At 63.4% G+C, this 56427-nt stretch carries 54 protein-coding genes and 2 pseudogenes (2 of these 56 cut by a window edge); 21 read left to right on the forward strand and 35 right to left on the reverse strand.

All coding sequences use genetic code 11. The features are described from left to right. Window positions 1-19, forward strand: the final stretch of a protein-coding gene (locus OKW43_RS01880) for a response regulator (protein ID WP_429444834.1). 2654 nt of this gene lie to the left of the window's left edge; only the last 19 of its 2673 coding nucleotides appear in the window; the start codon falls outside the window, past its left edge; it ends in the stop codon at window positions 17-19. Between the two features lie 245 nt (window positions 20-264). Continuing rightward, window positions 265-531, forward strand: coding sequence for a hypothetical protein (locus tag OKW43_RS01885; RefSeq protein WP_187636150.1), 267 nt, complete (start codon window positions 265-267; stop codon window positions 529-531). Between the two features lie 43 nt (window positions 532-574). Here OKW43_RS01885 and OKW43_RS01890 read toward each other — a convergent pair whose 3' ends face one another. Genes OKW43_RS01890 through OKW43_RS01900 form a run of 3 tightly spaced genes read right to left on the reverse strand, consistent with a single transcriptional unit; the run spans window position 575 to window position 2979 of the window. Beyond that, window positions 575-1948 carry an ATP-binding protein gene (locus OKW43_RS01890; protein WP_429444837.1) on the reverse strand — a complete coding sequence of 458 codons (1374 nt, stop codon included), beginning with the start codon at window positions 1946-1948 and terminating at the stop codon, window positions 575-577. Next, the gene (locus OKW43_RS01895; protein ID WP_429444839.1) at window positions 1945-2658 is read right to left on the reverse strand and encodes a response regulator; all 714 of its coding nucleotides are present in this window, start codon (window positions 2656-2658) and stop codon (window positions 1945-1947) included. The genes OKW43_RS01890 and OKW43_RS01895 overlap by 4 nt, the downstream gene beginning before the upstream one ends. A gap of 27 nt (window positions 2659-2685) precedes the next feature. Continuing rightward, window positions 2686-2979: an EF-hand domain-containing protein gene (locus OKW43_RS01900; protein ID WP_187636153.1), complete on the reverse strand. Its 294-nt coding sequence runs from the start codon at window positions 2977-2979 to the stop codon at window positions 2686-2688. 248 nt (window positions 2980-3227) lie between these two features. Here OKW43_RS01900 and OKW43_RS01905 point away from each other — a divergent pair, with 248 nt between their 5' ends. After that, entirely contained in the window at window positions 3228-3449 is a 222-nt protein-coding gene (locus OKW43_RS01905) for a hypothetical protein (RefSeq protein ID WP_246530167.1), read from the forward strand. Between the two features lie 206 nt (window positions 3450-3655). Beyond that, on the forward strand, window positions 3656-3937 hold the full coding sequence (locus tag OKW43_RS01910; protein WP_429444841.1) for a hypothetical protein: 282 nt from the start codon (window positions 3656-3658) through the stop codon (window positions 3935-3937). Here the strand turns inward: OKW43_RS01910 and OKW43_RS01915 are convergent. Further along, window positions 3926-5176 (reverse strand): arsenic transporter, encoded by a 1251-nt coding sequence (locus OKW43_RS01915; RefSeq protein WP_429444843.1) that lies wholly within the window; start codon window positions 5174-5176, stop codon window positions 3926-3928. The genes OKW43_RS01910 and OKW43_RS01915 overlap by 12 nt on opposite strands. 305 nt (window positions 5177-5481) lie before the next feature. Between OKW43_RS01915 and OKW43_RS01920 the strand changes: the two genes are divergently transcribed. The 4 genes from OKW43_RS01920 (at window position 5482) to dinB (ending at window position 8694) form a co-directional block, all read left to right on the forward strand. Then, complete coding sequence (locus OKW43_RS01920; protein ID WP_429444845.1) at window positions 5482-6045, forward strand: cytochrome b; 564 nt, start codon at window positions 5482-5484, stop codon at window positions 6043-6045. Between the two features lie 116 nt (window positions 6046-6161). Next, window positions 6162-6737, forward strand: a complete 576-nt coding sequence (locus tag OKW43_RS01925; RefSeq protein WP_429444847.1) for a YceI family protein — start codon at window positions 6162-6164, stop codon at window positions 6735-6737. 48 nt (window positions 6738-6785) lie between these two features. Then, window positions 6786-7367: a YceI family protein gene (locus tag OKW43_RS01930; protein ID WP_429444849.1), complete on the forward strand. Its 582-nt coding sequence runs from the start codon at window positions 6786-6788 to the stop codon at window positions 7365-7367. A 160-nt stretch (window positions 7368-7527) separates the two neighbouring features. After that, window positions 7528-8694, forward strand: coding sequence for a DNA polymerase IV (gene dinB / locus OKW43_RS01935; protein WP_429444853.1), 1167 nt, complete (start codon window positions 7528-7530; stop codon window positions 8692-8694). Here dinB and OKW43_RS01940 read toward each other — a convergent pair. The 6 genes from OKW43_RS01940 to OKW43_RS01965 all read right to left on the reverse strand — a co-directional run bounded on the left by OKW43_RS01940 (window position 8661) and on the right by OKW43_RS01965 (window position 17805). Beyond that, window positions 8661-10145 (reverse strand): heavy metal sensor histidine kinase, encoded by a 1485-nt coding sequence (locus tag OKW43_RS01940; protein ID WP_429444855.1) that lies wholly within the window; start codon window positions 10143-10145, stop codon window positions 8661-8663. The two genes, dinB and OKW43_RS01940, sit on opposite strands and share 34 nt — an antisense overlap. Next, on the reverse strand, window positions 10142-10828 hold the full coding sequence (locus tag OKW43_RS01945; RefSeq protein ID WP_018424874.1) for a heavy metal response regulator transcription factor: 687 nt from the start codon (window positions 10826-10828) through the stop codon (window positions 10142-10144). Before OKW43_RS01945 ends, OKW43_RS01940 begins: the two co-directional genes overlap by 4 nt. A 90-nt stretch (window positions 10829-10918) precedes the next feature. Continuing rightward, on the reverse strand, window positions 10919-12505 hold the full coding sequence (locus OKW43_RS01950; RefSeq protein ID WP_429444857.1) for an efflux transporter outer membrane subunit: 1587 nt from the start codon (window positions 12503-12505) through the stop codon (window positions 10919-10921). Continuing rightward, entirely contained in the window at window positions 12505-13728 is a 1224-nt protein-coding gene (locus tag OKW43_RS01955; RefSeq protein ID WP_429444859.1) for an efflux RND transporter periplasmic adaptor subunit, read from the reverse strand. Before OKW43_RS01955 ends, OKW43_RS01950 begins: the two co-directional genes overlap by 1 nt. Window positions 13729-13751: 23 nt before the next feature. Continuing rightward, window positions 13752-17000, reverse strand: coding sequence for an efflux RND transporter permease subunit (locus OKW43_RS01960; RefSeq protein ID WP_429444861.1), 3249 nt, complete (start codon window positions 16998-17000; stop codon window positions 13752-13754). A 370-nt stretch (window positions 17001-17370) separates the two neighbouring features. After that, window positions 17371-17805 (reverse strand): VOC family protein, encoded by a 435-nt coding sequence (locus OKW43_RS01965; protein WP_429447303.1) that lies wholly within the window; start codon window positions 17803-17805, stop codon window positions 17371-17373. A 151-nt stretch (window positions 17806-17956) separates the two neighbouring features. On the opposite strand from OKW43_RS01965, the gene OKW43_RS01970 reads away from it, so the two are divergent. Both OKW43_RS01970 and OKW43_RS01975 read left to right on the forward strand, forming a co-directional pair. Then, the gene (locus OKW43_RS01970; RefSeq protein ID WP_429444863.1) at window positions 17957-18832 is read left to right on the forward strand and encodes a LysR family transcriptional regulator; all 876 of its coding nucleotides are present in this window, start codon (window positions 17957-17959) and stop codon (window positions 18830-18832) included. 181 nt (window positions 18833-19013) lie between these two features. Next, window positions 19014-19652, forward strand: a complete 639-nt coding sequence (locus tag OKW43_RS01975) for a LysE family translocator (protein WP_429444865.1) — start codon at window positions 19014-19016, stop codon at window positions 19650-19652. Window positions 19653-19699: 47 nt separating this feature from the next. Here the strand turns inward: OKW43_RS01975 and glnA are convergent, their stop codons facing one another. The 12 genes from glnA to OKW43_RS02035 all read right to left on the reverse strand — a co-directional run bounded on the left by glnA (window position 19700) and on the right by OKW43_RS02035 (window position 34190). After that, a complete protein-coding gene (gene glnA, locus OKW43_RS01980) occupies window positions 19700-21205 on the reverse strand; it encodes a type I glutamate--ammonia ligase (protein WP_187636165.1) in 1506 nt (501 codons plus the stop codon). A gap of 93 nt (window positions 21206-21298) precedes the next feature. Next, entirely contained in the window at window positions 21299-21502 is a 204-nt protein-coding gene (locus tag OKW43_RS01985; RefSeq protein WP_187636166.1) for a hypothetical protein, read from the reverse strand. A gap of 261 nt (window positions 21503-21763) precedes the next feature. Next, entirely contained in the window at window positions 21764-22855 is a 1092-nt protein-coding gene (locus OKW43_RS01990) for a hypothetical protein (RefSeq protein ID WP_429444868.1), read from the reverse strand. Window positions 22856-23081: 226 nt separating this feature from the next. Then, on the reverse strand, window positions 23082-24794 hold the full coding sequence (locus tag OKW43_RS01995; RefSeq protein ID WP_429444870.1) for a SulP family inorganic anion transporter: 1713 nt from the start codon (window positions 24792-24794) through the stop codon (window positions 23082-23084). A gap of 483 nt (window positions 24795-25277) precedes the next feature. Next, window positions 25278-26330 (reverse strand): LacI family DNA-binding transcriptional regulator, encoded by a 1053-nt coding sequence (locus OKW43_RS02000; RefSeq protein ID WP_187636170.1) that lies wholly within the window; start codon window positions 26328-26330, stop codon window positions 25278-25280. 45 nt (window positions 26331-26375) lie between these two features. Continuing rightward, window positions 26376-27536, reverse strand: a complete 1161-nt coding sequence (locus OKW43_RS02005) for an ABC transporter ATP-binding protein (protein WP_246530168.1) — start codon at window positions 27534-27536, stop codon at window positions 26376-26378. Window positions 27537-27539: 3 nt separating this feature from the next. Beyond that, window positions 27540-28457: a carbohydrate ABC transporter permease gene (locus OKW43_RS02010; protein ID WP_187636171.1), complete on the reverse strand. Its 918-nt coding sequence runs from the start codon at window positions 28455-28457 to the stop codon at window positions 27540-27542. Beyond that, window positions 28454-29410, reverse strand: coding sequence for a carbohydrate ABC transporter permease (locus tag OKW43_RS02015; RefSeq protein WP_187636172.1), 957 nt, complete (start codon window positions 29408-29410; stop codon window positions 28454-28456). The genes OKW43_RS02010 and OKW43_RS02015 overlap by 4 nt, the downstream gene beginning before the upstream one ends. Window positions 29411-29417: 7 nt before the next feature. Beyond that, window positions 29418-30656 (reverse strand): ABC transporter substrate-binding protein, encoded by a 1239-nt coding sequence (locus OKW43_RS02020; RefSeq protein WP_429444873.1) that lies wholly within the window; start codon window positions 30654-30656, stop codon window positions 29418-29420. Window positions 30657-30752: 96 nt separating this feature from the next. Further along, the gene (locus tag OKW43_RS02025) at window positions 30753-32168 is read right to left on the reverse strand and encodes a GH1 family beta-glucosidase (RefSeq protein WP_429444875.1); all 1416 of its coding nucleotides are present in this window, start codon (window positions 32166-32168) and stop codon (window positions 30753-30755) included. A gap of 291 nt (window positions 32169-32459) precedes the next feature. Further along, window positions 32460-33953, reverse strand: a complete 1494-nt coding sequence (locus tag OKW43_RS02030) for a putative bifunctional diguanylate cyclase/phosphodiesterase (protein ID WP_429444877.1) — start codon at window positions 33951-33953, stop codon at window positions 32460-32462. A gap of 81 nt (window positions 33954-34034) precedes the next feature. Beyond that, entirely contained in the window at window positions 34035-34190 is a 156-nt protein-coding gene (locus OKW43_RS02035; RefSeq protein ID WP_187636175.1) for a hypothetical protein, read from the reverse strand. 190 nt (window positions 34191-34380) lie between these two features. On the opposite strand from OKW43_RS02035, the gene OKW43_RS02040 reads away from it, so the two are divergent. The 4 genes from OKW43_RS02040 (at window position 34381) to OKW43_RS02055 (ending at window position 37913) form a co-directional block, all read left to right on the forward strand. After that, window positions 34381-34764 carry a nuclear transport factor 2 family protein gene (locus OKW43_RS02040; protein WP_429444880.1) on the forward strand — a complete coding sequence of 128 codons (384 nt, stop codon included), beginning with the start codon at window positions 34381-34383 and terminating at the stop codon, window positions 34762-34764. Between the two features lie 102 nt (window positions 34765-34866). Then, window positions 34867-35814, forward strand: a complete 948-nt coding sequence (locus OKW43_RS02045; RefSeq protein WP_429444882.1) for a lactate/malate family dehydrogenase — start codon at window positions 34867-34869, stop codon at window positions 35812-35814. Between the two features lie 55 nt (window positions 35815-35869). Then, on the forward strand, window positions 35870-37348 hold the full coding sequence (locus tag OKW43_RS02050) for a DASS family sodium-coupled anion symporter (RefSeq protein WP_429444884.1): 1479 nt from the start codon (window positions 35870-35872) through the stop codon (window positions 37346-37348). Window positions 37349-37454: 106 nt separating this feature from the next. After that, the gene (locus tag OKW43_RS02055; protein WP_187636245.1) at window positions 37455-37913 is read left to right on the forward strand and encodes an MEKHLA domain-containing protein; all 459 of its coding nucleotides are present in this window, start codon (window positions 37455-37457) and stop codon (window positions 37911-37913) included. A gap of 37 nt (window positions 37914-37950) precedes the next feature. On the opposite strand, the gene OKW43_RS02060 is transcribed toward OKW43_RS02055, so the two are convergent. The 6 genes and pseudogenes from OKW43_RS02060 to OKW43_RS02085 form a co-directional block, all read right to left on the reverse strand. After that, complete coding sequence (locus tag OKW43_RS02060) at window positions 37951-38358, reverse strand: carboxymuconolactone decarboxylase family protein (RefSeq protein ID WP_429444886.1); 408 nt, start codon at window positions 38356-38358, stop codon at window positions 37951-37953. After that, window positions 38292-38777: a MerR family transcriptional regulator gene (locus OKW43_RS02065; protein ID WP_429444888.1), complete on the reverse strand. Its 486-nt coding sequence runs from the start codon at window positions 38775-38777 to the stop codon at window positions 38292-38294. The genes OKW43_RS02060 and OKW43_RS02065 overlap by 67 nt, the downstream gene beginning before the upstream one ends. 512 nt (window positions 38778-39289) lie before the next feature. Next, the gene (locus tag OKW43_RS02070) at window positions 39290-39859 is read right to left on the reverse strand and encodes a hypothetical protein (protein ID WP_187636181.1); all 570 of its coding nucleotides are present in this window, start codon (window positions 39857-39859) and stop codon (window positions 39290-39292) included. Beyond that, on the reverse strand, window positions 39856-40422 hold the full coding sequence (locus OKW43_RS02075) for a transglycosylase SLT domain-containing protein (protein WP_429444890.1): 567 nt from the start codon (window positions 40420-40422) through the stop codon (window positions 39856-39858). Before OKW43_RS02075 ends, OKW43_RS02070 begins: the two co-directional genes overlap by 4 nt. Then, window positions 40419-40868 (reverse strand): hypothetical protein, encoded by a 450-nt coding sequence (locus tag OKW43_RS02080; RefSeq protein ID WP_429444892.1) that lies wholly within the window; start codon window positions 40866-40868, stop codon window positions 40419-40421. Before OKW43_RS02080 ends, OKW43_RS02075 begins: the two co-directional genes overlap by 4 nt. A 620-nt stretch (window positions 40869-41488) precedes the next feature. Beyond that, a pseudogene (locus OKW43_RS02085) lies at window positions 41489-41806 on the reverse strand (NADP oxidoreductase coenzyme); the annotation flags it as partial. Between OKW43_RS02085 and OKW43_RS02090 the strand changes: the two are divergent. Then, window positions 41806-41916: pseudogene (locus tag OKW43_RS02090) on the forward strand (winged helix-turn-helix transcriptional regulator); the annotation flags it as partial. The pseudogenes OKW43_RS02085 and OKW43_RS02090 overlap by 1 nt on opposite strands. A gap of 232 nt (window positions 41917-42148) precedes the next feature. Here the strand turns inward: OKW43_RS02090 and OKW43_RS02095 are convergent. From OKW43_RS02095 to ftrA, 3 genes are all read right to left on the reverse strand, one after another. Beyond that, window positions 42149-43846: a sialidase family protein gene (locus tag OKW43_RS02095; protein ID WP_429444894.1), complete on the reverse strand. Its 1698-nt coding sequence runs from the start codon at window positions 43844-43846 to the stop codon at window positions 42149-42151. Between the two features lie 347 nt (window positions 43847-44193). Continuing rightward, complete coding sequence (locus tag OKW43_RS02100; RefSeq protein WP_187636184.1) at window positions 44194-44616, reverse strand: hypothetical protein; 423 nt, start codon at window positions 44614-44616, stop codon at window positions 44194-44196. 108 nt (window positions 44617-44724) lie between these two features. Continuing rightward, the gene (gene ftrA / locus OKW43_RS02105; RefSeq protein WP_187636185.1) at window positions 44725-45687 is read right to left on the reverse strand and encodes a transcriptional regulator FtrA; all 963 of its coding nucleotides are present in this window, start codon (window positions 45685-45687) and stop codon (window positions 44725-44727) included. 121 nt (window positions 45688-45808) lie between these two features. Between ftrA and OKW43_RS02110 the strand changes: the two genes are divergently transcribed. The 3 genes from OKW43_RS02110 (at window position 45809) to OKW43_RS02120 (ending at window position 50026) form a co-directional block, all read left to right on the forward strand. Continuing rightward, the gene (locus OKW43_RS02110; protein WP_187636186.1) at window positions 45809-46225 is read left to right on the forward strand and encodes a rhodanese-like domain-containing protein; all 417 of its coding nucleotides are present in this window, start codon (window positions 45809-45811) and stop codon (window positions 46223-46225) included. A gap of 199 nt (window positions 46226-46424) precedes the next feature. Continuing rightward, on the forward strand, window positions 46425-48569 hold the full coding sequence (locus OKW43_RS02115; protein ID WP_429444897.1) for a putative bifunctional diguanylate cyclase/phosphodiesterase: 2145 nt from the start codon (window positions 46425-46427) through the stop codon (window positions 48567-48569). A gap of 164 nt (window positions 48570-48733) precedes the next feature. Continuing rightward, window positions 48734-50026 (forward strand): aspartate carbamoyltransferase, encoded by a 1293-nt coding sequence (locus tag OKW43_RS02120; protein ID WP_429444899.1) that lies wholly within the window; start codon window positions 48734-48736, stop codon window positions 50024-50026. Window positions 50027-50046: 20 nt separating this feature from the next. On the opposite strand, the gene OKW43_RS02125 is transcribed toward OKW43_RS02120, so the two are convergent. Together OKW43_RS02125 and OKW43_RS02130 are read right to left on the reverse strand one after the other, a co-directional pair. Continuing rightward, window positions 50047-50901 carry an alpha/beta hydrolase gene (locus OKW43_RS02125; protein ID WP_429444901.1) on the reverse strand — a complete coding sequence of 285 codons (855 nt, stop codon included), beginning with the start codon at window positions 50899-50901 and terminating at the stop codon, window positions 50047-50049. Window positions 50902-51045: 144 nt separating this feature from the next. Further along, entirely contained in the window at window positions 51046-51870 is an 825-nt protein-coding gene (locus tag OKW43_RS02130) for an NAD(P)H-dependent oxidoreductase (protein ID WP_429444903.1), read from the reverse strand. Between the two features lie 70 nt (window positions 51871-51940). Between OKW43_RS02130 and OKW43_RS02135 the strand changes: the two genes are divergently transcribed. Then, window positions 51941-52849, forward strand: a complete 909-nt coding sequence (locus tag OKW43_RS02135) for a LysR family transcriptional regulator (RefSeq protein ID WP_429444905.1) — start codon at window positions 51941-51943, stop codon at window positions 52847-52849. 27 nt (window positions 52850-52876) lie between these two features. On the opposite strand, the gene OKW43_RS02140 is transcribed toward OKW43_RS02135, so the two are convergent. After that, complete coding sequence (locus tag OKW43_RS02140; RefSeq protein WP_429444907.1) at window positions 52877-53752, reverse strand: aldo/keto reductase family oxidoreductase; 876 nt, start codon at window positions 53750-53752, stop codon at window positions 52877-52879. A 106-nt stretch (window positions 53753-53858) separates the two neighbouring features. Here OKW43_RS02140 and OKW43_RS02145 point away from each other — a divergent pair, with 106 nt between their 5' ends. Next, window positions 53859-54785 (forward strand): LysR family transcriptional regulator, encoded by a 927-nt coding sequence (locus tag OKW43_RS02145; protein ID WP_429444909.1) that lies wholly within the window; start codon window positions 53859-53861, stop codon window positions 54783-54785. Between the two features lie 36 nt (window positions 54786-54821). On the opposite strand, the gene OKW43_RS02150 is transcribed toward OKW43_RS02145, so the two are convergent. Next, the gene (locus tag OKW43_RS02150) at window positions 54822-55163 is read right to left on the reverse strand and encodes a response regulator (protein ID WP_429444911.1); all 342 of its coding nucleotides are present in this window, start codon (window positions 55161-55163) and stop codon (window positions 54822-54824) included. Window positions 55164-55398: 235 nt separating this feature from the next. On the opposite strand from OKW43_RS02150, the gene OKW43_RS02155 reads away from it, so the two are divergent. Next, window positions 55399-56427, forward strand: the 5' portion of a protein-coding gene (locus OKW43_RS02155) for a sensor histidine kinase (protein ID WP_187636193.1). 180 nt of this gene lie beyond the right edge of the window; the window shows 1029 of its 1209 coding nt (coding positions 1-1029); it begins with the start codon at window positions 55399-55401; its stop codon lies beyond the right edge, outside the window.

Genomic DNA, 56427 nt, shown 5'->3' on the forward strand with positions numbered 1-56427 from the left:
GGCGGCGGCGTCGTCGTAACCCCGAGCGCGTATCGCCTGAGCGCTGGCATGCTTGCTTCGGCGGCGTCTTGCGCGAACTCGGCGCCCCCGGCGGAGCCAAAAGCCGAGGCCCGAAATCGCGACCTGGAATGGCTTATATTGTTGGTAAGGATGAGTACCCGCAACGGCGCGGCTCGATCCGCATGAGCCGCGCGCGGGTATGATGCCGGGCGCGGCGCCCACCGCGACCGCTTCCGGTGCCGCATTTTTGCCACGAGAACCATCATGCCTGCCCAACACGACGAAGTCCCCGGCGCTCACGACACGAAGCACAAGGCGAAGCGCAAAACGCTGTCGCTGTCCGTGCGCAATCTGCTGATGGTCGCCATTGGCGTGGCGATGTTCTCGATCGTGGCGGGCGTCGTTCTGTACAACCCGATCATGTACGGCGACGAGATCCCGAACTTCGGCATCATCCTGATGCTGACGGTGCCGGTGATCGCTGGCGTCGCGTTTCGCGTCGGGCTCGACGCGTGGCTCGATCGGGAGTGAGCGGCAACACGCCACGCCGCCGCGCCGCCACGCCGTTTTGCGCTTATGCCGCCTTGACCGGCAAGACGACCCACACTTCGAGGCCGCCGCCGTCGCGCGCATGAAACTGCAGGCCGCCGCCGTGCAGCCGCGCGATCCGCTCGACGATCGACAGCCCCAGCCCCGTGCCGCCCCCGTGCGCACGCGCATTGCTGCCGCGCTGGAACGGCGCCTTCAGCTTTTCCAACTCCTGCGCGGTCAAAGCTTTGCCGCGATCGCCGACCGCGACCGTGACCGCGTCTTGCGTCGCCCACGTGCGCACCGCAAGCCCGCTGCCGCCATAGACGATCGCGTTCTGCATCAGGTTCATCAGGAGCCGCATCATGCTGATCGGCCGATATCGAACGGCCGGCAAGCTGCCCAGCGACAGTTCGAACTCATGCCCGAGCCCCGCGAAGTCGCCGGCGAGCCGTTCGATCAGCGCGTTCAGATCACCGGGCTGGGCTTCCTCGCGCTCGCCGCTGCCCGCGTAATCCATGAACTGCTGCAGGATCGTCTCGATCTGATCCAGATACGATTCGGCGGCGATCACGAAGCTGCTGTCGGCCCCCTGCGGCATCGCCATGGCCATCGACAGGCGCAGCTTCGTCAACGGCGTGCGGATGTCGTGCGAGATGCCCGCGAGCATCAGCGCGCGCGTCGATTCGGCGTCCTGTAACGCACGCGTCATCTGATTGAAAGCACTGCCCACGGCGGCGATTTCGGCGGGGCCGTCGGTCGGCAATGGCGAGGGCAAGTCGCCGGCGCTGACGCGGCGGGCAGCTTGCGTGAGCTCGTGCAACGGTTCGTTCAGATGCAGCTGGATCGCGTAGCCGGCGAGCGCGGCGAGCACGCCGAGACCCAACGATAGAAAGATCGCCGCTTCGAGACCGCTGCCCTGCGCGTCCTCGGGCATCGGCAGCGCGATCCAGTATGGCGCGCTCGCTGCGGTACCCGCGGTGTTGCCGGAGCCGGCAGCCGGCGCATGCATGCGAATCCACAGCCGCTGCGCACCCTCGGTCTGCCACCGCACGGGCATATCGGCAGGCAGGTGCTTCTGCAGGCTGTCGAGAAAGACGCCGCGCTGATAGGTGCGATACGCGCGCCACACATCGTACGTCGGCGTGTCGGTCGCTTCGGGCGGCAACTGCTCGCGCGCGTCGAGACGCGCGCTCAGCGCCGTGCGCGAGGCGGGCGGCGTCGCCGCCAGCAGGTTGTCGAGCGTGATCACGTAGGTCGCGAACACGGCCGCCGCGCGCTCGACGCGCGGCCGCTGCACGTAATGCAGCAGCACGACGATCGAGCAGATCTGGCTCAGCATCACGAGCGCGATCAACAGCGCGATGTTGCGCGCGAGCAGCGTGCGCGGCAGCAGCGTGCGCGACAGCGAGCGCATCATGATTCGACGTCGGCGACGAGCATATAGCCGACACCCCAGACGGTACGAATGAAACGCGGCTTCGACGGATCGTCCTCGACGATCTGCCTCAAGCGCAGCACCTGCACGTCGATGCTGCGATCGAGCGCTTCATGGTCGCGCCCTCGCGCTCGCGCGATCAGGTTGTCGCGGCTTACCGCGCGATTCGGCGACGACGCGAGCGCAACCAGCAACAGCATCTGCGCGGAATGAATCTCGAGCGGCTCGCCCGCGCGTGATAGCTGCTGCTTGCCGACATCGAGCGTGAAATTGCCGAAACGCACGCGCTGCGAAGTCACCGTGACATCGCCCGCGGCCATCTTCTGGCGGCGCAGCAGCGCGTTGATTCGCGCAACCAGCTCGCGCGGCAGGAACGGCTTCGCGAGATAGTCGTCGGCGCCGGTTTCGAGGCCCGTCACGCGATCGAGCGGATCACCCTTCGCGGTCAGCATCAGGATCGGCAAGGTCTGCCCTTGCGCGCGCAGCTTCGCGCAGATCTCGAGGCCGTCCTCCTCGCCGATCATCAGATCGAGTATCAGCAGATCGAACGGCTCGCGCTCCAGATAGCGATTCAGACGCTTGCCGTCCTCGGCCGCGCGCACGTCGAAGCCGTGACCGCGCAGAAAGCGCAGCAGCATGTTGCGCAACTCGGCTTCGTCGTCGAGCACGATGATCCTGGCGGGGCGTTCCATCTGAAAGCTCCTCGATATCCGCGCCGCTCAGTGGGCGGACCCGCGTTCCTGCATGAATGCCTCGATCTGCGGCAGCGTGATGTAGCCGGCCTTCTGCGTGTCGATCTCGTCAAAATGACGCGCGAGCATCGGCATGCCGGACGCCGCCTGGTCGCGGGTGAGCTTGCCGTCGTGCGTGGTGTTCGCGTTTGAAAAGCGCGTTTGCAACTGCTGCTCGATGCGCTCCATCCGCTGTTGGCTGATACCTTGCGGCGCGGCCGCCTGGGCGAACGTGACGGTAGACGCGCAGCACAGCAGCACGGTGGCGAGCAACTTCTTCATGACTGACTCCTTCGGTTGAATCATCGAGCGTCGCCTGCCTGAGTGCCGCGATCCGTTTCGATGACAGGCCGAATTCTTGGCCAGACGGCGCGCGATCGCAATTCAACAATCATGTCGAATCATGTCACGGCGCCGGGTGCTGCTGCAGCGTGACACCGAATGAAATCAGTTTGCGGTTCCGTTTTGCGGACCTGCTGCTTATCGTTCCGTCTGCCGTCCGTCGGCATTCCACGTATCAGGAGTCCCAAATGACCATCCGTCTCGCCTGCGCCTCGACTTTCACCGCTATCGGTCTTGCCTGTTCTTCCGCCGCCTACTCGAGAGTCGTCGTGTATCTGCCGACCACCGTGATCTACGCGCCGCCGCCACGGCCGGTCCACTACCCGGTGCCGATCAATCCGATGTATGTGTCGGCACCGCCAACCGCCATTCCAGTGGCCGCCGCGACCATCGTCGCCGCGCGGCGTTGACTGCGCGGCACGCGGGGTGCCGCGCGTAAATCTTGCGGGGATTTTGCCGCTTCTTGCCATCGCGCACCGCGTCTCGCCCGCGCACGATGTAACGCTTTGCACCGTCAAGGCTGATATTGACTATATATAGGCGGGATGGAACGAAGCTTGCTGCCGTTTTTTAGGTTCTCGCGCCCATTTCCACCCTTCTTTTCCCGGACTGTGCAATGAGTTACCAACATATCGACAAGGAAATTGCCCACCTCGAGGTCGTTTTCAACGCACTTTCAGCGCGCGACCGTTTTCCGCTGTCGTATTGGCATCGTCGGCTGCATGCGCTGAACCGTTTGTCGATGGTGCCCGCGCAACGCGAGCGCATCGCGCTGCTCGAAGCGAGGCTGCGCTCGGTCGGCGCGCGACTGGACCCGCTCACCGGCGCGACGCGCGTCGGCTCTTCCGGCACGCCCGCGCGGATGACATATGGGCCAGGCGCCCGTTCAGCCAGTTAGAATCCGTGCCCCGAGCGCCAGCACGAGCGCGGGCACCATCACCAGCGCGCCGACCTTCAGGAATTTTATGAAGCTGACGTCTTCGCCTTCGCGGCGAATCGCGTTGAGCCACAGAATCGTCGCGAGTGAGCCGGTGATCGACAGGTTTGGCCCGAGGTCGACGCCGATCAGCAGCGCGTCGATCACGCGCTCGGGGCTATGCGCCTGCATCACGGTCGAACTCGCGATCAAGCCGGCCGGCAGGTTGTTGATCAGATTGCTGAGGAACGCGATGCTCGCGCCGGCCCACCCGGCCGCGGCCATTTCGTTGTGTTCGGTCGCACGCCGCAGTTCGCCCGCGAACATATTGATCACGCCGGTGTGATCGAGCATCTCGACCAGCACGAACAGCCCGGCGACGAGCGGCAACACGTTCCACGAAATTTCGCGGATCATCGGCAGCGGCGATCTGCGCTCCTTGATCAGCACGACGAGCGCGGTCAGCGTGCCGAGGAGCGCGGTGGGCAGGCCGAGCTGGATGTCGTATGCGGAGACTGTCAGCAGCGCGCCGGCCGTCACCGCGATGCCCGCGAGCGCGACGCGCCCGCTCGCCGGCAGCTCGACCGCATCGAGATTCGCGTCGCAGACGCCCGCGAGCGCCTCGCGTTGCGTCCAGCGCAGCATCACGAAGGTCGCGGCGATCGACAGCACCGACGGCAGCGTGAAGCGCAACATCCAGGGTCCCAGCGGCGGCGTGTGATTACCGTACAGCACGATGTTGGCCGGATTCGAAATCGGCAGCACGAAGCTCGCCGCATTGGCGACGAACGCGCAGACGAACAGCAGCGGCAGCGGCGGTGTCTTCGCTTTCTTCGCTGCCGCGAACACGGCGGGCGTCAGTACGACGGCGGTTGCGTCGTTGGAAAGAAACGCGGTGATCACGACGCCGAACAGATACACGAGTAGGAATAGCTTGCGCGGCGAACTGCGCGCATGATTGACCGCGAGCACCGCGACCCAGTCGAACAGCCCTTCGCGGCGGCCGACTTCGGATAGCAGCATCATGCCGAACAGAAACAGATAAACGTCGGTGCCCTTGCCGATCGCTTCGATCGCGAGATGCAAAGGCAACAGGCCGAGCGTGACGAGCAGCACCGCGCCGGCGACGGCCCACACGGCTTCGGGCCATTTGAACGGCCGCGTGATCACACCGGTAGTGGCGAGCGCGGCAATACTCCAGGAAAGAAAAACGGAATTCACGGCTTGAGCCTGGATAACGGGTTATCTCGGTGGCTGCGCAAAAGCGCGGGCACTCTTATTGTTCGGGGCAACAAGTTACCACACCGGTACTACGGCGACCGGTACGTAGCGGTGAGCGAGCGGTGAGCGTGCCGTCATGCGCGTATCTTTCAATGCGCATGCAATTCGTCACGCATGTCTTTCGTTACGATTAGCGTCACCGCGACAACGATCTGTTCCCGCGCACCCGCCTATTCAGTTTGAATTGGCATCCCTACTATCCGCATTCTCACGCGGCCTCTCTCGCGAGCAACGGATAGAACACGATGCAAACCCACGCTTCCGGTCCCACGCGCTACCACGGCGGCTCGATCGCGCTGCACTGGCTGATCGCCGCGCTGATGATCTGCGGCTTCTATATCGGCTGGATCATGACCGATATCCCCGGCTTCACGCCGACGAAGCTCAAGTACTTCTCGTGGCATAAATGGATCGGCGTGACCGTGTTCGCACTCGCGCTGCTGCGCGTGCTGTGGCGCACGACACACCGCGCGCCCGCGCTCGATGCCGCGACGCCCGCGTGGCAGAAGGCCGCCGCGCATCTGGTGCACGGCCTGCTGTATCTGCTGATGCTCGCGATTCCGCTGTCCGGCTACCTCTACAGCTCGGCCGCCGGCATTCAGGTCGTGTATCTGGGCATCGTGCCGCTGCCGACGATCACCGGTCCCGATCAGGCGCTGAAGGCCGCGCTGCGCACGGTGCACGGACTGCTCAACTACACGCTGCTCGCGCTCGTGATTATGCATGTGCTCGCCGCGCTCAAGCATCAGTTCGTCGATCGCGACGGATTGCTCGCGCGCATGGTGCCGTTTCTGAAGACCGAGGCATAACGACATGACAACTTCAGGAAAGCCATAGCCGTCACCGATTGGCTACGACTTGTTGGCAATCAAATTCCTCGCGGTGTGCAATCAGGCCGCGAAGCTCGGATAGCATGCGTACCATCATGAAGACACCCTTTTATCATTCCGCTAATCGCGCGACGCTCGCGTCTTTCACGGCGCTTGCGCTGTTCGGCGCGAACCTCGCGCACGCCGATGTCGACCTCGCGAAAAGCAGCGTCATCGCGACGACCAAACAAATGAACGTGCCCGTCGACGGCAAGTTCAGGAAGTTCTCCGCGCAACTGAATTTCGATCCGACGAAGCCGGCCGCGGGCAGCGCGAACGTGTCGATCGACACCGCCAGCTACGACCTCGGCGCCGACGACTACAACAAGCAGGCGCAAGGCAAGGAATGGTTCGACAGCGGCGCCTTCCCGAGCGCGACCTTCGTGTCGAGCTCGATCGCGCCGGCCGGCGGCAACCAGTACAAAGTGACCGGCAAGCTGACGATCAAGGGCAAATCGCAAACGGTCGTCGTGCCGGTCGTGATCGCGAGCCAGGGCACCACGCAAACCTTCGACGGCTCGCTGCCGATCAAGCGCACGCAGTTCGACGTCGGCACTGGCGAATGGAAAGACACGTCGGTGGTCGCCGACGAAGTCGTCATCAAATTTCATCTGGTCGCGGCGAAGAAATAAACTACCACGCCGCAGCACCGCTTTACCCTTCGACCTCTGGAGTCCAACTTGAAGCAATCCTTCCTACTCGCCACCGGCGCGCTCGCCGCTGCCTTATCGTTCAACGCGATGGCCGCCACCGAAACCTACCTGCTCGATCCGACGCACACGTCGCCGAGCTTCGAGACCGACCACTTCGGCGGCCTGTCGATCTGGCGCGGCAAGTTCCAGAAAAGCAGCGGCACCGTCGTGCTCGATCGCGCAGCGAAGACCGGCACGGTCGAGGCGACGATCGACCTGAGCTCGGTCGGCATCGGCAACGACAAGCTCAACGAGGAACTGGTCGGCGACAAGTTCTTCGACACCGCGAAGTTCCCGACCGCGACCTACAAGGGCACGCAGATCCGCTTCGACGGCGACAAGCCGGTCGAAGTGATCGGCACGTTGACGCTGCACGGCGTCACGAAGCCGGTCAACCTGAAGATCGAATCGTTCAAGTGCATCCAGCACCCGATGCTGAAGCGCGAAGTGTGCGGCACCGAATCGGTCGCGACGTTCAACCGCGACGATTTCGGCATCGATTTCGGCAAGGCGTATGGCTTCAACATGAAGACCACGCTGCATATCCAGGCCGAAGGCGTCAAGCAGTAACCGCATCGCGCCCGGCACGGCCGGGCGGCGAACTACTGGATCGCGGGCCGCCGCGGCGGCCCTGACCGGCAGCGGGCGCGGCAAGGTACCATGACGGGCTGGCGCCATCGCAACGCGCGCCTTCACAGCTCCCGTTTATTGCCATCGCCCGCTGCCCCCCATGAATTCGCCGCCCCGCCGCATTGCGCACCTCGATATGGACGCGTTTTACGCGTCCGTCGAGCTGCTGCGCTATCCGGAGCTGCGCGGCCGCGCGGTGGTGATCGGAGGCGGCCGCAACAGCGCGCCAGAGGTGCTCGAAGACGGCAGCAAGCGCTTCGCGAGGCTGCGCGATTACGCGGGGCGCGGTGTCGTCACCACGTCGACCTACGAAGCGCGCGCGCTCGGCGTGTTTTCGGCGATGGGCATGATGAAGGCCGCCGCACTCGCGCCCGACGCGATCCTGCTGCCGACCGACTTCGATTCATACCGCCACTACTCTCGCCTCTTCAAGGCGGCTGTCAGGACGTTCACGGACCGCATCGAGGATCGCGGCATCGACGAGATCTATATCGACCTCACCGATCAGCCGGGCGAACCGGCCGACCTCGGGCGGCGCATCAAGGAGGCTGTTCGTCAGGCCACCGGGCTCACGTGCTCGATCTGCATCGCGCCGAACAAGCTGCTCGCGAAGATCGGTTCCGAGCTCGACAAGCCCGACGGCCTGACGATCCTCACGTCCGCCGACATACCGCTGCGCGTGTGGCCGCTGCCGGTGCGCAAGGTCAACGGCATCGGCCCGAAGGCCGCCGGGAAGCTGACCACGCTCGGCCTCGCGACGGTCGGAGACCTGGCCGCCGCCGACGCCGGGTTGTTGCAGGACAACTTCGGGCGCAGCTATTCCAACTGGCTGATGGAGATCGCGCAGGGTCACGACGAGCGGCCCGTGGTGGTCGAATCGGAGCCGAAGTCGATCAGCCGCGAGACCACGTTCGAGCGCGATCTGCATCCGCGGCACGATCGGCCGGCGTTATCGAGCGCGTTTACGGGGTTGTGCGTACGCGTCGCCGACGATCTCGTGCGCAAGGGCTACGTGGGCCGCACGATCGGCATCAAGCTGCGCTACGACGATTTCCGCACCGTCACGCGCGACCTGACGCTCGACCAACCGACCGCCGACGCGACCGAAATCCGCCGCGCGGCGACCGAATGTTTGCGACGCGTGCAGTTGGACCGCAAGCTGCGGCTGTTGGGCGTGCGCATCAGCACGCTGACATCGGCGAGCGAACAGGCGCTCAAGCCGCGCCTGCCGGTTCAGGTCGACTTGCCTTTCGCGAGCGGCGAATAGGCGGTATCGGCGGCGACACCGGTCGCAGTCGCATTGGCGTTCGCGCGAGTGGCCGGCACGTCGCCCGACGTGGACATCACCGATGCCGCCATCGAAAACGAGAACGTGTTGACGCCGTTCGCGCTGTGCGCGGATACGGTGCCGCGATGCATCTCCGCGATCGCCTTCACGATCGCGAGCCCGAGCCCGTGGTTTTCGCGGCTATTGGTGCGCGAGACTTCCGCGCGATAGAAACGGTCGAACAGGTGTTCGAGGATGTCCGGCGCGATCGGCTCGCCCGGATTCGCCACGGCGACGCGCACCTGGTCGCGCATCGGTCCTTCCCCGCGCGCGATCGTCACGCTGATCGACGCGCCGGGTTCGCAATGCTGGATCGCGTTCATCAGCAGGTTCGTGCACGCGCGGCCGAACAGCGAGCGATTCACGCGCGCGACCGCATCGCCGTGCAACCGCGCATGCACGCGCGCTTCTTCGAGTGGAATCTCCAGAAACTCGAGCGTATGCGCGACTTCCGCCGCGAGCGACACCTCGATGAGCCCCGTCGCGCGTTCGCCCTGATCGGCGCGCGCGAGGAACAGCATGTCGTTGATGATCGTGCGCATCCGCTCGAATTCTTCGAGATTCGATTGCAGCGTGTGGCGCAGATCGTCGACCGAGCGGTTGCGCGTCAGCGCGACCTCGGTCTGGCCGATCAGGATCGTGACCGGCGTGCGCAGTTCATGCGCGACGTCCGCGTTGAACGATTCGAGCCGGCCGTAGGCGCCGTCGAGCCGTTCGAGCGCGCCGTTGAACGAGTTCGCGAGGTCGTTCAGTTCGAGCGGCAGCGACGCGGTATTGAGCCGCTGCGAGCGGTTGTTCGGACTGACCGCCGACGCGTCGCGCGTTAGACGCGTGAGCGGCGCGAGGCCGATGCGCGTGACCGAGTAGCTGAGCAGCAGCACCGCGAGGCTGCCGAGCGCGGACAGCGCCGCGAGCGCCGAGCCGAACACGCGCATCGTGCGCAGGTTCGGTGAATAGCTCGCCGCGACCTGCAACTGCACCGGCGGCCGCGCGGCATTGGCGGGCAAGGTCACCGTCGAGGTCAGCATGTCGGGGCCGCCGCCCGCCGGCGCGATGCGCGCATAGCCCCCCGACCAGCTCTTCGTGACGGTGCCCTGCACCGGCGTGCCGAAGTGATAGCTCGGGTCCGCGCTCGTCACCGAGTACACGGTGCTGCTGTCGTGCGGCGTCATGTCGGTGAGTTTTTCGCGGCACGTCCGCCATTTTTCGGGTGTCACCGCGTGATAGACGATGATGCGCGCGATCTGCGTGCGATCGTCGAGCGACTCGCGCAGATGATGTTCGAGCTGGGTGCGCAGCACCAGAAAGAGTCCCGTGCCGACGAGCGTAAACACGAACAGCGCGACCAGCGCGAACATCGACGCAAGACGGCGGGCAATCGAACGGTTCATGATGTCTCGGCCTCTTCGCGCACTTCGAGCACGTAGCCCATGCCGCGCACCGTGTGCAGCAGCTTCGACGGGAACGGGCCGTCGAGCTTCGCGCGCAGCCGCTTGATCGCGGTTTCGACGACGTTCGTGTGGCTGTCGAAATTGACGTCCCACACGAGTTCGGTGATCGCGGTCTTCGACAGAATGTCGCCCTGACGGCGCGCGAGCACGCTGAGCAGTTGAAACTCTTTCGCGGTCAGGTCGAGGCGCACGCCGTCGCGCGTCGCGCGGCGGCCGATCAGATCAACGAACAGGTCGCCGACGGAAATCAGCGTGGACTCCTGCGAACGCGTGCGGCGCGCGAGCGCATGCAGACGCTCGACGAGTTCGAGGAACGAGAAGGGTTTGGTCAGGTAGTCGTCGGCGCCTTCGCGCAGGCCGCGCACGCGATCGTTCACGTGATCGCGCGCGGTCAGCATGATGACCGGCGTCGACTTGCGCATGCGCAGCGCCTTCAGCACGCTGAAGCCGTCGCGCTTAGGCAGCATCACGTCGAGGACGATCACGTCGTAATCGAATTCGGTGGCCAGATGCATGCCTTCCTCGCCGTCGAGCGCGACGTCGACGACCCATCCCTGCTCTGTCAGACCGGAGCGCAGGTAGTCCACCACCTTGTGCTCGTCTTCAACGATCAGCAATTTCATCCGCATCCTCTGTCAACTTTGCATTATACGAACCGCTCTTGACTCGTCTCCCGATCCCACTGCATCGGCATGGAAGCTCGGCGGGGCGATTCAGCGTGCAGGAGCCGGCGCGTCTCCGTGCTGCGCGCCGCGTGCTGGCGCTTGCTGCGGCGTCGCGGTGGCGCTCGCAACGTTTGCTGCCGCGTTTGTCGCGTTAGCCTCGTTCGCGGCCAGCGCGCCGGCTTGCGCGCCGCCATCCCAGCCGCCGCCGAGCGCCTTCACGAGCGCCACCGACAGCGTCAACTGCTGGCCGCGAATCTGCACATCCGTGCGCTCGCTGGTCAGCAGCGACTCCTGCGCGTCGATCACGTTCAGATACGCAACGAGCCCACCCGAATAGCGATCGTTCGCGAGCGACAGCAGCCGCCGCGCATCCTCGACCGCCTCGCGCGACTGCTTCGCCGCGCCGTCGAGCACCGACAGTCCGGTGATGCCGTCCTGCACCTGCTGGAACGCGCTCAGCACGGTCTGCCGATAATTCGCCTCGGTCGCCTGATAGCCCTCGCTCGCGTACTTGACGTTGGCCGCGCGCCGCCCGCCGTCGAAGATCACCTGACCGACCGTCGCGCCGAGCGTCCACATCAGCGTCGGCGCGCTCAGCAGATTGGCGAACTCGGTGCTCTCCCAGCCGATGCCCGGCGTCAGCGTGAGACTCGGGAAGAACGCGGCCTTGGCCACGCCGATCTGCGCGTTCGCGGCCGCCATCGCGCGTTCCGCCGATGCGACGTCGGGCCGCCGTTGCAGCACGTCGCTCGGCACGCCGAGCGGCACCGTCGGTGCCTTGATGTCCAGCACCTTGGGCTCGATCGCGAACTGCGGGGCCGGCACGCCGACCAGCGCGGCGATTGCATGCTCGTATTGCGCGCGCTGATTCAGCAGCAGCTGGGCCTGCACGCGCGTCGAATCGAGCTGAGATTTCTGCTGCAGCACGTCGAGGCCCGATACCGAACCCAGATCGTGCTCGGTGTTCACGTAGTCGAGCGCTTTCTGCTGCAGCTTGACCGACTGGTTCAGCACGTCGATCTCGTTGTCGAACTCACGCAGCGAGAAGTAGTCGGTGGCGAGGTCGGTCGTCAGCACGAGGCGCGCGTTCGCGAGATCGTCCGCCGACTGTTCGGCCGACGCCTGCGCGCCCTCGACCTGACGACGGATGCGCCCGAACAGATCGGTGTCGTAGCTGATCGTCGGCCCGAGCTGAATGTTGTTCTGCACCGTCGATTCGGTCGGCGTCGCGTAGTTCGTCAGCGGCCGGTCGTGCGAAATGCGAAAGCGCGAGGCCTGTGCGGAGAAATTGACTTCCGGCACGCGCTGCGCGCTGACATTCGCGAGCGTCGCCTTGGCCTGCTCGTAGTGCGCGCTCGCCACGGCGAGCGTCTGGTTCTGCGCGAGCGCCTGGGTTTCGAGCGTCGCGAGTGTCGGGTCGGCGAAGCCCGTCCACCAGTCCGGCGCGAGCGGCGCATGCGACGGCGCCGCGACGCGCCAGAACGAATCGGTGTGCCATTCGGACGGCACCTCGGCCTGCGGCCGCTGATAGTCCGGGCCGACCGTGCACGCGGCGAGCAACGCCGCGCCGGCGACAGCGCTCAGCGCGGTGAACGCGGAGCCGCGCGTGCGCGCCCGGCGTGAAGCCGCGAACATCACGACGCCCCCTTGCCGTTCTTCTGCGGCTGCACCTGCACGTGATCGCCATCGGCGATCGAGTCGCTCGGATTGATGATGATGCGATCGGTCGGCGTGATACCGCTTTCGATTTCGAGCTGCTGTCCGAGGTCCACCGCGATCACGACCTTGTGCAAGCTGACGTTGCCTTTCGCATCGACGACCGCGAGTCGCGGCCCTTCCGCGCGAAACAGCAGCGCGTTGCCGGGCACCATGAGGCGCGCATGCGCGGTGGCCGGCACCGCGACCTGTACATAGGCGCCCGGGCGCAGCTTGTCGTCCGGATTCGGCAGCGTCACCTCGATCTGCAACGAACGCGTGGGCACGTCGATCGCGCCCGACATGTGCGTGATCGTGCCGTTGAACTGCTGGCCCGGCAGTTCGGCCTGCGTAACGACGACCTTCTGCCCGACCTTGACGTTCTGCGCGTACGCCTGCGGCAACTGCACGTAGACGCGCAACGGGTCCGACTGCGCGAGCGCGAACAGGGCCCGGCTCGTGCCGCTGCCCGCGTCGATCAGATCACCGACGTCGACGTTGCGCTGCGTGACCACGCCGGTAAACGGCGCGACGATCCGTTTGAACGATTCGAGCTGCTGCAGCCGCCTGACGTTCGCATCGGCGGCCGCGAGATTCGCGAGGTCCTGGGTGTAGGTGCTTTGCCGTTCGTCGAGCTCCTGCTGCGACACCGCATCGCGCTGGCGCAACTGCTGCCAGCGCTCCAGCGAGCTCTTCGCGAGCGCAAGGCTCGAATTGATCTGCTGACGCTGGGCGAGAGCCTGCGCGAGTTCCTGATCGATTTCCGGCGTGTCGAGCTCGGCGAGCAGTTGCCCCTGCTTCACATGCGTGCCGATATCGGCGTGCCAGTGCAGCAGATAGCCGGTCGCGCGCGCATAGATCGGCGACTCGACATAGCCGCGCAACGTGCCCGGCAGCAGCGTGTCGTCGCCGCCGTCTGTTTGCGTCGGCGTGACGACGTTCACGTACTGCGTGGCGTTCTGCTGCGCGATCGCCGCGACTTCACGATTTTGCAACACGTTCGCGATCACGGTGCGCAGCGCGCCCACCACGAGCAGCACGAACACGATCACGACCACGAACTTCGCGCGCTTCCATTCGCGATGGCGCGGCGGCAGCAGGTGCTCTCCCTGTTCGGTTTCACGCGTGGGGATCGCTAGCGATGCATGAGTTTTTTCGGTCATCTCAGTCAACCATCGTTTAACTTTTACGCGGGCGTCGCCGCACTGCTGTGTTCCGGCGCCGGGCTGCCGCTATGGCCGCCGCTTCCACCGCCATCCTCACCGCCGTCGCCGCCGCCGTTGTCGCCGCCGTGCTTATGACGGCGCGCGAGCCACGAGTGAATCCCCGCGAACACGAGCGGCACGAAAAACAGCGTCGATACGGTCGCGAACAGCAACCCGCCGATCACCGCGCGGCCGAGCGGCGCATTCTGCTCGGCGCCTTCACCGATACCGAGCGCCATCGGAATCATGCCGATGATCATCGCGAACGCGGTCATCAGCACCGGACGGATCCGGCTCGCGCCCGCTTCGAGCGCGGCCGTGAGCGGCGGTGCGCCGGCCGACAGCCGCTGGCGCGCGAACGACACCATCAGAATACTGTTCGCGGTCGCGACGCCCATCGTCATGATCGCGCCGGTCAGCGCCGGCACGCTCAGGTGGGTGCCGGTCAGGAACAGCATCCACATGATGCCCGCGAGCGCCGCCGGCAACGCGCTGACGATGATCAGCGGATCGATCCACGACTGGAAGTTGACGACGATCAGCAGATAGACGAGCACGATCGCCATCGCGACACCGATGCCGAGTCCGAAGAAGGAAGTGCGCATCGTCTGTACCTGACCGCGTACCGTGATCGAGCTGCCCCGCGGCAGCGAGCCGCGCACCTCGTTGACGATCCTGTCGACCTGATTCGCGACGCTGCCGAGATCGCGCTTTTCGACGCTTACATAAAGATCGATCACCGGACGGATGTTGTAGTGCGTGACTTCCGCGAACTGGCTGCGCGGCGAGACCTGCACGAGGTTGCCGAGCAGTTGCGTCGGGCCGTTCATCGTGGCCGACACCGGAGTGCGCAACAGTTCGTCGATCGAGGAGACCCGGTACTGCGGCGTCTGCACAGCCACCCTGTATTCCACGCCGTTCCTGTTGTTGATCCAGAAGCCAGGCGACGTCTGCGAGCTGCCCGATAGCGAGACGAGCACGTTCTGCGCGACATCGTTCGCGGTCAGGTTCAGTTGTTGCAGGCGCGTACGGTCCATGTGCAGATCGATCACCGGTTCATCCAGCTTCTGCTGGATATGCGTGTCGACGGTGCCGGGAATCAGCCTCACCTGCTTCAGCAGCTTGCGCGCGACGTCGAGGTTGCCCTGCTGATTGGCGCCGGTAATCTGCACGTCCACCGCGGCGGGCAGGCCGAAGTTCAGGATCTGCGTGACGATGTCGGCCGGCTGGAAGAAAAACTCGACGCCCGGGAAACGCTGCGGCAGGAGCGCGCGCAGCTTGTCCATGTATATCTGCGACGGCTTGTGGCCTTCGTTCAACGCAATCTGGATCTCGCCGTCGAGCGTGCCCATCGTGCCCGCGTTGCTATACGACAGATTGATACCGCTATACGGCACGCCGAGGTTGTCGAGTATCGTGCCCAGTTCTCTCGGCGGCACGACTTCGCGGATCACCTTTTCGACCTCGTCGGCGAGCCGCGCGGTTTCCTCGATACGCGTGCCGGTCGGCGCGCGCATGTGCAAGCGGATATCGCCCGCGTCGACGCTCGGGAAAAAGTCTTCGCCGAGCGTGAAGAACAGGCCCATCGACAGCACGCAGAAACCGAGGAACAGTGCGCCGAACATCTTGCGACGCACGAGCAGGCTGCTCAGGATCATGATGTAGGCCGCGCGCATGCGCTCGAAGCCAGCGTCGAAGCGGTGATACAGACGCATGAGCAGATTCGGCTTCGTGCCCGCCTTCGGCTTGTGCGCGTGGCCCATCAGCAGCATCGCGAGTGTCGGCACCAGCGTGCGCGACAGAATGTACGACGCGAGCATCGCGAACACCACCGCTTCCGCGAGCGGCACGAACAGATAGCGCGCGACGCCGGTCAGGAAGAACATCGGCACGAACACGATACAGATACACAGCGTCGACACGAGCGCCGGCACCGCGATTTCGCCGGCGCCGTCGAGAATCGCATCGTGCAGATTCGTGCCCATGTGCAAGTGCCGCTCGATGTTCTCGATCGTCACGGTCGCGTCGTCGACCAATATGCCGACCGCGAGCGCGAGCCCGCCCAGCGTCATGATGTTGATGGTCTGTCCCAGCGCATGCAGCACGATCAGCGACGTCAGAATGGACAGCGGAATCGAGATCGCGATGATGCAGGTGCTGCGCCAGTTGCCGAGGAACAGCAGGATCATCGCGGCGGTCAGCGCGGCGGCCGCCAACGCTTCGCGCACCACGCCCTGCACCGCCGCCTTCACGAACACCGACTGGTCGAACAGCGCGGTGATCTGCAGATCCGACGGCAGCGCCGCGCGCGCGGCCGGTAAGATGCCTTTCAACGTATCGACGATCGCCAGCGTCGATGCGTTGCCGTTTTTCAGCACCGACATCAGCACGCCGCGATGGCCGTTCTGCCGCACGATGTTGGTCTGCGGCGAGTAGCCGTCGCGCACATGCGCGACTTCGCGCAGATAGGTCGTCGCGCCGTTGACGGTGCGCACCGGAATATCGTTGAGGCCTTCCAACGTCGGTGGCGAACCGTTCATGTCGATCGTGTATTCCTTCGGGCCGATCTTGGCCGTGCCGGTGGGCAGAATCAGGTTTTGCGCGTTGAACGCGTTGACCACGTCGGCGGGCGTCAGGCCCTTGGCCAGTAGCGCGCGCGTGTCGAGGTCGACCGAGATCAGCCGCGATTTGCCGCCATACGGATAAGGCACGGCCGCGCCCGGAATCGTCACCAGTTGCGGACGCAGGAAATTCAGCGCCGCGTCGTTGAGATCCTGCTCCGACAGTTTCGGACTCGACAGCCCGAGCTGGATCACCGGAATACTGGAGGCCGAGTAGCTGATGACCAGCGGCGCCGTGGCGCCCGGCGGCATCTGCTTCAACTGCGCCTGCTCGATGGCGACCGTCTGCGCGATCGCCGTCTGGAGGTTCGCGTTCGGCTGCAGAAACACCTTCAGGATCGCGATGCCGGCGAGCGACTGCGATTCGATATGTTCGATGTCGTTGACCGTCGTGGTCAGACTGCGCTCGTTGACCGACGTGATGCGGTTGGCCATGTCCTCGGCCGACAGCCCGGTGTACGTCCAGATGATGCTGACGACCGGAATGTTGATTTCCGGCAGCACGTCGACGGGCGTGGTGAACAGCACGAAGGGCGTCGCCAGCACGATCAGAATCGCCATCACGATGAACGTGTATGGCCGCTTAAGCGCTACGTTGACGATCCACATTGAAACGGGCCAGAGAAAATGCGGGTGGAGAAAGGATTGAATCTGAGCTTATGCTAGATCGGTCCCACCAACGCCTGCATGGCGCGAAAATGGCTAAATTGTCAGGAAGCTTGTTGAAAGCCGATGCGCGATTTTCGAAGGCTAACGACAATCGCCGGACTTGCGTCGAATTAGCACCGGGCAAACGTTTGTTGATTAAATATACGCGCAGTTAATGGAACGTTTGCTGATACGCGGGCACGGCTTTCGCGATACGCCATTTTGCTCCACACGGCCGTGCGCTCCAAGGTACAAAGGCCGGTTGACCTCGAGGGTCGACCGGCCTTTTCATTCGCAACTATCCGCCCGTTAGTATCAACGCCCGCGACGCTTACCTGGCGAACAGCGACGACATATCGGCGAACGCCTTGAACTCCAGCGCATTGCCCGACGGATCGAGAAAGAACATCGTCGCCTGCTCGCCGACTTCGCCCTTGAAGCGCACGTGCGGCTCGATGATGAATTCGATGCCGGCCTTCCGCAGTTTGTCCGCGGCGGCCTGCCATTGCTCCATTGACAGCACCGCGCCGAAGTGGCGCACCGGCACCGCGTCGCCGTCGACCGCGCTGGTATGACGATGACCGACTTCGTCCGGCGCCAGATGCGCGACGATCTGATGACCGTAGAAATTGAAATCGACCCACGCGTCCGAACTGCGCCCTTCCGGACAGCCTAGTAATTCGCCGTAAAACTGGCGCGCCGCGGCGAGGCTATGAACAGGAAACGCCAGGTGGAACGGCGGCAAAGCGGTTTCGGCAACGCTCATGATGGGAAGACTCGCTGGGTGGTGTGGGTTGATGTGACCGGCGATCGCGACCGACGAACCGGCCGATGCGAGAGTCAGTTTAACCATGAATAAAAATGCTGAGAAACGATATATATTTGATCTGACCATCACCAAAATCGATTGATCGATCATGCTCAACGAGTTGAAAACCTTCATCGCGGTCAGCCAGTACGGCACGTTTTCCGGGGCGGGCGCACGCATCGGGCTCACACAATCGGCCGTCAGCGCGCAGATGCAGCGGCTCGAGGCGGAACTCGGCTTCCAGCTGTTCGACCGCACCGGCCGCTCGGCGACGCTCAATGCGGCGGGCCGCGAAACGCTCGCGCTCGCGGAGGAAATGATGACGCTGTACGCGCGGCTCTCCGAGCGCAGCGGCGGCGCCGCCGAAAGCGGCATGCTGCGGGTCGGCGCGATCGCGTCCGCGCAGGTGTCGCTGCTCGCCGACGCGCTCGCGCGCTTTCGCAACGAGCGTCCCGGCTGGCGGATTCGCGTGGTGCCGGGCGTGTCGCTGGGACTGCTCGGCCAGGTCGACTCGGGCGAACTCGATCTGGCCGTCATCATCAAGCCGCCGTTCGCGCTGCCGTCGGAGCTCGAATGGCGCACGCTGGTCGCCGAACCGTTCGTGCTGCTCGCGCCGAAAAAGCTCGCGCGCGGCGGCCGCTCGTGGCGCGAACTGCTGCGCAGCGAGCCGTTCATCCGCTACGACCGGGCGTCGTTCGGCGGACGGCTCGTCGACCGTTTTCTGCGTCGCGCGCGCGTTGGCGTGCGCGACGCAGTCGAGCTCGACGAGTTGCAGGCGATCGTGCAACTGGTCGCGCGCGGCATGGGTGTCGCGCTGATTCCCGACACGGCCGGGCTCGCCAAATGGCCGGCGAGCGTCGTGGCACTCGAACTCGGCGATGCGACCTTCGAGCGTGAGATCGGGCTCGTGCTGCGGCCGCGCCATAGCCGGCCAGTGGTCGCCGATGCGTTGGCGGAGTGCATTGCAGGCGCGGCGGATGGTTGAGCGCTCGTCGCGGCGCGTTCGACGCGAGTTCGATTCGAGTGTGCTGCCAGCCGAACGCGCAACTGTATCTGTGAGCCGCGCGCGACGGCGCGCAGAATCGTCGTTTCATTCAACCGGCTGTGTGGCGCGTCGCGTTGCATTGCGTCGCCAAACACGAGCCCCGTCCCGACTTGTGCCCGCCATGATCGCCAGCCCTGTGCTCACCGCCGATGTCCTGATCGCCTACAGCGCCTATCTCGTCGGCACCGCGAGCCCTGGGCCGAGCAATCTCGCGATCATGTCGCTAGCGATGAGCGCGGGCCGGCGTGCGGCGCTGGTGTTCGCGCTCGGCGTGGTGTCGGGCTCGTTCTCGTGGGCGCTGCTAGCGTCGCTTGGGTTGTCGGCGGTGCTGGCCACTTACTCGCAATGCCTCGTCGCGATCCGGATCGCGGGCGGGCTGTATCTGCTGTGGCTCGGCTTCAAGTCCGCGCGCTCGGCGTTGAGCGCCGACAAGCCGGCCGCGAGCGCGGCGCGCATCGACGAACCGCTCGGGCGGCTCTATCTGCGTGGTCTTTTGCTGCATCTGACGAATCCGAAAGCGGTACTCGTCTGGCTGTCGATCGTGTCGCTCGCGATGTCGCCGGTACACGGCGCCGCGCACGTGATGCCGGTCGTGCTTGGCTGCATGGTGATCGGCGCGACGGTGTTCAGCAGCTACGCGATGCTGTTTTCGACGGCGTCCGCGCGGCGCATCTATACGGCGATCCGGCGCTGGCTCGATGGCTCGCTCGCGGTGATGTTCGGCATTGCGGGGATCAAATTGTTGACGTCGACGCGTTGAGGTGGGTTCGGCGCACCGGGACGCTGTGGGCCGCCTGCGTTGTTCTTCTAGATATCGAAGTACAGGTAAAACTCCCATGGATGCGGACGCAATTTGATGGTGTCGATCTCGCGGCTGCGCTTGTAGTCGATCCAGGTCTGGATCACGTCGTCGGTGAAGACATCGCCTTGGCGCAGGAACGTGTTATCGGTTTCGAGCGCTGCCAGCGCCGCCTCGAGAGAGCCCGGCACCTGCCGTATCTTGCGGGCCTCTTCGGGCGGCAGATCGTAGATGTTGCGATCGAGCGGCGCGCCGGGATCGGTCTTGTTTTCAATGCCGTCGAGGCCGGCCATCAGCATCGCCGCGAAAGCGAGATATGCATTGGCCGACGGGTCCGGACAGCGGAATTCGACGCGCCGCGCGTTCGGCGAATCCGAATACATCGGGATGCGCGCCGCGGCCGAACGATTGCGCTGCGACATCGCCAGATTGACGGGCGCCTCGTAGCCCGGCACCAGCCGTTTGTAGGAATTCGTCGTCGGCGCGCAAAAAGCCATCAGCGCGGGCGCGTGCCGCAGCAATCCGCCGATATACCAGCGGCACAGGTCGGAAGTCAGCGCCCAGCCGCCCGCGTCGTAAAAGAGGTTCTGTTCGTCTTTCCACAGGCTCTGGTGGCAATGCATGCCGCTGGCGTTGTCGGCAAACAGCGGCTTCGGCATGAAGGTTGCAACCTTGCCGTGCCGACGCGCGACGTTCTTGCAGATGTACTTGTAGATCATCACGTTGTCGGCCATGCGCGTGAGCGTCGCAAAGCGCATGTCGATCTCGTTCTGTCCCGCGGTCGCAACTTCGTGGTGATGCACTTCGATCTGTACGCCTGCCTGCTGAAGCGTCAGCGCGATCTCCGAGCGGATATCCTGCAGCGTGTCATGAGGGGGCACCGGGAAATAACCCTCCTTATAACGCTGCTTGTAACCCAGGTTGCCGCCGCCGTATGCGCCTTCGTCCCGACCGGTGGTCCAGTCGCCCTCGCCCGACTCCACGTAGTAGTAGCCGCAGTGCTGATCCTGGCCGAAGCGGATCGAGTCGAAGATGAAGAATTCCAGCTCCGGCCCGAAATAACACGTCGTCGCGATGCCGGTCTGGCGCAGATAGTTCTCCGCTTTTTTCGCGACGTAGCGCGGATCGCGCGAATACGGTTGCAGCAGCACCGGATCGACGACGTCGCAAATGATCGACAGGGTCGGCGTGCCGCAAGCCGGGTCGACGAAGGCCGTTGCAGGGTCGGGCCTGAGCAGCATGTCGGACTCGTGGATCTCCTGAAAGCCGCGGATCGATGAACCGTCGAAACCGATGCCGGCGCTGAACAGGTCGTCGTGAACTTCGGGGAGCGTGATCGATAAATGCTGCCAGAGTCCGGGCAAATCGGTGAATTTCAGATCGACGATCTGAATACCGTGCTGTTTGACCAGCTCGATCACGTCGCTGGCGTTTTGCGGTCGCGTGACGCGATAGCCGCCCGCTTCAGCGGACACCGCAAACGGCGACCCGGTGGTTCCTTGCGTACTGGCCATGAACTTTGCCCTCTTCCGCCCCTTTACCGTCCGTGTACTTATAGTCCAACGTTAGTACGTCCGCGTGCGAAAACAAGGCGGCAGTGAACGGGCCTAGCGGTCTTGCGACAGTGCCTTCAGATGGGCCTCCCCGGCATCTCTGGCAGCGGCGGGGGTCGCATACGTCTCGTCCGAAACGAGCGAGCGTTTGACCTCACGAGCCCCGAAGTCGACCAGCGTGATTACCCAGACATGCTCGCCACTGTGTTCGGCCGTTTGCACGAAGGCGCGCACGTCGCCCGTGTCGTTTGCTTTCATCGTGATCTCCTTGTGGAAAAGCCGCGCGGGAAAAGGCTGCGCGACAATCAAGCCGTTCGCGAGCCGCAGGGCTGTCCTCACGGCGCGCGTAACTTGATCTTAGGCAATGGAATCGCTCGTTTGACGGTTTTCTCGCGTCCGAGGTGGCGCACCGCCGATGCGCTCGGCGGCGATCAGGTAGCTGGGTATTGATCGTGAACGGCGCTTTCAGGCGCTGACTGCTTGCACACAACGCGTTAAAGCGCTGGTAGTGCGCACGGTCTATTGCCAGACTTGCACGCCCGCATCCAGATACCCGATCTCCTTCGTCTTGCTGCCTGTCAGCAGGCACGAGGTCGAAACGGCCCGCGTGCGGAGCGCAATCCGGCTCACGTCTCGCAAATGCGCATAGGATTTCAGGCGAGTTGGCGTTTTTGGTGTGATGTCCCGTCTCACGCTCTTGATAAACACGTACTTATAGTCGCTCTCGGTGTCGTTTTCGGCCAGGTAATTAGCCAACCAGGCAGTCGCAATCGAAATGACGCGATTCCTTGCTTCATTGGCGTTATTCTGGGCTATCGACTTCCCCATACTGACCGTTCCGAAACCGGCCATCGGATGCTTCGCCATCTTGCGTGTGCCGCCCGGTTTCCGGCTCCGTCCTTCAATGTCGTCCGGAGCGGGTTGCGCGTCCGTCGCGCCCGCATGCATCAACATCGATGCCCAGGAATAGTACTGGCCGTTTTGCCCATAGCATATTTGCTTCTCGATCAGGTCGAGCAGCATGAACGTCGCCATGAAAACGCCGCCTCCTGACTTGTCCCGGTCGGCGCCGCCCTCGCTGATCAGCAGTCCCGCGATAGTGTTGGCCAATTCGACCGCGTCCTCGTCGCCGCTGGTTTGCCCCCACAGCAATTGCCGCGCCTTGGTAGCGGCTGTCGAATAAACCTTCTCGACCCGCCGTGCCTTGCGGGTGTACACCGTCTGCTTCTTCGGGTCGAATTCGCGCGCCTTATCGGCCGACTCGCTTGCGGATACCACGTGCGAAGTCGCCTTGAGGACATCCCCGGCGAACAGGTCAGCCGGAACTTCAGTCACGTCCGACGTGTTGCTCTTCAAACCTTTCGCGGCTGCGCCCCACTTTGCAATGAGCCGGTCTGCGACTTTGATGAACACGGTTGCTTCACCGACTGTCTGTTGGCTCAACCAATACCAGTCTCCGATGCCAAGGGGACCGTAGGGAGCGTCGAACGTACCCTCGCCGTGTGGTTTGCTCGCGGTTGGCTTGATGCTTGCTATCAGGTTCCAGATGTCCGCATACAGCAGGTGATCGACATCTAGCGATTTGAATGCTCTCCCGAATCCGATCTTCATTTTCGACCTCACAAAAAATGGTTTGGATCCAAAATTCGCATGTCGCAATGAAGCCTTCGCGCAAGTTGGCGGAATCAGCACCATCTTCAACCCGAATTGCTCGAGTCATGCCTTTTCAATTCCGCGCGTCAAGCCGCAATTGAACATGACTGCCGCGCTACCTATCTTATTCAAATTCGCAGCGGCTTTCGTTGCTTTGTCGCTTCGGCGCATTTGACCCAGGCCGTTACGGCGCCCCCTTGACCCGCTCATGGGGCTTCTCCACGCCGGCCATGCTCAGCGCCTCATGCAGCGTGCCGAAAATGCAGCGCTCCTCGACGATCGGCGTGATCCCATGCCGATCCATATCCGAGCGCAAATAGGGATTCACCCGCGCAAAGATCACCTCGATCCCATTGCGCTTGAGCGTCGAGCACAACTCGCCCACCGAGCGCGCCGCCGAATAATCGACATCCGTAATCGCGCTCGCATCGACGACGAACCAGCGCACCGCGTTCGGTGCGTGATCGATCAGGCGGCGCATATCGTCGACGAAAAAATGATCGTTCGCATAGAACAGATCCGCGCCGAAGCGATAGACGATCAACCCCGGCGCGGTCTCCGTGCCGGGCACCGCCGGCACCGGCACCCACATGCCGTCGCCGTTGGGCGCGAGCATCATCGTGTGCGGCCGGTAGCTGTGCCGCACATGACGCAGCAACGACAACGCAACCGCCAGCAGAATGCCGTGCTCGACGCCGATCAGCACGACCGCCGCCGCCGTGGACAATGCTAGCCAGAATTCGCCGGGACTCTCGCGACGAATCGAAAAGAGCGACTGCACATTGACCAGCCCGACCGCGATCGTAAAAACGATGCTCGCGAGAATGCAGTGCGGCAGATACTGCAGATAGCGGCTGAAAAACAGCAGCACGATCACCACGACCGCCGCGAATACGAGTTGCGCGAACTGGCTGCGGGTGCCCGCGCGATCGGCCATCGCGGTCTGCGTCGGGCTGCCGTTGACGACGAACGCGCCGGAAAACGCCGCCGCCGTATTGGCAGCCGCGATGCCGAGCAGATCCGCGTTGGTATCGACCGACTCGTGATAGCGCTCGGCGAAAACGCGGCTCGCGGCAGCGCTTTGCGCGACGATCATCACGAAGCACGACGCGGCGACCGGCACGAGATCGAGCATCTGCTGCCAGCTCACCGACGGAATCCACAGCGGCGGCAATCCGCCCTCCACCGGCCCGAGGATCGAGATGCCGTGCGCCGCGAAACCGAACGTGTCGCTCGCGGCAATGCCCGCGACGACCGCGATCAACGGCACCGGCAAGCGCGGCCAGAAACGCTGGCAGACGAGAATCGCGACCACTGCGAGCACCGAGATCGCCAGCGTCGGCCGATTGATCTGCGCGGCCTCGCGCACGACGAGCAGCAGTTGATTCACGCTGCTCGCCGCATGCCCGGGCACGCCGACCATGTCGCCGAGCATCGCGATGCCGACCTGCACGCCGACGCCGGCGAGAAAGCCGACCAGCACCGTGCGCGACAGGAAATCGGCGAGAAAGCCGAGCTTGAAGATACGCGCGACGAGCAGCAGCGCGGCGGTCAGCAGCGCGACCATCGCCGCGAGCGCCGCGTATTCGGCGCTCGACGCGGGCGCCATCGTCGCCAGACGGCTCGCGAAGATCGTCGCGGTGGCCGAATCGGCGGCGACGACCAGATGCCGCGATGCGCCGAAGAACGCGAACGCGACCAGCGGCAGGAACACCGTATAGAGCCCGGTGACGGCCGGCATGCCGGCAATGCGCGCATAGCCGAGCACCTGCGGAATGTCCATCGACGCGAGCTGCACGCCGGCCAGCGCATCGCGCGCCGCCGCAACCCGGCTCAAAGGAAGAACGCCCTTCAGCGCGCCGGCACGTGCGGCCATTTTCTGCAGAGAATCTCGCATACGCGATGCTGACCCAAAACGAAGCTAATCGCGCATCGTGCCGCGAACCGGCATGTCAAGGCAAGACTTGACGAGGATAGGACGGGCTATTGACGAAAACGGAAACGAGAAAGCAAACCGAAAGAAAGCAAACGATTGCTTATTCAAACTTACGACAAGCTAACGACGCGTCAACCTCAATGCGAAAATTTCACGGCGCGGCCGCAGCGAAAAGCGCGCAAAGATTCAACGTTTGAACTGGCCTGTCAGCGGATCGACATGGCGCGCAAAACCGAACAGTACAGCGATGCAGATCGGACAGACGATCAGAAAAATGGTCAACATCACACTCACCCCGTAACAACTTGTTACCAGCAAGTGTAAAGAAATTCAAAGTTAGTTTAATGGGGGAAAACCGCAAAGCACTATTGCGAAGGATTACCGCGGCCTTAAAACGGCTGTCGCATACATAAGTGAAAACGCGAATCGGCGCGCCACGTCCGTCTAACGGATCCCGCCGCGCGTATTTTTCTTCGCCATCGGCGCTGGCCCGACCGATTCGCGCATCGTCACGCTGAGCGGGAAGTCGCGGAAGATCTCCCACGTGGTGCCGTAACACTGGTTGATCAGCCAGCGCACCGCGTTCCGCGTAAGCTCGGCGGTCGGAATATGCACCGACGTGAGCCCTGGCGCCGCGTATGCGGCCGAGTAGTCGTCGTCGTAGCCGATCACGGAAATATCGTTCGGCACTGAAATGCCCGCCTGGTGGAAGCGCGCGAGCACGCTGACCGCCATCGTGTCGTTCGCGCAGAACAGGCCCGTCACGCGACGCTGCGTATCGAGCAGTTTCTGCGCGGCCTCGTAGCCGCCTTCGGGCGAGAAGTCGGATTCGATCAGCGGGACGTCGTCACGCGCAATGCCGGCTCGCGCGAGCTCGGCGAAAAAGCCATCGATCCGCATCACGTTGTCCGACGCGGTAGCGGGCCCGCCAATCACCGCGATGTCGCGATGTCCATGATCGAGCAGCGTGCGCGCCGCGAGTTCGCCGCCGCGCCGATGATCCGCGCTAAACGACGCTTCCGGCAACTGCTCGAACGCGCGATTCAGGAACACCATCTTCGGATGCATGCCATGCAGCATGATCAGGTCTTCGTCGTGCAGATCGTGGCTGATCACGACCACGCCGTCGCAATCGCGGCCGATCAGGAAGCGCACCGCCTCGATCGCCTGCTCGCGCGGCGACACCTCGCCGCAACCGGTCGCGACCACGACATGGCGCCCCACCGCGCGCAGCTCGGTGTCGGTCTGCTTCAGAATGGTGCCGTAGTAGGAACCGAAAAAGGTCGGCACGAAGATGCCGATGATGCCGAGCTGCTGCGTCGCCATCGCCCGGCCGATCGACGACGGGCGGAAGTTCAGCGCCTCGATCGCCGCCTTCACGCGCGCCGCGGCATCGGCGGAAATCGGTCCCTTGCCGGAAATGGCCCGTGAGGCGGTCGACATGCCCACACCGGCCAGTTCCGCGACGTCCTTGAGTGTTGCCACGCGGTTCTCCATCAAGCCTGTCTCGACGAGCCGCTTCGCGCGTGACGCGCCGCGGCGTTATAAGCGCGCGCCGCTCGCTTCGTCGAATAGCGAGACATGCGCGGCGTCGAACGAGAACGCCACGGTGTCACCCTCCGCAATCGGCGCTTTGGTCTGATCGATCGACGCGATCTGGTCGCCATGATAGTCGAGCCAGATCACGCGGTGGTTGCCCATTGGCTCCATCAGCGAAACTTTTGCGCGCTCGCGGGCGCTTTCCGTGATATGCACGTCTTCGGCGCGTACGCCGAGCACGCAGGGCACGCGCTGCGCCGGCGCCTCCTTGAACGCGTACGCCGACACGTCGATCCGCACCTGCCCGGCGCAAAAGTGAAGCGCGCGGTCGCGCGTCTCGAGCGTGCCCTTCAGCAGATTCATCGCCGGCGAGCCGAGGAACGTAGCGACGAACAGGTTGTCGGGGCGCGCATAGACCTCGGCCGGCGTGCCGAACTGCTGGATCACGCCGCCGCGCATCACGGCCATGCGCGTCGCGAGCGTCATCGCCTCGACCTGGTCGTGCGTCACGTAGATCATCGTCGCGCCGAGGCGTTGATGCAGTTGCTTCAGCTCGCGGCGCAGCTCGGTGCGCAGCTTCGCGTCGAGATTCGACAGCGGTTCGTCGAACAGGAACACGTCGGCTTCGCGCACGATCGCGCGGCCGATCGCGACACGCTGCCGCTGTCCGCCAGACAACTGCGACGGCTTGCGCTTGAGCAGCGGCCCCAGTTGCAGCATCTCCGACACACGCGCGACACGCCGCGCAATTTCCGCCTTCGGCGTTCCATTGATGCGCAGCGCGAACGACAGATTGCGCTCGACGCTCATCGTCGGATACAGCGCGTACGACTGGAACACGAGCGCGATGCGGCGATCCTTCGGATCGGCCCACGTCATGTCCTCGCCGGCGATCTCGATGCTGCCGTCGCTGGCGTCGATCAAGCCCGCGATGCTGTGCAGCAGCGTGGACTTGCCGCAACCCGACGGCCCGAGCAGCACGACGAATTCGCCGGCGAGCACGTCGAGATCGAGGCTCTCGATCACGGTGTTCGAGCCGAGGCGAATCGTCAGATTGCGGACCGCGACATTGGCGGGATGCGTGAGCACCGCGGCGTCGGAGCCAGCGTCCGCGCTGGCACCCGGCACGCCGGCCACGTCGATCGTATTAGCCATGTCTGCCATGCCCTACCCCTTGACGGCGCCCGACGCAATGCCGCGCACGAACCAGCGGCCCGAAATGAAATAAACCGCGAGCGGCACCATCGAGGTCAGAATGGTCGCCGCCATATTGACGTTGTACAGCCGCTCGCCGGTCGTCGTGTTGATGATGTTGTTCAACTGCACCGTCATCGGCAGATTCTTCGTGCCGGCGAACACGAGGCCCAGAATGAAGTCGTTCCAGATGTTCGTGACCTGCATGATCAGTGCGACGACGATGATCGGCGTCGACATCGGCAGCATCAGTTGAAAGAAGATGCGCCAGAAGCTGCCGCCGTCGATACGCGCGGCCTTGAACAGCTCCTGCGGAATCGACGCGTAGTAATTGCGGAACAGCAGCGTCATCACCGGCATGCCGAACATCGTATGGATCAGCACGATGCCGGGCAGCGAGCTGAACAGATGCACGCTCGCGAGCACGCGCACGAGCGGATAGACCATCACCTGCACCGGAATGAACGCGCCGACCAGCAGCACACCGAACAGCAGAGCCGCGCCGCGCGGCCGCCAGAACGACAGCGCGTAGCCGTTTACCGCACCGACCGCGATCGACAGCACCGTGCTCGGCACGACGATCCGCACCGAGTTCCAGAAGCCGACGCGAATGCCGTTGCAATCGAGCCCGGTGCAGGCCGACTGCCACGCCGCGCTCCACGCGTCGAGCGTGAAATGCATCGGCCAGCCGAGCAGATTGCCGAGGCGGATCTCGCTCATCGGTTTGACCGACGTGACCAGCATCACGTAGAGCGGCAGTAGAAAGAACACCGCGGCGCTCAGCAGGAACGCGTAGATGCCAATGCGTGCCGGCGAGAACGCCGAGCGGCGATGCCGCGTGTGCGTGCGATGCGGTACGCCGCCTTTGAGCGTGGAATCGAGCGTGTTCATTGCCTCTCCCCGCGCAGCGCCGCGCGGCTGCGAGCATAGAAGAACGGCGCGAGAATCGCGAGCACCGTCGCGAGCAGCACGATCGATGCCGCCGACGCGAGGCCGATGTTGGCGCGCCCGAACAGATAGTCCATGATGAATTTGGCCGGCACTTCGCTCGCGGTGCCAGGGCCGCCCTGCGTCATCGCGACGACCGCGTCGTACAGCTTCACGACCATCACGAACAGCAGCACGAACGCGGTCGAGATCGACGGTCCGAGCATCGGCACCACGATGCTCGCATACACGCGCCAGCGCGGAATGCCGTCGATGCGCGCGGCTTTCCACAACTCTTCGTCGATACCGCGCAGGCCCGCGAGCAACAGCGCCATCACGAGCCCTGACGCCTGCCACACGGTGGCGATCACGATCGTGTAGATGACCCAGTCCTGATCGACGATCCAGTCGAAGCGCGCATGCGTGAAGCCGATATTGCGCAGCACCTGCTGCGCGCCGAGCCCCGGATTCAGGATCCATTGCCACACGAGCCCGGTCGCGACGAACGACATCGCGTACGGATACAGAAACACCGTGCGCAACGCGCCTTCCGCGACCACGCGCTGATCGATGAAGATCGACAGTAACAGACCGATGACCATGCACGCGATGATGAAACACGCACCGTAGATCACGATGTTCTGCAGCGACACGAGCCAGCGGTCGTTGTGGAACAGCCGCACGTACTGCGTGAGGCCCGCGAAGTCGTTCGACGGAAACGTGTGCGAATTGCTGAGCGATACACGCGCGGTCCAGACCATCGTGCCCAGGTACGTGAACACGACGGTCAGGAGCATCGGCAGCAAGGCCAGCCAGACCGCGATCGAAAACCGCCTGTTCAGCGGTTTATGTCGCGGCCCGGGTTGCGACTTGCCGTGTGGTTTCGAACCCTCGGCTGGCAGCTTCAGCGCGTGCATGGCAGGTTTAGCCCTTCAATGCGCTGGCGAACGCTTTCTGCGCGTCGTCGACGGACTCGTTCTTGTTCCAGAAGTTCGTCACGACGTCGGTCAGCGCGCCCTGCGTATCCGGCGACAGCAGCATTTCCGGATTCGGCAACTGGCGCGACTTGTCCTTCATGATCGCGATGCCCTCCTTCGCGCAGACGTCGAGGCTGCTTTCGTCGACGTCAGACCGGATCGGAATCGAGCCCTTCTTCGCGCTGAACGCGACCTGCGCGGACGGCGAGGTCATCACCGTGGCGAGCAGATTCTGCGCCTTGATCGCCGACGCGCTGTCGGTCTTCGGGAACACGAACACGTCGCCCGCGACCAGATACGGCGAATGCGGACCGAAGCCCGGGAAGCAGCCGAAGTCCTTGCCCGCCGTGTGATTCGCCGCGACGAACTCGCCCTTCGCCCAGTCGCCCATGATCTGAACGCCGGCCTTGCCCGAAGTCACGAGCGCGGTCGCGTCGTTCCAGTTGCGGCCAGGCGAACCTGGATCGACGAAATCGTGCAGCCGCTTGAACGCCACGAGCACCTTCTTGAACGCCTCGGAGTTCACCGCGGTCTGATCGTGATCGCGATAGATCTTCATATACAGGTCCGGGCCACCCACATCGGCGAGGACCGCGTCGAACGTGATCTTCTCCTGCCACGGCTGGCCGCCGAACGCGAGCGGAATCACGCCCGCGCTCTTCAGCTTGCCCAGATCGGCGATGAATTCGTCGTAGCTTTTGGGCTCGCTCGCGATGCCCGCTTTCTGGAACACCGGCTTCGAATAGAAGAACCACGCCGGCATATGAATGTCGACCGGCGCCGCGTAGAAATGGCCCTTCACGCGGATACTGTCGAGAATCGACTGCGGGAAAATGCCGTTCCAGTTTTCCTTCGAGGCGACGTCGTCGACGTTATTCAGCAGTCCCTGGTCGATCAGGTCGTGAAACTGCTTCGACGTATTGAACTGGGCGGCGGTGGGTGGATCACCGCCGACGATCCGGTTGATCGCGGTGGCACGCGCCTGATCTCCGCCGGCGACCGCGTTGTCGACCCATTGGCCGCCGGCCTTGTCGTAAGCGACCGCAAACTGGCGAATCGCGGCCGATTCGCCGCCCGAGGTCCACCAGTGAATCACGTTAGCCTTGAGCGGCTCTGCGTGCGCGACGACGCCATACAGCGCCAGTGCCGCAACCACGCCTCGCAAGACCATTCTGTTGCTGTTCATTCCGTCTCCTCCGGGCTCCTTGCCCGTGTGTCAATCGAAATACCAACCAGCTCCACCCGGTTTTACATCGTTGTTGCGTCGTTTTAATGGTGTTGATTACGCTTGCGCGTTGCGATCTTCGAGGAATTTCGACACCAGCTCCGCGCTGCGCTTGATCGTGCGTTTCTGCGTCGGATAGTCGACGTGAACGATGCCGAAGCGCCGCTCATAGCCGAAAGCCCACTCGAAGTTGTCCATCAGCGACCACAGGAAATAGCCGCGCACGTCGACGCCCGCCTTGATCGCCTGATCGACCGCGGCGAGATGGCGCTTCAGGAACGAGATGCGCTGGGTGTCCTCGACGCGGCCGTCTATCACCTGGTCGTTCGATGCCATGCCGTTCTCGGTGATGTAGATGGGCGGCAGATTGGCGTAGGTATCCTTGAAACCGGTCAGCAGATCGCGAAGACCATCAGGGTAAACCTCCCAGCCCATCTGCGTGCGCTCGACGCCCTCGAGCGGCACGTCCTTGAAGCCATGCCCGCCGTCGCTCGCCACGTTGGTGCGGAAATAATAGTTGATGCCGAGGAAATCGAGCGGCGTATTGATGGTCTGCATGTCGTCGTCGAGCACCAGCGGCTCGCTGCCCGGCCACAGTTCGAACAGGTCTTGCGGATAGTCGCCCTTGAACAGCGGATCGAGAATCCACGCGTTGTGCTGAACTTCGAACAGCTCGGCCGCGCGACGGTCGGCGGCGCTGTCGCTATCCGGCGTGCCGCGTCCGACGTTCGCGACGATGCCCTTGTGCGAGCGCGGATCGTTCGCGCGCAGCACCGGAATCGCGAGACCGTGCGCGAGCAGCAGATGATGCATGGCCTGCGTGGCGAAACGCACGTTCGACAGTCCCGGCGCGTGACGGCCGTCGCCGTAGCCGAGGTACGCCGAACACCACGGCTCGTTGAGCGTCGCCCATGCATCGACGAGGCCGTGCAGCTCGCGGCTCATCAGGTCCGCGTAATCGACGAATCGGTACGCGGTGTCGCGATTGAGCCAGCCGCCGCGATCCTCGAGATGCTGAGGCAGATCCCAGTGATACAGCGTGACGAAAGTCGTGATGTTCTTCTCTTTGAGCCGCCCCAGCAGACGCTTGTAGAAGTCGAGCCCCTTGCGGTTCGGCGCGCCGTTTTCGTCCATCACGCGCGGCCACGCGGTCGACAGCCGGTACGCTTCGAGGCCGAGGCCCGCGAGCAGGTCGACGTCCTGTTCCCAGCGATGATAGTGATCGCACGCGACCGCGCCGGTGTCGCCGGCCAACACCTTGCCCGGTGTGGCCGAGTACGTGTCCCAGATCGACGGCAGGCGGCCGTCTTCGTTGACCGCGCCTTCGATCTGATACGACGCGGTGGCCGCGCCGAGCAGAAAGTCCTTGCGCCACAGCGACGAATCGGCGGGCGGCGTGAAGGGATCGGTATGCGGGTCGCCGTGAGCGCTTGAATGGGCTGCGTCGATGACTGCCGATGCATCGTTTTCCACGGATTCTCTCCTGCGATGAGGTCGTTGAACCGGGTGTGATGGAAGCTGAGGCGCTCGCGTTCGAGCTTACTGTGAACGCTTGAATGGAAGCGCTTCCACACCGACCAGCGAACGATAGCAGCGGGCGAATCCCAGCAGCAATCCGGGTTTGTCTGGAGCGATTTCTGGCATGCGCGCGACGAGGATGCCGGGCGCATCGACGGCTATTCGACTGGAGCGTAGGGTTGCAGCTTGCGGGGGGAAATGGGGGGCAGCCGTTCAGCGCAAAGTCTCAGATCGTCGGCAATCAGCTTATCCAGGCAAGGCGATCCGGTCCGCGGCGCAACGCAGGAACGCAAGGCACTCCGCGGCGGGCAACGGCCGGCTCAACAGGAAGCCCTGCATTTGATCGCAGGCAAGTTCGCTGAGCGTGCGGAATTGCGACTCCGTCTCGACGCCCTCCGCCACGACATCGATCTGCAACGCGCGCGCTAGCGTCACGACGGCGGACAGCAACGCGCCGCCCCGTTGGCCGTCGGCGTCGAGATCGCGCATGAACGTGCCGTCAATCTTGATCTGGTCGAACCCGAAGCGCTGCAGATAGCAAAGGCTCGAATATCCGGTGCCGAAATCGTCGATGGCGACGGTATAACCGCGCGCCTGCAGCGCTTCGATCGTGCGGCTCGTCTTCTCGATGTTCTGCATCGCTGTCGTTTCCGTAATCTCGAACATCAGGCGACACGGTTCGACGCCGGCTGCCCCGATCAGCGCATCGATGCGGGCCACCAGGTCCGGCACGCTGAACTGGATCGGCGAAAGGTTCACCGCCACGCAAACCGCGGGCAGCCCTTGCGCGTCCCATAGCGCAATGTTGCGGCAGACTTCACGCAGCACCCAATCGCCGATCTCGACGATCAGGCCCGAGCGTTCCGCGATCGGGATGAATTCGAGCGGAGGAATCTCGCCCAGTTCAGGATGACGCCAGCGGATCAGGGCTTCGACGCCAGTCACCGATTGCGATGCAACGCTGAACTTCGGCTGGAAAGACATACTGAGTTCGCCGTCGCTCAACGCACGATGCAGATCGCGCTGCAGGATCAGCGACTTGAGCGCGGTGTGCTGCATTTCCGGCTCGAACATGCGGAACGTGTTGCGGCCGCTTTGCTTGGCGGCGTACATCGCGGCGTCCGCGCTATGCAGCAGTTCGTCCGCATTGTCGCCATCATGAGGGTAGATCGCTATGCCGATGCTCGCACTCACGCGCAGCGGCAAGCCGTTGACAACGATCTCCTGGCTCAGCCGCCGCAGCACGGCATTGGCGACCGCCGCGGCGGACGACGCATCGACCACGTCGTCGACCACGATCACGAATTCATCTCCGCCCAGCCGCGCGACCATGTCGGTATGGCGCAGGTCGTGGCGCAATCGCTCGGCGCACACTTGCAGCAGATCGTCGCCGACGCGATGGCCGAGCGAATCGTTGATTGACTTGAAGCCGTCGAGGTCGACGAAGAGCACGGCGAACGGCGATTCGCTGCGCGCGGATTCGGCGACCGCCTGTGCGATGCGCAACGAGAGTTGCTGGCGGTTCGGCAGATTCGTCAGCGCGTCGTGCGTGCCGAGATAATGCAGTTGCCGGTTCGCGCGCTTGAGCGAGATGGAGAGGCTGCTCGTAAGAAAGCCGAGCAATGCGAGCGTACCCACTAGCACGGTGAACGAAGTCGCCGTGACCACGAGTCCGTCTCCGTTGAGTTCGCTGTGCGCGTTGGTCGCCGCACAGCCGAACCCGCGCGGCAAATCTGCCATGAGCAGAAATGCCGCAGCTATCAGAAACACCCAGAAACACCCGCATTCCGCTTCTATTTTTTATCGGGCGAATGCGCTCGACTACGGCTTGTCGTCCTCGCGATCGGGGTCGACGGCGGGATCGAGCGGCGGTTCATCCGGGTCCTGCGATGGACCGACGTCAGGCAAATCCGTCTGCACGACGTCGGACTGATCCGGGCGGATCGGGTTCTCGTCTTTGTTCGGTGCGGTGGCCATGGCGCCTTCTCCTCGGTTCGTTGCCATACCTGATTCAAGAGCAAGTTCCGCTCCCGATCGAAAGGCGGCATACCCTTGCCGGTCGCGAATCGAAGCCCATTTGAGAACGGCTATGCCGATAAAGGCGAGAATAGCAACGCGACGACCACCCGCGACTGGTCGACTTCAACACCCGATCTGGAGGCCCTCCATGAACGAAGAAGCGCTACGTGAAGCCTTGAACGCACACTGGCGAGCGTCGGCGGACGGCGATCTCGACGCCGAACACGCTATCTACGATGACGATGCGATCTGCGACTATCCCCAATCAGGCGAGCGCATCCACGAACGAATCAATCTGCAGGCACTGCGCGGTCATCATCCCGGCAAGCCATCGGGTTTCGAGGTCAGGCGAATTCAAGGCAACGGCAATCTGTGGATAACCGAGTACACCATCAACTATCAGGGGCGCATCGCTTACACGGTCAGCATGATCGAGTTCCGCGACGGCAAGGTCATCCGCGAGACCCAGTATTTTGCGGACCCGTTCGAGGCACCGGATTGGCGCAGTCAATGGGTCGAGCGGATCGGCTGAAAAGCGTGTTGCGGCCGTGTAGGACCAAGGTCCGATTGATGAGAAACGCGCGCGTGCCACCATGTCTGCCAGGGCCGAAGCCCGAACTGACCGAGGTTCGCGATGCGGCAGGCAAAGATCGTTATCGTCGGCGCCGGGCTTGTGGGGGGATCGGCCGCCCTGTTCGTGGCGTTGGCCATTCCGAGCGCGAAAGTCGTGATCATCGACGTCGCGCGGGTGCGCGCTGAAGGACAGGTTCTCGATCTCGCCCACGCCGCGGCATTCTGGGGGCACAGCCGTTTCCGGGCCGGGGACTACGAAGACGCGCGCGACGCCGACATCGTCGTGATCGCCGCTGGCGCCGGCGTCAAACCCGGGGAAACCCGTCTGCACCTTGCCAGAACCAATGCGGACATCGCGGCCGGAATTGTCGAGCGCATCGCACCGCTCGCGCCGCAAGCCATCTATCTGATCGCGACCAACCCGTGCGACGTGCTGACTGGCGCCGTTTACAGTCAACTGCGTTGCGTGCGCGAGCGCGTCATCAGCACCGGCACCTCGCTCGACACCGGGCGGCTGCGCTCCCTGCTGTCCGAACGGCTCGGCGTGGTGGCATCCGCGATTCACGCTTATGTGCTCGGCGAGCACGGCGAATCGGCCGTGATCCAGTGGTCCGCCGCGACGGTCTGCGGCATGCCCCTCGAAACCTTCCTGACGAGGAACGGCAAGGAACTGGGCCCCGCCAGCAGGGATCTGATGCTGCGCTCCGTACACGAGGCGGCGAAGCTCATCAAGGAAGGCAAAGGCGCCACCCATTACGGCATCGCTAGCGCGATAGGAAGGATCTGCGAGGCCATCGTGCATGACACCGATCTGATCCTCACGGTTGGCATCGTGCAGACCGAAGTGGAAGGCGTACCGGACGTGTGCGTGTCGCTGCCGATGGTCGTCAATGGCGCGGGCGCGCGGTTGATCGCCTATCCGGAACTCGACCCTGGCGAGCGGGCAGCCCTGCTAGGCAGCGCGCGCATCGTCAAGGAGGCGACGGAAAACGTGCTCCACGAGCGGTGACGCTTTCGCGCGCACTCCGCAAGCACCCAGCAACGCTGGCAAGCAGAGGTCCATCATGGCTCCATCACCTGCCAAGGTTTCACAGCCCACCAGTTCCCCACCCACCTCGCCGAAGCCGTCGGTCGGACTGCCGGCCGGCGTCTGGAAATATCTCGTGCCGGTCGCGGTCGGCGTCGTGCTGTGGTTCCTGCCCGCGCCCGCCGGCCTTCAGCCCAAGGCGTGGCATATGTTCGCCGTGTTCGTCGCGACCATTGCCGGCATCATGACCGCACCGCTGCCGATGTCGGTGGTTGCCATCATCGGTTCCACCATCGGCGTGCTCGTCGGCGTGCTGTCCTTTGCCGACGTCACCCGATCCACGGGCACTGACCTCGTATGGCTCGTGATGCTCGCGTTTTTCATTTCACGCGGCGTGATCAAGACCGGCCTTGGCCGCCGGATCGCGCTGCTGTTCATGCGATTGTTAGGGAAGCGAACGACGGGCCTCGGCTATGGGCTCGTGTTGACCGAACTGGTGATCTCCCCCGCCATGCCGAGCATCACCGCGCGCGCGGGCGGCGTGATGTTGCCGATCACGCGAGCGATTGCCGAAGTGCTAGGCAGCCACGCCGACGATCCGCAATCACGCGCGAAGGTGGGACGCTATCTGATTCTCTGCGCCTTCCACGCGAACATCATCACGGCGGGCATGTTCATCACGGCAATGGCGGGCAATCCGCTCGCGGTCAAGCTCGCCGCGGACCAGGGCGTCTCGATCAGCTGGCTCGACTGGGCGGTGGCGGCATCCCTCCCCGGTCTGTTGTGCCTCGCCGTCATTCCGATCGCCATGTTATGGATCGCGCCGCCGCAGGTCAGACGCACCCCCGATGCCATCGACCTCGCGCAAAAAGAGCTCGCAACGATGGGCCCGATTTCGGCCAAGGAAATCATCATGGCGGCCATCTTCATCGGCTTGCTGGTGCTGTGGGTGTTCGGCGACGAACTCGGTGTAGGCGCGACGCTCGCGGCGGCGATCGGCGTTTCGTTGCTGTTCATCAGCGGCGTGCTGACCTGGCAGGACGCGTTGAACGAAAAATCCGCCTGGGACACGATGATCTGGATTGGCCTGCTCATCATGCTGGCCTCCAAGCTCAACGAATATGGCATGGTGAGCTGGTTCGGCAAGGAATTCGGCGCGCACCTCGCGGGCTTCCCGAGGCTAGCCGTTTATATGCTGGTGGCGGCGATCTACGTTTATATTCACTACTTTTTCGCCAGCGCTACCGCGCATATCAGCGCTCTGTTTCCACTTTCCATGGCGCTGATGGTCGCCGCCGGCATCCCGCCCTTCGTCGCCGCGGTCGCCCTCGGGATTCTGAGCAACGTGAACGGTTGCCTGACCCAATACGGCATCGGCTCCGGTCCGGTCATGTTCGGCGCGGGTTATGTGACGCAGGGCGAATGGTGGAAGGCGGGTTTTCTGATGAGCCTCTTTTATATGGTTGCATGGCTGGTTGTCGGGCCGCTCTGGTGGAAGGTGCTCGGGCATATTTGAGCGATTCGCGCCGGGTCAGAAGGCCACGAAACTTTCGCTTGCAGATGCTGTATCGTGAGCGCCTTTGCCCTTGCACGGGTCCACGATCTCCATCTAGATGTCTCAGATGATTCCACTGCACCGCGATCCCGCTTTCTATCAGCTCCTTGCCGACAGCTTCGCCAAACTGCTTGGTCGCCCCCTGGTGCCGCAGGCCATGCCCGTGGACGAAGCTACCGAATGGCTCTATGAGCGTGCCCCGTTCGCGGTACTCGCGCACAACACCGATCCCGACCCGCTCTTTATTTACGGCAACATGGCCGCGCAGCGCCGCTTCGGATACAGCTGGGATGAAATCACCCGACTGCCGTCCCGACTTTCCGCCGAGGCCCCGAATCGCGAGGAGCGGCAGCAATTCCTGGCACGCGTGCAGCGGCTGGGCTACGAGGCGGGCTACAAGGGCGTGCGTGTCACCAAGTCAGGCCAGCGCTTCATCATCGAGGAAGCCACACTGTGGCAACTTCTCGACGCGGACGGCAAATTGCACGGCCAGGCCGTTGTCATCCCGCGGACGCGCGACATCTGATCGCTACGCCGGGCGCACGTCGCCGCGCGTTCCCGTGCTACTCCCCGCTTTTCGCGGCAAACACTTCGTGTGCGGCGAACAATGCATTCAGTGCTGCCGGAAAGCCCGCATAAAGTGCCATCTGCATGAACACCTCAACGATCTCGTCGCGCGTGCAGCCGACGTTCAGTGCCGCCTCGATATGGACCTTCAATTGCGGTTGAGCATTGCCGAGCGCAGCCAGGGCCGCGATCGTCGCTATCTCGCGGGCGCGCAGATCGAGTTGCGGCCGACTATAGATGTCACCGAAGCCAAATTCGATCAACAGGCGGCCGAAGTCTGGAGCGATAGGCGCCAGCGCTGCGACTACCTTCTCGCCGACTTCACCGTCGATCTCCCTCAGCTTTTGCCACCCCTGCGCGTAGCGGTCCTGGTTTGCGTGCGTTGTATTGAATCCGGTATCCATGACGGGTCCTCTTCCTGTTGATGTGGTTGGAAACTGTCGTCATGTCGCGCTGCGTTCCTTGTGGCGGTCTCGTACCAGACGATCTTGTCCACGATTGCAGCAAGATTCGCCTGCAGCTCAGCGATATGCACCAGGACCGTGTCTCGATGCTCAGCGAGCATCTCGCGACGCGTATCGTACGTAGAGTCGCCTTGGGCGCGCAGCTCAGAGAAGACCTTTATCGAGGCTATCGGCATTCCCGTCGACTTCAGGCGCATAACGAATTGCAGCCAGTCCAGATCGGCTGGCGAATACAGCCGGTGTCCGGCATCGGTTCGCCCGACTGCTCGCAGCAAGCCCGCTTGCTCGTAGTAACGCAAGGTATGCGCGGAAACACCAGTGGCTGCGGCCACCTGACCGATCGTTAGCGATTTCGACATGACGGACTCGAGGTTAGGACTTAGAGTGCACTCTAAGTCAAGCGAAACGCGGTGTCAGCTGGCCATGCGCGAGCGCGGGAAAAAGCGCAGCAGTCGCGGCGAAGAAACTGCGTCGCCCGTTACCGGTAATCTGCCCATCACTCACCGCCAGTCGGGGCGGTACGGGCGAATGACCAAGATTGCGGCTTGTCACCGGTCGGGCGTCGCGGACAGGCCACCACTGCCGCCGCTGCACGATGTTGAAGCAAGCTGAACCGGGCCAAACGGCTCTATGCTTACCGGCATCGAGTTCTTCGGCGACGTCGCCTATGCTCAGTCGTGATGGTGCCGGTTCGTCGCGTGACTTCGCTTTGCATAGCCCCGCCGAAGCGGGGCGATTGAACGATCAACGAACGGCGAATGGCTCGGAACATGGAATTGGGAACCGCCTCGCATCGCGAAGCATGAACTTCCACCCGTCGACGTATGGTCTTCTTTCAGTGCTAGTCTCACTGAAAACGTGTTTGTTGTTGTCACTCCGGTCGGTTTTTGGGGGCGGGAATTGGCACCACCCTAGAATGCGGAAGATGATCCGAATAGGCTTGCTTCGCTCGTCCGGCACCAGCGTCGTATCGGTAAATAATGTAGCGCTCAGGAGACTCGTTCCGCCCGCTATTGGGTATCAGTACGACTAGCCCTTTTGGATCAAGGTAGATGGCGGCGGGGCGTTCGCGCTCGGCGAAATCGACACGCTCCCATCGCCCCGATTTCGTGTTGTAGCGGATCGCAACGCCTTGGAGATAGTTCGATGTGAAGTCGCCGGATATCACGAATACGCGCTCCTTTGAACCGATACATGCCACCTGTATTCCATCGCCCCGCGATTGATCCTCGTCCCCCGCATAAAGGCGCACTGGCGCGGTGCTGTCCTTGCTAAGATAGAAAACCGCCGTGCCATCTATGGGATGATCGCGCAGCAATGCGAGCGTATGACTTTGATCGCTCCCGAGTTCGCAACGCGTGACCATTTCCATACCGATAGCGGATTGCGAATCGGCGACGTAGCCAATACACAGGATCGCAATAAAGGCGGCTATTCTCATTTCACCATATCTCGAAGGGACCGCATTGAATCAGGATCGGCGGTCAGGCGGTCCGCGCACCCCTTGATTTTCTTATAGTAGACGCCGTTAGACAGGCCGCGATAGAGTCTATACGCTGCATCAACTGAATGCGCCTTGTCTAGCCAGTATTGCATGTACTCTGTTCCTAATCCGATATTTGTTGCATCGTCGGTAAGTTGAGAGGAAGCATGTACCGCGGCAGCTTCCGCGAACAGTTGGTGCGTTTGCGCGTCGCTTGGCATATGGCCCAACGTCTTTTGTGCCCTATATTTATAGACCTGTTGCACTGCGCCTTTCGTCATCTGCATCAAGCCTTTTGCAGTGCTACCGGCCGGCGAAGCGCTAGAGTCAAAGCGCGATTCCATGTAGATTTGGCAAATTACCAGATTGTCATCGAGAGTCGATTTGTTGTTCGCCCGCACCAACTGCCGAATCTCGCGTAGGCGTGCCGAATCGTCAATCTGCACCGTTACCGGTGTGGTATCCGATTTCGGAGTAAGTTTCGCCTTGTGCTTCTTGATTACCTTGTGCGTCGTGGTCATAGATATTTGTCCCACTCTGGATTAATCGGGACGTGTTCTTCGAAAACGTGGAGCGTCACGGATTCGGATTGTGCACCTGATATCTTAACGGTTCGGCCCTGTGCGTCCGTTCTGTGTTCTGCACTACTTCCATCTTCGCTGACGATTCGATACGGAATGCCCTGCAAAGGCGTTCCGGTGTATTGGTCAGTTAACCGGAAATGCTGGTCGAAACGTTTCAGTGAGCGCCCGCGACAATCGCACGCCCATGCGTAACTCAGGGCTTCAGCCATGGCGTAACCGTTTGAATACGACTTCAGCCTATCGAACGGAAACCATTCGCCGGTTTCGGCGTTCAGCACCATTGCGGATGGCATTAGCGGGAAGTTTGAGTAGACTGAATAGGTGATACGGCAAAGCATGCATTCTTCCTCGCCGCCGGTTTCATCCTGTTTCTGTTGTTCCATTTGACCTCTTTCGATTTTCCAGAACGCACCGGCAAATTAACCATCTAAATAAGCCACGGTCAACAGGTTTAATTTGAGATTAAAAGGTTTTGACAAATATTCGCAATGATTCCGAGCATGCCATGTTCAAGCGGAACTTTCCGATGAGCCTCTTTTTCACAGTTGTATGGCTGGTTGTTGGCCCGCTGTGGTGAAAAGTGCCAGGGCATTATTTGAGCGATTCAGCGTCCGCCGTCGAAAGCCCTGAATACTCGTGCGGAGTTGGATCCGGCCGCCGCCCTCTTCGGGGCAGTAACCGGTCCATAGCCGGAGCTTCGTACGTAGTCGCTGTTTCGTCAGTGGCTGCGGCCACCTGACCTGTAGAGTGCACTCTAAGTCAAGCGAAACGCGGTGTCAGCTACGCATCCGCGAGTGCGGGAACAGGCCCGCGTGCAGGAACGGCAAGCACAACGCCTCCCCGAGCTGGAGGGCGTCAAGCAGACCCATAAGCGAGCGCACGCCGAGCGCACGCCAGATGATCGGAGCGCGGCTTACTGCCGGCGTCGCCCTCGCTTCAATCAAACTGTGGCTGCCCTTTGTCCACGAGGCAGGATCGCATCGAAAATTACGATCACGATTCATTAGTCGAACTTGACCAAGTCCTTAAAGATCAGTTGACCCCAGCTATTTCCGCGCGCCTGCTCAGAAAGCCCGCGAAGTTTGATCGGCGAGAAACCGAGATTTTCCGCAAGCGCACCAATCTCCGCTGCGGTGCCGTCATCGTCGCTCGCCAGGAACACGACTCTCCTGCCACCATGTACGGCCGGATCCTGGTCAAGGACGGCAGCGACCAAATGGTTGAAGCCCCTAACCAGTCTTCCACCAGTGAAGGCCTGCGCGACGACCTTGGAAGAAGGCTGTCCTCCCAGTTCCATAGGGGACACGCCGTAGGCACTGGACCCCGCTCGGTCGCAGCCTGGCCGACGCGATCGTCCCGCTGTGCACATGGGGAACCGAGAACATGGCGGAAATGACAAGCATCTTCGCCAAGCGCGACACTTTGCCCTAGCAGGATGCTGAAAACCCGCTGAGACGGACGACCCCCGCAGTCGAAAAAGCGCAGCAGTCACGGCTTAGAAAGTGCGTAGCCCGTTACCGGTGATCTGCCTTCACTCACAGCCAGTCGGAGCAGTACGGGCGAATGACGAAGATTGCGGCTTGTCACCGGTCGGGCTCAGCGGACAAACGCGAGCCATTGCAGGAACCAGGCGGCGACCTCCTCAAGTCGCCACCGCTTGCGCTTACGGCAATGTGATCTGACGGGTGAATTCGGCCGTCACGTTGGGAGCTGTGGCTGTGCCGAATACCGGGTAGATGGTTTTGGGCCCGCTGGCGGTCAGCCCCATGTAATCGCCGAGGAAATGGCCACGCGCCACAGGAGCGTTAAGTATATTGAACGAGGCCGTGGTCAGTCGCCGCTCGTTGCCCCAATTAGCGGGGCTCGTGCACGCGGACGAAGACGAGGTCGGGCAGAACAGCGCGAAATTGTCCGTGCCCTCGCCGCCGGCAGACGTGTTCGTGTCGTTGCGAAAGTCGTAGTAGGTCACCACCACGGTCTTGCCGTCGCCCGAGGCAACCACTGCGGGGATGAAGGCCTGCTGACGGCACGGGTTGGCGGCATTCGCCGGCGTCTTGTTGATCATCACCGGCGTCGACCAGGTGACCCCACCGTCATCCGATTCGCTGAAGACAATCCCGGTGATCGCGATTGACCCGGCACCGGGAGTGGTGCAGGTGGCTGTCGAAAAGCGATTGTCCTCCCACGCGAGATAGATTGCCCCCGTGACCGGGTTCACAGCGATACTGTAAAGAATGGCGGCATCGCGCACCGGCTGGCCGGTGTCCGGCGTGACCACTCCCGCTGCGCGAACCTGAATATCGTTGACGAACGTCGGTGTGCTCCAACTCGCGCCCTTATCTGTGGACTTGATATAGCCGATGCTGAGACCCGACGTTGTGACATTGATTGCAGTGAAGAAATCACGCAGGGTCCCATCAGGCAACACCCGTACGATGTTGTCGATCGTCTGTGCGTTCGTGCCCGGTTGATAGATCGGGGCGGCCGTGCTCCAGGTCACGCCGTTGTCGATGGATCGCGAGAAGAAGCTCGGGCCGGTGAAATTGAACTTGGAGACCGGAGCACCACCCGCTGCACGGTTGCGCAATTGACGCGCGATTTCGACACCGTCGTTTCCCGCGAGCAACTGATCGCCGGCCTGGCTTGGCGGGAAAACGCTCAGTTGATCCCACACCGCATAGACGTAACCGTTCGCCGTCGGATCGGCGGTGAGCGAGTTCTTGTCATTGAGCGCGTGCGGCGAGGTGGTGCGGATCAGCGCCACGGGAGCCTGCCAAGTCGCGCCGTGGTCGACTGAGCGGCTGACCAGCAACCCGCTATTGCGCGCCCCAAACGGAGTCGTCGGCTTCATCGGGTCGAACACCAACGAGAAGAAGAACGCGGTGCCGTCTTTTGCGAAGTCTACCCACGGATCGGAGGCGCGACGGAATTTGCCGCCGGTGCAATCGGTAACGCCGGATGGGATCGTATTGGTCCACGTGCTGCCCGCATCGTTGGAGACGACGCCGACGAGTCCGCGTGAGCCACCGTCGTCCCAGCGGTCCTGCTGATGGCCGACGAGAAGGCGGGACGGGTTGGTCGGATCGGCCGCCAGCCATGGCTCGATCGACGTGGCCGGAAACAGGACGCTCCCGAATGCGGACTCCTGTGCATTAATCTGGTCCGCAGTGCATCCGCTGAATGGATCGCCCGCGGCCACCGTGACGAGCGGGCCGACCACTTGCGCCTCGGCGCCTGGGACGATCGCGCACGTGAGCGCGATGACGCTGCCACCTGCAAAGCCGCAGGAAGCAGAACGGGATAGCCGTCTGAAAATCGATGTCATGTTGTGCCTCGCGAAAAGGGTAATACGCTTGCGCATTGCCGGTTTTCCGTCACCGGCACCCATCTGAAAACGACTTGTTTTTGCTACCGCCCTTCGAGAGTTGTATCGATGCACGTCCGAAGCCACCTATGGCAACACACTAGGATGCTGCCGCCCGATTTGTCTGGAAAATTCGTCATGTATGCCAATTCGTGACACGCCATCCTCATCGCTATTGACGTGGTATGGGGTTTGCAGAAGGACGATCGAAGCATGTATGCGCTTCCTGACCTGCGGCCATCCGGGATCCCGCTTCGCCGAGCACCACTTTCGCGCGCGGCAGACGCTGATAGGACAGATGACAGATGCCGCGCAGAAACGCGTGCCGCGAATTCGATGCGGGCTCAACCCGGATGCAGCGAACTCACCAGCGCCTTCAGATTGGACGGGCGCACATGGATCATGCCGCCACGCGGGCTGTCGATATCGGCGACGTCGAGATAGTTGACGAGCAGGGCGCGGACCGCGGCCGCATCGGCGGCCGGCAGCAGATCGGCGCGCACGTAGGCGGTACTGATGGCGCTCGCCTCCTCTTCTTCGTAATGGTCGCGAAGGTCGTAGCGGCCGACCGCCATCGAGAACGTAAAGCCGATGATCAGCGCGAGCAGCGTCAGCGTCGCGGCCTGGATCACGCTGAAGTCGTCGTGGGCATCGTCGGCAATTTTTCTGAAGCGCCGCAACATCGTCGCGCCGATGCGCGCCGCCAGCCACATCAATGCGAACGACACGAGGAACACGAGCTCGGCATGATTCAGAACGTTTGGCATGACGCGCGTTTTTCTTTTGCTGAGGGTCTGGGAACGCTGACGGACTGCGGCGATGACGACGATGCATGCATATGCGCCTGCATGATAAGCGTCGCGGGCAGGCCGCGACTAGCATCCCGCCCCACCGAACCTGCGCCGATACGTGCCCGGACTCGTCAACGTGATCCGGCGAAAATGCCGCCGCAACGACTCCTCGGACCCGAACCCCGCCAGCTCGGCGACGCGCGCCATCGGCAGCGGTGTCGCGGCTTCGAGCAATTCACGCGCAATCGCGACGCGCTCCCTGACGAGCCATTCATAAGGCGCCATGCCGGTCGCGTCGCGGAACTGCCGTTGCAGCGTGCGCGGGCTCATCGCCGCGCGCCCGGCGAGCGAGTGCAGCGTATGCGGCTCGGCCGCATGGCTGCGCACCCAGTCCATCAGCTTCGCGATACGTCCGCTTTCGTCGCGCGGTATCGGGCGCGGCACGAACTGCGCCTGACCACCCTCGCGATGCGGCGGCACCACCAGCCGTTGCGCGACGCGATTCGCGACCGCGCTGCCATGATCGCGCCGCACCAGATGCAGCAGCATGTCGAGCCCGGCCGCCGATCCCGCCGACGTGATCACCTGCCCTTCATCGACATACAGCGCATCGGGCTGCACGCGCAGCTGCGGGTAGCGCTGCTGCAACTTGTCCGCGTAACGCCAGTGGGTCGTCACGGTCTTGCCGTCGAGCACGCCGGCCGCCGCGAGGACGAACACGCCCGAGCAGATCGAGCAGAGCCGCGCGCCGCGCTCATAGGCCGCGCGAAGCTTGCGCAGCAGCACGGCAGGCGGCACTTCGTCGGCATCGCGCCAACCCGGAATCACGATCGTGTCGGCGCTCGCGAGCAGCGTCAGCGTGTAGGGCGCGGCCAGCGTGATGCCGCCCGCCGCGCGGATCGGACCAGGTTCGCCCGCGCAGACCGCGAAGCGATACCAGGGCACGCCGAGCTCGGGCCGCTCGAGCGCGAACAGTTCGGTCACGCAGCCGAATTCGAAGGTGCAGAGCCGGTCGTAGGCCAGCGCGACGACGAGATGATTGTGCATGGCGCGATGTTACCGAAGATTGACGATCACGCCACTTATCCGGCGACCCGCCACCCGCCACAATCGACCGTGCCTGAAACGCGCGCGCCAGACCATCCGATCAACTCGACCCTTCCTTGACATGACTGACGACCACCTCACCGCCGTCCCGAACGCCGTCACCGCGATCCCCGCCGCCGACAGCGCCGCCGCGCTCGCGCACTTCCACGCGTCGCTGCGCTTCGAAACCGATTGCGCCGACGTGCACGCCGCCCTCGCGAGCGGCGCACCCGGCTTCGTACTGCTCGATGTGCGCAGTCCCGCGCTATTCGCGCAAGGCCACGTGCCGGGCGCGCTGAATCTGCCGCACGGCAAAATCGTCGCGTCGAAGCTCGCGGCCTATGCGCTGGACACGTTGTTCGTCACCTACTGCGCGGGCCCGCACTGCAACGGCGCGGCGCGCGGCGCACTGCGGCTCGCCCAGCTTGGGCGGCCCGTCAAGCTGATGGCGGGCGGCGTCACCGGCTGGCTCGACGAGGGGTTCCCGCTGAGCCGCTGAGCCGCCGGGACGCCGATCCGCCGTCCGAGCCGTGCTCCGATGCATAGCGTGGCTCGCAATCCGACACGCGTTCCAGCGCGGCATCCGCCGCCGTCCGCGCGCCCGTTTTGCCCCCTGTTCGCAAATCGCAAATAAGTTAAACAAAAGTTCGAAGAGTGCCGATAAGATGTTCAGCCGGACTCCTCCCGGCGGACCCAATATGCAGAGTTCATATAATTTCTGGCTCGTCGCGATTTCGTTCGCGGTTGCGACCCTCGCGTCGTACACCGCGCTCGACCTGACGGGCCGCATCTTCCTGCTCGGCTCGGCGCGCCGGCGGCATGCATGGCGGCTCGGCGGCGCGTTCGCGCTCGGCGTCGGCATCTGGTCGATGCACTTCGTCGCGATGCTCGCGTTCTCGCTGCCTATCCCGCTCGGCTATGACCTCGCGACGACCGCCTGCTCGCTGGCCCTCGCGATCGGCGCTTCGTATCTGGCGCTTTCGATGACGACCCGGCAGCGCCTGACGCCGGGCCGGCTGCTGATGGGCGGCGTGGTGATGGGGCTCGGTATCGCCGGCATGCATTACACCGGGATGGCGGCCCTGCAAATGGCGCCCGCGATCCACTATCAGCCGGCACGGTTCGCGGCCTCGATCGCGATCGCGATCGGCGCGTCGAGCGCCGCGCTGTGGATGGCGCGCGCGCTCAGCAACGAAGACGTGCGCCATGTCGCACGCAAACGTCTCGCCGCGGCGCTGGTGATGGGCGTTGCGATCAGCGGCATGCACTACACGGCCATGGCCGCCGCCGACTTCGCGCCCGGCGCGATCTGCGGCGCGGCCAACGAGATGGACGCGCAATGGCTCGCCACCGCGGTGATCCTGCTCACGTTCGCGGTCCTGATCGTCACGCTGATGCTGTCGCGCTTCGACGTGCGCACCACCTTCCTGCTCGGCGCGGTATCGAGGCTGAACGGCCAGATCGTGCGACTCGCGACGCTCGACGCGCTGACCGGCCTGCCGAACCGCGCGACGCTGACCGAGCGGATCGAACGCGCGATTAGCGGCGCGCGCCGCCAGCGCACGACGTTCGCGGTGCTGTTCATGGATCTCGACGGCTTCAAGACGATCAACGATTCGCTCGGCCACTCCGCCGGCGATGCGGTGCTGTCCGCATTCGCGCAACGCCTGCAGCAATGCGTGCGTTCGAGCGACACCGTCGCGCGGCTCGGCGGCGACGAGTTCGTCGTGCTCGCGGAGGACCTTACGTCCGCCGACGACGCGGCCGCGCTCGCCGACGGCGTGCTCGAGCGGATGCGCCAGGGCACGTGGAGCGACGCGCAACCGCTGCAGGTGATGCCGAGCATCGGCATTGCGCTCTATCCGCGTGATGGCGACAGCGTCGAGACGCTGCTCAAGCACGCGGACGCCGCGATGTACGAGGCGAAGCGCGCGGGCCGCGGCACCTACCGCTTCTTCGAGCGCACGATGAACGAGGCCGCCACGCGCACGTTGAAGATCCAGCAGGTGCTGCACGAAGCCTTCGCGAACGATCGTTTCTCGCTGCTGTTTCAGCCGAAGTTTCATGGCGGCGGCGAGGTGCTCGCGGGCGCCGAGGCGCTGATCCGTCTGCACGATCCCGAACTGGGCGCGCTGACGCCGCTCGAATTCATCCCGGTCGCCGAGCGCTCCGGGCAGATCGTCCAGATCGGCTACTGGGTCGTGCGCGAAACCTGCCGGCGCATTCGCGGCTGGATCGAACAGGGCCTGCCGACGATGAAGGTGGCGATCAACCTGTCACCGCGTCAGCTGCTGCAGCCGGAGCTCGTCGAGACGATACTCGACATCGTCAGGACCGAGGGCGTCGCGTGCGAGCAGATCATGTTCGAGATCACCGAGACCGTCGCGATGCAGGACGCCGCGCGCACCGTCGAAGTGATCCGCGCGTTTCAGCAGAGCGGCTTCGACATCTCGATCGACGACTTCGGCACCGGTTATTCGAGCCTCGCGTATCTGCAGCGCTTCCGGGCGAAGCAGTTGAAGATCGACCGCTTCTTCACCCACGGTCTCGACGCGAACGGCGCCGCGGGCAGCGCGATCGTGTCGGCGATCATCGCGCTGGCGCACTCGCTCGAAATGGACGTGGTCGCCGAGGGCGTCGAAACGCAATCGCAGCTCGACAAGCTGCGCTCGATGATGTGCGACGAAATGCAGGGCTTCCTGCTCGGCAAGCCGATCAGCGCTGACGACTTCGGCGAAATGCTCAGAGGGCGAATGATGGCCGCGTCGGCGAAGCGCGGCCCGGACCGTTTGCCCATGCGCGCATACCCATACGCCGACGCTGGCGGGGCCGATCTGATCTGATCGGCTTTCGTCCGCCTGCGCTTCGAGCCTTCGACGCTTGGCGAACCAGGCCGCCGACAAAATAGCTTGACTTCTACGTGCGGGAAACTAATATACGCACCGCGTATATCACCACGTTTTGCTGCCTCACTCCCCCGCCCCCAAAATTTGCGACAGGTGCCCTGATGAGCGTTCCGCAACAAGCCTTCCTACGCGATGCGATGCGTCGCCTGAACATGACGCGCGACACGTTCGCGAACCGCATCGGCGTGTCGCGCCGGGCGCTGGATACGTGGCTGCTGCCGGACGACTCGCAGGAATCGCGGGCGATGCCGGAAATCGTCGAGCGCTTCGTGTCGGAGATCGTTGCGAACACCGAACCCGGTGAAAGATATACGCAAAGCGTAGACTCGCAATCGCTCGCGAGCCAGATGCTGTTCGAAGGCAAACCGCAACTGCTGTCGGTCGATCAGTTTTCGCGCGACGCGGTCGAGGCCCTGTTTCGCGTCGCCGACATCATGCAGCCGATCGCGCGGCGCCGCAAAATCTCGCGCGTGCTCGAAGGCGCGGTGCTCGGCAATCTGTTCTTCGAGGCGAGCACGCGTACCCGTGTGAGCTTTGGCGCGGCGTTCTGCCGGCTCGGCGGCTCGGTGTGCGACACGACCGGCTTCACGTTTTCGTCGATGGCGAAGGGAGAATCTATCTACGACACGAGCCGTGTGATGAGCGGCTATGTCGACGCGCTGGTGATCCGCCACCCGGAGCAAGGCTCGGTGGCCGAATTCGCGCGCGCGACCAACGTGCCGGTGATCAATGGCGGCGATGGTCCCGGCGAGCATCCGAGCCAGGCGCTGCTCGATCTCTACACGATTCAGCGTGAATTTTCGCGGCTCGGCAAGATCGTCGACGGCGCGCACATCGCGCTGGTCGGCGACCTCAAGTACGGACGTACCGTGCATTCGCTGGTGAAGCTGCTGGCGCTGTATCGTGGCATCAAGTTCACGCTGATTTCGCCGCCGATGCTCGAAATGCCGGGCTACATCATCGAGCAGATTTCGCGCAACGGTCATGTGATCGAACAGACGCACGACCTGCCCAGCGGTCTGCGCGGCGCCGACGTGGTGTACGCGACGCGCATCCAGAAGGAGCGCTTCAGCGACGAATCGTTCGAGGGCTACACGCCCGATTTCCAGATCAACCAGGCGCTCGTCGATAGCAGGTGCGGCGCCGACACGCTGATCATGCACCCGCTGCCGCGCGACAGCCGCCCCGGCGCGAACGATCTGAGCACCGACCTCAATCACGACTCGCGACTCGCGATTTTCCGGCAAACGGACAACGGCATCCCGGTGCGGATGGCGATCTTCGCGGTGCTGCTCGGTGTCGACAAACAGGTCCAGCATTCGATGCGCGATGCCGCGTGGCGCCCGCCGGTCTACCTCGGCCCGGACGACGCGGGATTTCACGGCATCGATTGAAGCGGACAGCGCTTCGCCAATCAGGCCGCGGCGCGCGCGTCACGCATTTCGCGCGCCGCCTGCCTGAACCTGCCGGCAAAGAACAGCACCTGATATTTGACCGCGTTCGACCAGTATTTCCATGTATGTCCACCGGACCGCTCGGCGTAATCGTGCGGCACGCCGAGTTCGACGAGCCGCTCGTGCAGCAGCCGGTTCGACTGTACGAGCGAGTCGTTCACGCCGCAATCGATCGTCAGCGCGATATGGTCACGGCCGAAACCCTCCGCACTCGCGACGATCGCTTTGCTGTTCCAGAAGTTCGCATGTTGCATCGGGTCGCCGAACACACGCTCGATGCCGGGCTCGTCATCGCTGCCGCGCGGGTCCACCGCGCCGCTGATGCTGCCCGCCGCGCCGAAAGCGTCGGGCCGGTCGAGCGCAATGCGTAGCGCGCCGAAGCCGCCCATGCTCAAGCCCGTGATAGCGCGCGCCCGCTTCGTCGCGATCGTGCGGAAATGGCTGTCGATATAGGCCACCACTTCGGTGCCCACGTAGGTCTCGTAGCGGCTGCGCGGATCGACGGGGCTATCGATGTACCAGCTGTCGCGGCCGCCGTCGGGCATCACGAGGATCACCTGATAGCGGTCGGCGAGCTTGCCGATATGCGAATTCGCGGTCCAGTCGGTGTAATTGCCGCCCGAGCCGTGCAGCACGTAGACGACCGGAAAGCGCGCAGCCTGGTTGCCACGCGCGTATTGATCGGGCAGCACGACTGTTGCGTCGAACGTCCGATGCATCGCCGCGCTCGGAATCGTGACGACGCGCGACTGGAACGCCCACGCCGGCGATGCGATCAGCATCAGAATGAGCCAGAACGTACGGACTGGATTCATGGTGGGTCGCCCTTGCGCTTGCTTGCGGCTGCTTACGTTCGTCAGGCATCCGAAGAAGAGCGCCCCGGCATGCCTCGGCCTATGTCCGTCGACGACTGTAGCAATGGCGACTTACAACCAAATTTCAGCGAACATCCGATCCAGTCAGGCTTCAGCCGCTTCGTCGGCTTCAGTTGCTGTCTCTGCGCCCGCATCGTCGACGTGCGCGGCAAATCCAACCCGCCCCGGCGCGAGGTCGTCCCGCAATGTGAGCGCCGGAATCGCATACGCGCCGCCATTCTGTGACCGGAACGGGATCGGAGCGGTCGTCCACAGAGCGTCGAGCCGTCGCCCTAGCGCCTCGCTAACCTCGGCATACTTCGCCTCGTCGACGCAGCTGGTGCGATAGACGACGAACGGCGGCAATACATCGAAGCCTGGGTAATACAGCACGCCGTGCTGGATCGGGAATAGCACGTCGTCGATCGGACCGTTGATGCCCCGCGCGCTGTAGTGCGACTCCCAGCCGCCCGTCGTGACGACCAGCATCGCGCGTTTGCCCGCGAAACGGCCTTCGCCATAACGCTCGCCCCAGCGCGCATCGGAATGTTCGCCGACGCCATACGCAAGACCGTACGCATAGACGCGCTCGACCCAGCCCTTCATGATCGCCGGCATCGAGAACCACCACAGCGGAAACTGCAGAATCACCGCATCGGCCCACTTCAGCTTGTGCTGCTCGCGCGCGATGTCCTCGCTCTGCAAGCCGTTCTCGAACGCATGCTTCGATTCCAGCGACGGAAAGAAGCGCTCGGCGCCGTGACGCTCGCTGGTATCGTTTGCATCGAGCGACGCTTTCCAGTTCATTGCGTACAGATCGGACACCTGCACCGTATGGCCGGCGCGTTCGAGATGCCGGACCGCGAAGTCCTTCAGCGAACCGTTCAACGATTTCGGTTCGGGATGCGCGTAGATGATCAGAACGTTCATGGTGGGACCTTCGTGGCTGAAAACAGTCACGATAGGCATCGTCGAGGTATATTGGAAATGAATTCCCAATATGTCAGGTATTGCCATGGTTAATCTCAGAAGGCTCGACCTCAACCTGCTGGTCACGCTCGACGTGCTGCTCGAAGAGCACAACGTGACCCGCGCCGCCGAACGGCTGAACTTCTCTCAGCCGTCGGTCAGCGTGCATCTGGCGAAACTGCGTGACGTGTTCGGCGATCCGCTGCTGTTGCCCGGACCGCGCGGCATGCGGCCCACCGCGAAAGCGCAGGCATTGCGCGAGCCGTTGCGCGAAGCGCTCGACGCGCTGCAGCGTGCGGTCGCGCCAACGAGCCCGTTCGACCCAGCCGCGGCAACGCAAACCTGGCGGATCGCCGCAACCGACTACGCGGAGTCGACGATCATCCTGCCGATGCTCGCCGGCCTGCGCGCGGCGGCGCCCGGCACGCGTCTGGCCATCGTCGAGGCGGCGCCGCCGCGGCTCGCGCGCCAGGCCGAACAGGGCGACATCGATATTGGCTTTCATACGAGCGAAGGCGCGCCCGAAGGCTTGCGCCGTCGCGTGCTGTTTGCCGAGCGCTATGCGCTGGTCGGCCGCGCCGGTCATCCGAAGCTGAAGCGCCGGCCCACCCTCGCGCAGTTCTGCAAGCTCGAACACGTGATCGTGTCGCCCGATGGCGGCGGCTTTTTCGGCGTCACCGACGAGACGCTCGCGAAGGTGGGGCTCGCGCGCAAGGTCGTGCTGTCGGTGCCGCACTTTCTGTTCATGCAATCGGTGCTCGCGAGCACGGACCTCGTGGGAATGCTGCCCGCGCGCCTCGTGCGCGGCTCGCACGCGCTGCGGATGGTCGAGCCGCCCGTCGAGGTGCCGGGCTACGAGATGGCAATGCTATGGCATGAGCGCGTGCATCGTGATCCCGCACATCAATGGCTGCGGGAGTTCATTGCGGCATCGATTTGAGCCACGCCGCGATGTCCAAGCCGAACCTCAGCCGTTTTCAGCGCCGATCGCATCCAGTTGATCGAGCACCTCGTCGCTCAGCTTCAACTGCGCCGCCTGCAGGTTTTCGCGCAGATGGCCAACCGAAGACGTGCCCGGAATCAGCAGAATGTTCGGTGCCCGATGCAACAGCCACGCGAGCGCGACCTGCATCGGCGTCGCGCCGAGATCGTGCGCAAGCGCCGACAGTTCCGTCGATTGAATCGGCGTGAAGCCACCCAACGGGAAAAACGGCACGTAGGCAATGCCCTGCTCCGCGAGCGCATCGATCAACGCATCGTCGTCGCGATGCACGAGGTTGTAGTGGTTCTGCACGCACACGACCTTCGTGATGCGCTGCGCCTCGGCAATCTGAGCGGCTGTCACGTTGCTCAGGCCGACATGACGCACGAGCCCGCGCTGTTGCAGCTCGGCGAGCGCCGTGATCTGCTTTTCGATCGAACCCTCGCTCGGCTCGTGCACATTGCCCATCACGCGCATGTTGACGACGTCGAGTGCGTCCAGCCCGAGATTGCGCAGATTGTCGTGCACCGCGCGCTCGAGGTCGGCGGGCTCCTGCGCCGGCAGCCACGCGCCGGCGCTGTCGCGCACCGCGCCCACCTTCGTGACGATCGTCAGATCGCTCGGATACGGGTGCAGCGCCTCGCGGATCACCTGGTTGGTCACGTGCGGCCCGTAAAAATCGCTGGTATCGATGTGGTCGACACCCGACGCGACCGCTTCGCGCAGCACCGCGAGCGCCGCGCCGCGGTCTTTCGGCGGCCCGAACACGCCGGGGCCGGCCAGTTGCATCGCGCCATAACCCATGCGCCGCACCGGGCGGCCGGCTAGCGCGAAAGTGTCGATGGAACTGGAGTTCGGCATGACGATTTCCTTGTGAAGTGGTGAGCGACAGTATCGCTGGAATTGCGTTGTTGAATAAACCGGTCTAACGTGTACGGGTTGTTCAAAATTCTGCACAATCAATCCGATGGAACTGAACGATCTGGCCGCCTTCGTCTCGGTCGCCCGCGCCGGCGGCTTTCGCGACGCGGCGCGCGGCAGCGGCGTGTCCGCGTCGAGTCTGAGCGTCGCGGTGCGGCGCCTCGAAACGAAGCTCGGGCTGCGCCTGCTGAACCGCACCACGCGCAGCGTCGCGCCGACCGAAGCCGGGCTGCGTCTGATCGAGAAGCTGACGCCGCTGTTCGGCGAAATGGAAGCGGCGCTCGACGTGCTGAACGGCTTTCGCGACAAGCCGACTGGCACGCTGAGGCTCAACGTGCCGTCGAGCGTCGCGCGCATCGTGCTGCCCGACGTGCTCGCGCGCTTTCTGAAGACGTACCCGGATATTCGCGTCGAAGTGGTGGTCGAGGATGGTTTCGTCGATGTGCTGGCGATCGGCTGCGATGCGGGCATTCGCTACGACGAACGCCTCGAGCAGGACATGATCGCGGTGCCGATCGGCGCGCGCGTGCAGCGCTTCGCGACCGCCGCGTCACCCGCGTATCTGGACGCGCACGGCCGCCCCGGGCATCCCGGCGAACTGCTCGCGCATGCGTGCCTGCGCGGACAATTCGCGAGCGGCGCGATGCCGACGTGGTACTTCGAGCGCGATGGCGAACTGGTGCAAATGAATCCGACCGGACCGCTGCTGGTGCGGCCAGGCGCCGCGATCGACCTCGCGGTCAGCGGCGCGCTCGCGGGCCTCGGCATCATTCATCTGTTCGAAGACATGCTGCGCCCGCATCTGGACAGCGGCGCGCTCGAAGCGATTCTCGAACCGTGGTGGCAGCGCTTTTCAGGGCCTTTTCTGTACTATCCGGGCCATCGTCATGTGCCGGCGCCGCTGCGCGCGTTCGTCGACTTCCTGAAGGCCGACTCAGCAGGGGTCCTCAGCAATGATGTGACACGCAATTGAGGTATAACGACGGCGGCAACGGCGACTCGTGCCACATCAGCATCGTGCTGCGCAGAGTTTCGCGATCGTCGTCAGAAAGAGTTCCGCGCCGATCGGCTTCAGCAAACACGCGTTGCAGTACCGCGCGTCGCTGTCCGAGGGCGGAACAGCGGTATGGACCAGAATCGGTACGTTGACGGATTGAGGCATCGATTTCAATCGGCGGCACAGCTCGGCGCCTCCCATGATCGGCATCATCCAGTCTGTAACAACCAGGTCGGGAACGTGAGCGACGACGTCAGCGAGTGCTTCGGCGCCGTTGCTCGCGCAAGTCACCTCATACCCTTCGCTTTCCAGAATCAGCCGCCATGCAGCTAGAATTTCCGGTTCGTCGTCCACCAGCAATATCGAACACATCATGGTTTGCGGACGAAATTTGCTTCTAGTCTGAGTAGAGTCTCGCAAGCCGTGTTCCACAGACGGCAATTGCGCGGATAATGACGCGGATTGCCGGCGCGCATCGGGTCGCCTGGCCGATTGGCGGCGAAACAGGCCCGCGGCGCCCCCGCAAATCGAGGCGTTCGCAACCGTTCGCGAGCAGGTACGTTGTAGAAACTCCATCCCGGTATCCATCATGACCGACAGACGGGTAGGCCCGCTGCGCAATTTCTCCGACTTCATCCGCGGCGAGCGGGACCGCCTGACGCGGCAATGGATGCAGGCCGTCTCCATCGACGCCAGTCTCGCCGAACCGGACCAGCTCACCTATCAGCAACTGGCGGACCATCTGCCGGAAATTCTCGAAGTGCTGTGCGTCGCGCTCGATGCGGAAGATCTGGGACGCGTTGAAACGTCGATCGAACGCGACGGGAAGAAACACGGCAACGTGCGCTGGCGCCAAGGTTACCGGATCGAAGAGCTGGTGCGTGAACTGGACCTCTTTCAGAAGGTGCTCACCGAAGCGCTCGAACAATTCGTCGAGCGCGACAGCACGTGCACGCGCCGCCACGAGAGCCGCGCGCGGCGACTGATCGCCGAAACATTCAGCATGGTCACCTATGCGTCGATCAAGGAAGTGGTCGCCGAACGCGATCGCACGATCGATGAATACACGGAGCGGCTCGAACGCGCGAATCACGAATTGACGCTCAAGCAACGGCTGGTCGGCGATCTGTACGAATCGCGCATGCAGATCACGCGCTGCGTCGCGCACGATCTGCGCAACTTCCTCAACGCGTTTTCGATCGCGCTGCAACTGATCGAGCGGGCGCCGTCGCAAGCCGATACCGCGTTGGCGCTCGCGAACCGCCAGGCCGCCGACATGAAGCAACTGGTGGACCAGATGGTCGAATACTCGGTCATGCTTGGCGACTCGGCGCCGCTCGCGCTCGAAGACGTCGACTTGCGCGAGCTCTTCGACGAACTGGTCGCGTCGACACGGCCGTCGATCGACGCGAAGGGGCTCGCGTTGCGCAGCTCGTTCGACGCGGCGCTGCCGGTCGTCACGTCGAACCGGCTGAAGCTCAAGCAGATCTCGCTCAATCTGTTGTCCAACGCGATCAAGTATACGAAGTCGGGACAGGTCGAATTCCGCTTCGCGACGCGTGGCGCCGAACACTGGATCATTCGCGTGTCCGACACCGGCGTCGGCATTGCGCCCACC

The sequence above is a fragment of the Paraburkholderia sp. WC7.3g genome (genome assembly GCF_050436345.1).
In the GTDB taxonomy this organism is placed as follows: Bacteria; Pseudomonadota; Gammaproteobacteria; order Burkholderiales; family Burkholderiaceae; genus Paraburkholderia; species Paraburkholderia podalyriae.

Excerpts from the sequence above, each read along its gene's own strand:
- OKW43_RS01910 (WP_429444841.1), top strand. The coding sequence starts at position 3,656 with ATGAGTTACCAACATATCGACAAGGAAATTGCCCACCTCGAGGTCGTT.
- OKW43_RS02050 (WP_429444884.1), top strand. The coding sequence starts at position 35,870 with ATGGCTCCATCACCTGCCAAGGTTTCACAGCCCACCAGTTCCCCACCC.
- OKW43_RS02015 (WP_187636172.1), bottom strand. The coding sequence starts at position 29,410 with ATGCACGCGCTGAAGCTGCCAGCCGAGGGTTCGAAACCACACGGCAAG.
- OKW43_RS02005 (WP_246530168.1), bottom strand. The coding sequence starts at position 27,536 with ATGGCAGACATGGCTAATACGATCGACGTGGCCGGCGTGCCGGGTGCC.
- OKW43_RS01925 (WP_429444847.1), top strand. The coding sequence starts at position 6,162 with ATGAAGACACCCTTTTATCATTCCGCTAATCGCGCGACGCTCGCGTCT.
- OKW43_RS02060 (WP_429444886.1), bottom strand. The coding sequence starts at position 38,358 with ATGGATACCGGATTCAATACAACGCACGCAAACCAGGACCGCTACGCG.
- glnA (WP_187636165.1), bottom strand. The coding sequence starts at position 21,205 with ATGGCCAGTACGCAAGGAACCACCGGGTCGCCGTTTGCGGTGTCCGCT.
- OKW43_RS02040 (WP_429444880.1), top strand. The coding sequence starts at position 34,381 with ATGAACGAAGAAGCGCTACGTGAAGCCTTGAACGCACACTGGCGAGCG.
- OKW43_RS02020 (WP_429444873.1), bottom strand. The coding sequence starts at position 30,656 with ATGAACAGCAACAGAATGGTCTTGCGAGGCGTGGTTGCGGCACTGGCG.
- OKW43_RS02035 (WP_187636175.1), bottom strand. The coding sequence starts at position 34,190 with ATGGCCACCGCACCGAACAAAGACGAGAACCCGATCCGCCCGGATCAG.
- OKW43_RS02070 (WP_187636181.1), bottom strand. The coding sequence starts at position 39,859 with ATGAGAATAGCCGCCTTTATTGCGATCCTGTGTATTGGCTACGTCGCC.
- OKW43_RS01905 (WP_246530167.1), top strand. The coding sequence starts at position 3,228 with ATGACCATCCGTCTCGCCTGCGCCTCGACTTTCACCGCTATCGGTCTT.
- OKW43_RS02115 (WP_429444897.1), top strand. The coding sequence starts at position 46,425 with ATGCAGAGTTCATATAATTTCTGGCTCGTCGCGATTTCGTTCGCGGTT.
- dinB (WP_429444853.1), top strand. The coding sequence starts at position 7,528 with ATGAATTCGCCGCCCCGCCGCATTGCGCACCTCGATATGGACGCGTTT.
- OKW43_RS01995 (WP_429444870.1), bottom strand. The coding sequence starts at position 24,794 with ATGCGAGATTCTCTGCAGAAAATGGCCGCACGTGCCGGCGCGCTGAAG.
- OKW43_RS01920 (WP_429444845.1), top strand. The coding sequence starts at position 5,482 with ATGCAAACCCACGCTTCCGGTCCCACGCGCTACCACGGCGGCTCGATC.
- OKW43_RS01985 (WP_187636166.1), bottom strand. The coding sequence starts at position 21,502 with ATGAAAGCAAACGACACGGGCGACGTGCGCGCCTTCGTGCAAACGGCC.
- OKW43_RS02075 (WP_429444890.1), bottom strand. The coding sequence starts at position 40,422 with ATGACCACGACGCACAAGGTAATCAAGAAGCACAAGGCGAAACTTACT.
- OKW43_RS01900 (WP_187636153.1), bottom strand. The coding sequence starts at position 2,979 with ATGAAGAAGTTGCTCGCCACCGTGCTGCTGTGCTGCGCGTCTACCGTC.
- OKW43_RS01940 (WP_429444855.1), bottom strand. The coding sequence starts at position 10,145 with ATGAACCGTTCGATTGCCCGCCGTCTTGCGTCGATGTTCGCGCTGGTC.
- OKW43_RS01885 (WP_187636150.1), top strand. The coding sequence starts at position 265 with ATGCCTGCCCAACACGACGAAGTCCCCGGCGCTCACGACACGAAGCAC.
- OKW43_RS02065 (WP_429444888.1), bottom strand. The coding sequence starts at position 38,777 with ATGTCGAAATCGCTAACGATCGGTCAGGTGGCCGCAGCCACTGGTGTT.
- OKW43_RS01960 (WP_429444861.1), bottom strand. The coding sequence starts at position 17,000 with ATGTGGATCGTCAACGTAGCGCTTAAGCGGCCATACACGTTCATCGTG.
- OKW43_RS01975 (WP_429444865.1), top strand. The coding sequence starts at position 19,014 with ATGATCGCCAGCCCTGTGCTCACCGCCGATGTCCTGATCGCCTACAGC.
- OKW43_RS02010 (WP_187636171.1), bottom strand. The coding sequence starts at position 28,457 with ATGAACACGCTCGATTCCACGCTCAAAGGCGGCGTACCGCATCGCACG.
- OKW43_RS01950 (WP_429444857.1), bottom strand. The coding sequence starts at position 12,505 with ATGTTCGCGGCTTCACGCCGGGCGCGCACGCGCGGCTCCGCGTTCACC.
- OKW43_RS02145 (WP_429444909.1), top strand. The coding sequence starts at position 53,859 with ATGGAACTGAACGATCTGGCCGCCTTCGTCTCGGTCGCCCGCGCCGGC.
- OKW43_RS02130 (WP_429444903.1), bottom strand. The coding sequence starts at position 51,870 with ATGAACGTTCTGATCATCTACGCGCATCCCGAACCGAAATCGTTGAAC.
- OKW43_RS01970 (WP_429444863.1), top strand. The coding sequence starts at position 17,957 with ATGCTCAACGAGTTGAAAACCTTCATCGCGGTCAGCCAGTACGGCACG.
- OKW43_RS02045 (WP_429444882.1), top strand. The coding sequence starts at position 34,867 with ATGCGGCAGGCAAAGATCGTTATCGTCGGCGCCGGGCTTGTGGGGGGA.
- OKW43_RS02030 (WP_429444877.1), bottom strand. The coding sequence starts at position 33,953 with ATGGCAGATTTGCCGCGCGGGTTCGGCTGTGCGGCGACCAACGCGCAC.
- OKW43_RS01945 (WP_018424874.1), bottom strand. The coding sequence starts at position 10,828 with ATGAAATTGCTGATCGTTGAAGACGAGCACAAGGTGGTGGACTACCTG.
- OKW43_RS02135 (WP_429444905.1), top strand. The coding sequence starts at position 51,941 with ATGTCAGGTATTGCCATGGTTAATCTCAGAAGGCTCGACCTCAACCTG.
- OKW43_RS02125 (WP_429444901.1), bottom strand. The coding sequence starts at position 50,901 with ATGAATCCAGTCCGTACGTTCTGGCTCATTCTGATGCTGATCGCATCG.
- OKW43_RS02095 (WP_429444894.1), bottom strand. The coding sequence starts at position 43,846 with ATGCGCAAGCGTATTACCCTTTTCGCGAGGCACAACATGACATCGATT.
- OKW43_RS02080 (WP_429444892.1), bottom strand. The coding sequence starts at position 40,868 with ATGGAACAACAGAAACAGGATGAAACCGGCGGCGAGGAAGAATGCATG.
- OKW43_RS02140 (WP_429444907.1), bottom strand. The coding sequence starts at position 53,752 with ATGCCGAACTCCAGTTCCATCGACACTTTCGCGCTAGCCGGCCGCCCG.
- OKW43_RS01955 (WP_429444859.1), bottom strand. The coding sequence starts at position 13,728 with ATGACCGAAAAAACTCATGCATCGCTAGCGATCCCCACGCGTGAAACC.
- OKW43_RS02055 (WP_187636245.1), top strand. The coding sequence starts at position 37,455 with ATGATTCCACTGCACCGCGATCCCGCTTTCTATCAGCTCCTTGCCGAC.
- OKW43_RS01895 (WP_429444839.1), bottom strand. The coding sequence starts at position 2,658 with ATGGAACGCCCCGCCAGGATCATCGTGCTCGACGACGAAGCCGAGTTG.
- OKW43_RS02100 (WP_187636184.1), bottom strand. The coding sequence starts at position 44,616 with ATGCCAAACGTTCTGAATCATGCCGAGCTCGTGTTCCTCGTGTCGTTC.
- ftrA (WP_187636185.1), bottom strand. The coding sequence starts at position 45,687 with ATGCACAATCATCTCGTCGTCGCGCTGGCCTACGACCGGCTCTGCACC.
- OKW43_RS02000 (WP_187636170.1), bottom strand. The coding sequence starts at position 26,330 with ATGGAGAACCGCGTGGCAACACTCAAGGACGTCGCGGAACTGGCCGGT.
- OKW43_RS02110 (WP_187636186.1), top strand. The coding sequence starts at position 45,809 with ATGACTGACGACCACCTCACCGCCGTCCCGAACGCCGTCACCGCGATC.
- OKW43_RS01965 (WP_429447303.1), bottom strand. The coding sequence starts at position 17,805 with ATGAGCGTTGCCGAAACCGCTTTGCCGCCGTTCCACCTGGCGTTTCCT.
- OKW43_RS02120 (WP_429444899.1), top strand. The coding sequence starts at position 48,734 with ATGAGCGTTCCGCAACAAGCCTTCCTACGCGATGCGATGCGTCGCCTG.
- OKW43_RS01890 (WP_429444837.1), bottom strand. The coding sequence starts at position 1,948 with ATGATGCGCTCGCTGTCGCGCACGCTGCTGCCGCGCACGCTGCTCGCG.
- OKW43_RS01990 (WP_429444868.1), bottom strand. The coding sequence starts at position 22,855 with ATGAAGATCGGATTCGGGAGAGCATTCAAATCGCTAGATGTCGATCAC.